This is a genomic window from Granulicella sp. S190 (assembly GCF_009766095.1).
Lineage (GTDB): Bacteria > Acidobacteriota > Terriglobia > Terriglobales > Acidobacteriaceae > Edaphobacter.
In genome coordinates this window covers 237,515-295,185 of sequence record NZ_LMUD01000016.1, presented here as the reverse complement: position 1 = coordinate 295,185, position 57,671 = coordinate 237,515, and the positions used below count along the sequence as shown (strand labels likewise).

At 58.7% G+C, this 57,671-nt stretch carries 17 protein-coding genes and 1 tRNA gene (1 of these 18 cut by a window edge); 12 read left to right on the top strand and 6 right to left on the bottom strand.

Annotated elements, in window-relative coordinates:
- The 5 genes from GSQ94_RS10510 to GSQ94_RS10490 form a co-directional block, all read right to left on the bottom strand.
- Nucleotides 1-2,708, bottom strand: the 5' portion of a protein-coding gene (locus GSQ94_RS10510; protein ID WP_158943777.1) for a carboxypeptidase-like regulatory domain-containing protein. Its footprint begins 253 nt before the window's first position; only the first 2,708 of its 2,961 coding nucleotides appear in the window; its start codon is at nucleotides 2,706-2,708; its stop codon lies beyond the left edge, outside the window.
- A 39-nt stretch (nucleotides 2,709-2,747) separates the two neighbouring features.
- Nucleotides 2,748-3,938 carry a DUF5666 domain-containing protein gene (locus GSQ94_RS10505; RefSeq protein WP_254063787.1) on the bottom strand — a complete coding sequence of 397 codons (1,191 nt, stop codon included), beginning with the start codon at nucleotides 3,936-3,938 and terminating at the stop codon, nucleotides 2,748-2,750.
- Nucleotides 3,939-4,187: 249 nt separating this feature from the next.
- Nucleotides 4,188-5,930 (bottom strand): malto-oligosyltrehalose trehalohydrolase, encoded by a 1,743-nt coding sequence (gene treZ / locus GSQ94_RS10500; protein ID WP_158943775.1) that lies wholly within the window; start codon nucleotides 5,928-5,930, stop codon nucleotides 4,188-4,190.
- Nucleotides 5,923-8,619 (bottom strand): malto-oligosyltrehalose synthase, encoded by a 2,697-nt coding sequence (gene treY / locus GSQ94_RS10495; RefSeq protein ID WP_158943773.1) that lies wholly within the window; start codon nucleotides 8,617-8,619, stop codon nucleotides 5,923-5,925. Before treY ends, treZ begins: the two co-directional genes overlap by 8 nt.
- A gap of 200 nt (nucleotides 8,620-8,819) precedes the next feature.
- Entirely contained in the window at nucleotides 8,820-10,673 is a 1,854-nt protein-coding gene (locus GSQ94_RS10490) for a glycoside hydrolase family 15 protein (RefSeq protein WP_158943771.1), read from the bottom strand.
- Between the two features lie 326 nt (nucleotides 10,674-10,999).
- Here GSQ94_RS10490 and GSQ94_RS10485 point away from each other — a divergent pair, with 326 nt between their 5' ends.
- The 5 genes from GSQ94_RS10485 (at nucleotide 11,000) to GSQ94_RS10465 (ending at nucleotide 16,975) form a co-directional block, all read left to right on the top strand.
- A complete protein-coding gene (locus GSQ94_RS10485) occupies nucleotides 11,000-12,217 on the top strand; it encodes a hypothetical protein (protein WP_158943769.1) in 1,218 nt (405 codons plus the stop codon).
- A gap of 134 nt (nucleotides 12,218-12,351) precedes the next feature.
- Nucleotides 12,352-13,098 (top strand): hypothetical protein, encoded by a 747-nt coding sequence (locus tag GSQ94_RS10480; RefSeq protein WP_158943767.1) that lies wholly within the window; start codon nucleotides 12,352-12,354, stop codon nucleotides 13,096-13,098.
- Between the two features lie 213 nt (nucleotides 13,099-13,311).
- Nucleotides 13,312-15,069 carry a protease pro-enzyme activation domain-containing protein gene (locus GSQ94_RS10475; RefSeq protein WP_158943765.1) on the top strand — a complete coding sequence of 586 codons (1,758 nt, stop codon included), beginning with the start codon at nucleotides 13,312-13,314 and terminating at the stop codon, nucleotides 15,067-15,069.
- Between the two features lie 83 nt (nucleotides 15,070-15,152).
- Entirely contained in the window at nucleotides 15,153-15,860 is a 708-nt protein-coding gene (locus tag GSQ94_RS10470; protein ID WP_216843064.1) for a hypothetical protein, read from the top strand.
- Nucleotides 15,861-16,087: 227 nt separating this feature from the next.
- Nucleotides 16,088-16,975 carry a hypothetical protein gene (locus tag GSQ94_RS10465; protein ID WP_158943763.1) on the top strand — a complete coding sequence of 296 codons (888 nt, stop codon included), beginning with the start codon at nucleotides 16,088-16,090 and terminating at the stop codon, nucleotides 16,973-16,975.
- A 339-nt stretch (nucleotides 16,976-17,314) separates the two neighbouring features.
- On the opposite strand, the gene GSQ94_RS10460 is transcribed toward GSQ94_RS10465, so the two are convergent.
- On the bottom strand, nucleotides 17,315-17,629 hold the full coding sequence (locus GSQ94_RS10460; protein ID WP_158943761.1) for a carboxymuconolactone decarboxylase family protein: 315 nt from the start codon (nucleotides 17,627-17,629) through the stop codon (nucleotides 17,315-17,317).
- Nucleotides 17,630-17,995: 366 nt separating this feature from the next.
- On the opposite strand from GSQ94_RS10460, the gene GSQ94_RS10455 reads away from it, so the two are divergent.
- The 7 genes from GSQ94_RS10455 to GSQ94_RS10425 form a co-directional block, all read left to right on the top strand.
- Nucleotides 17,996-23,242 carry an MBG domain-containing protein gene (locus GSQ94_RS10455; protein ID WP_158943759.1) on the top strand — a complete coding sequence of 1,749 codons (5,247 nt, stop codon included), beginning with the start codon at nucleotides 17,996-17,998 and terminating at the stop codon, nucleotides 23,240-23,242.
- A gap of 85 nt (nucleotides 23,243-23,327) precedes the next feature.
- Nucleotides 23,328-24,995 carry a hypothetical protein gene (locus tag GSQ94_RS10450; RefSeq protein ID WP_158943757.1) on the top strand — a complete coding sequence of 556 codons (1,668 nt, stop codon included), beginning with the start codon at nucleotides 23,328-23,330 and terminating at the stop codon, nucleotides 24,993-24,995.
- 220 nt (nucleotides 24,996-25,215) lie between these two features.
- Nucleotides 25,216-25,292: transfer RNA gene (locus tag GSQ94_RS10445), tRNA-Pro, on the top strand.
- A gap of 1,320 nt (nucleotides 25,293-26,612) precedes the next feature.
- Nucleotides 26,613-26,951 (top strand): DUF6072 family protein, encoded by a 339-nt coding sequence (locus GSQ94_RS10440; protein WP_158943755.1) that lies wholly within the window; start codon nucleotides 26,613-26,615, stop codon nucleotides 26,949-26,951.
- Nucleotides 26,948-27,217, top strand: a complete 270-nt coding sequence (locus tag GSQ94_RS10435) for a hypothetical protein (protein ID WP_158943753.1) — start codon at nucleotides 26,948-26,950, stop codon at nucleotides 27,215-27,217. Before GSQ94_RS10440 ends, GSQ94_RS10435 begins: the two co-directional genes overlap by 4 nt.
- Nucleotides 27,218-27,359: 142 nt before the next feature.
- On the top strand, nucleotides 27,360-35,726 hold the full coding sequence (locus tag GSQ94_RS10430; protein ID WP_158943751.1) for a non-ribosomal peptide synthetase: 8,367 nt from the start codon (nucleotides 27,360-27,362) through the stop codon (nucleotides 35,724-35,726).
- Nucleotides 35,723-57,671, top strand: a 21,949-nt coding sequence (locus tag GSQ94_RS10425; protein ID WP_158943749.1) for a non-ribosomal peptide synthase/polyketide synthase, incomplete at its 3' end; no start/stop codon positions are given. The genes GSQ94_RS10430 and GSQ94_RS10425, both read left to right, overlap by 4 nt.

The window sequence follows — 57,671 nt, the reverse complement described above, 5'->3', positions numbered from 1 at the left end:
CCCGGACCACCACCACCAGGTCCGCCGCGTCCCCCGCCCCTGCCGTCTTGAGCCGAGTCGCCCTTCCCGCCCGTCTTCTCTCCAAACCCAAAGACCCGGGAAGCTCGAAGATTGAACGTAAAGTTGGCCGGGCCGTTGCAGTAGTTGATGGGCACCGCCGTCAGGCTTCCGGTCTGCGTTGCGCTGAAGTCAGACGAAACCGTGCAGCGCCCACTGTCACCGTTCGCGAAAAACGGCCGCGCGTTATAAATCGTCGACCCCGTAGGATCGAGTCCGCTCGTCAGGTTATATGGCGTGCCCGACTGCGCGATAATGAAGGGGCTGGCACTGAAGGCATACGGCAGCTGCCAACTCCCGCCGACCACCGCAAAGCTCGCATGCGTAAACGAAGCGCGCCCGTAATCCACCTTTGTATTGGTATTGCTCGTCGGAAAGAATCCCGAGCCCGAGGTATTCGCATCCGCAAGGTTCAACGAGTAGAAACCGAACAGCGTCACCTTCTTCAAGCGTGCATTCCCGTTGATCAACAGTTGATTCTCTTTGTAAACGCCACCGGACTGAAACTGAAAGTCATAAGGCGTCCCCGGAGTGTCCGCATCGAAGAAGTTCCGGCTCAGATACTGATGATTCCCGCGAGCATTGAGATAGTTCACCGACATCGTCGCCGCTCGCCCCAGCTGCTGATCGACCCCAATCGCCGCCTGCATCGTGTACGAGCTGCGAATCCCATCTCCTAACGAATAAGTCTGCGGCCGGCTCGAAGACGCACCTCCGCACGCCAAAGGATTCGCTGGCGTACACCCGCTCCCGGGGTTGATAACCGTAGAGGCCACCTGGTTAGCGCCGTTCTCCTGTAGCGTCGTCAGATAGTTCGCCAGCGTAAAACGGTCGTAGAAGATCCCATAGCCCCCGCGAACCACCGTCACCGGGGACTTGCCGCCGCCTCGCGGAATTCCATAAGCAAACGAGGCCCGCGGCGCAAAGTCATGCCCGCTATTGATCACGTTCTGCGCCTCCAGACGAATCCCATAGGTGATCGTAAGGTTCCCCTTCGGCTTCCAGTCATCCTCCGCATAGAGACCCACATCGGTTAGCCGGCCGCCAACCTCCAACTTGTTGATCGCCGTCACCGCATACTGCCCCGGCAGTCCGCACTGATACGACGAGATCCCCGCATTCAAAACATCGCAAGGCTTCGTCGCCGCAGCGTTGCAGTTAGTCGGTCTCTTGATGCCGGGATTTGTGTCAAAGCAAGGGTCTAGCAAATAAGAATAAGTAAACGTTCCATTCGATCCCTCGTTCGACGAGAGCGACTCATTCGTAGTCCGCAGCCGTCCACCAAATCGAATGAAGTTCTTCGCCAGCGCAATCGAGCTGTAGTTCTGCACCTCAAGGTGAGTGCTCGTGCTCGCCTGCGTTCCCAGACTCGATCCTCCAGAGGTAAAGATTCCCTGGACCGACAGCGTAGGCGTCGTGCTCAGCGGGTTCTGTGTGGAGTAGTCTCGCTGGTACTCGAACCGCGTCTCATTGATCACCTTCGGGCTTAGAATCTGCGTGTCGCTGATCTGTACCGTATTCTCGGTCGTCTCGGTGTTGTATCCGGCGTCAGGGAGGTTCGTATTTCCGATACCGTTATTTTGCTGGCCGTTCACGTTGTACTGGTATCGCACCGTCAGCGTGTTCTTCTCGCCCAGAGCGAGGTCGATGCGCGGGCTCACATCGCTTCGCGTCTGCGGATGCGAGAACGCACGAGCCGCCTCCGGATACGACGAAAAGTACGAGCAACTCAGATCCCCCGGGGCGCACGGCGTCAACGACGTAGCCGAGCTGGCATAAAATCCGCTGGGGTTGACGATGTTGTTGTCCTGAATCGTCCGATGCGACCCGCCCACCGTGAACGATGCAATCCGGTTGATCGGACCGCTCACGCTTCCCAGCACAAAGATCGTGTGATACGGAGGCTGCGTATTTGAAGCTCCCAAAAACGGATTCGAAGTATTGAACGCGTTATCCCCACCCTGCACGCTCAGATTCCCGTGATACTTATCCGTGCCCGGCTTCGTAAACACCTCGACTCGTCCATAGCCCAGCTTGTCATACTGCGCCGAAAATGGATTCTGATTGATGCGAATCTCGCGAATCGAAGACTTCGGCGGCAGCTGCCCTCCGGTAAAACCATCCACGTAAATCTGCCCCCCATTTGGTCCCGCCGCGGGTCCAGCCAAAGCTGTCAGTTCAGAAGACAGCTCGTCCGGATCATCCGAAAGCGCATCGAGATCCTTCCCTTTGATCACCGTGCTACTTGCATTGCTATCGGAGTCCACGCTCACCTGCGCACCTTGCGCACTGACGTTCACCTCTTGCTGCTGCTCTTGAATCGCCATTTTTGCATCGAGCGCCGCATCCTGTCCCGTCGCAATCCTGACGCCAAGCTTCACATACGACGCAAACCCCTTCATCGTCACCGTCAGCGAATAAGTCCCCGCAGAAACTCCATGCAGCACATACGTCCCATCGCTCTGCGACTGCGTAATCAACGCCTTGCCTGCAGTCGGACTCAACGTCACCGTCGCACCGGGAATCACAGCACTCTCGGGATCAGCTACAACTCCATGCACCGTCGCACCCGTCTGTTGGGCGCGCGTAACCTTCGGCATCAGTGCGATAAAAAAAAGAAAAGAGATCTTCAAGGCTGCGCGAAATGACATTACTGCTCCTAAATATTTTCGTTCTCGCAAGTCAAAAAATTACTGTGCTCCGCTGTCAGCGCCCCCGCCTAGGCTCCAGGGAGAAAGAGTCAACACCGGGCCGCCGCTCGGTGTCGCCGCCAGAATTGGCTCCACTCCCGACAGCAAAGTCACGCACGTCACCGTACTGCTCGTCGGGTCTGGCTGCGACGCGACGATCATCACGGCATCTCCCACCTTCAAATCGGCAACCGTCTGGTTCGGCAACCGGCTCACCATCTGAGAAAGATCCATCACTGCAGAGTGCTCCGAGCCACCCGCATGCTCCCCGCCCGCGCCTCCACTGCCTTGGCCTCCAACCTGCGCAGCAGCCTGTGACTCACCGCCTGTCGCACCCTTCGCCCGAGCCGCAAACCGCGCTGCAGCCTGTGGCGGCAGCGCCCGCAGGTTCGAGTTCGCCGTCAGCGTCACCGTCACAGTCTTCTTTGTCGCCAGGTCCTTCAACGTCACCGTACCCTTGGCCGCGTCAATCGTCGCAATCAGCCCCGCCAGGTTCTTGAACGAGCCGCTAACCACCTCCTCCGCCTGGATCGAGGAGCCATCCTCGGACTTCGCCCCGCGCACGCGAAGCTGATCGCCCATCTGTATCTGGGGCAGCGTCCCTGGCTTCGCATCTTCAAACTTCACCGAGTCACCCGCATAGCGACGAAACATCGTCGCACTCGACGTCTTCACCGTGAGCTTCTTCGCACCTACCGAAACCGTCATCGTTCCACTCGCGGCATCCACTGCGTTCACAATCCCGCCGGTCCCACGCTTCTGCCAGTCCGCCTGCTCCGCCTCGTGCTTCTGCGCAATGTCAGAAGACTTCATCAGGATCACGCGCGAAGCCGTCAAGCCACCAGCAGTATCTCCGGCCTTACCGCTCACCAGCACCCGGTCGCCCACCGCAATGTTCGCAAGAGTAATCGTCTGTGCGGTCTTCAAATCAGTGCTGCCCGGTGCCAGTTGCAGAACGCGCGCCCCATCGGCAACGCTCACAGCAACCTCCTGCCCCGCATCGGTCTTCAGCGTCAGGATGCTCCCGGCAATCGTCTTTACCGTACCGATCTGACGCACAGCCGCAGGTGAAGAAACAGCAGCCGGACTCTGCGCCATTGCCATCAGATCGCCGGCTGAAAACGCAGCAACCGGAAGCAGCAAACCAGCGCACCATATCGCTGCCTGGAAGATTCCAGATTTTTTCAACATGATCTTCTTCCTCAAGTGCAGTCCGGTCACATTCTCGCCGGTCGCTTGAAGATTTACTCCCTCCAAGTCGCCATCCACTAAAGAAGACGAGTAAGCAACGCAAAAGTTTCCCTGGGCAGCGAAAGCATTGGCTTGAAGAAATCGAAGTCAAACCGACAACTCCGACCCACCTTTCCATGCTAACTGCTTTGCGTTCCTGCGCCCACTGCATGTCCGAAAGAGCAGGACCACATCAAAATCCCAAAGCCTCTACTCGCCGGACAGAATCGCAACACTATCTGCGGGCAGAATCACCTTCCCACCCTTGATCTCAACTCCGGATTGAGAACCCAACAGCAATGACAGCCTTTCAGAGGCAGGCAATTCGAGCTGCTTCTGCCCCAGGTTGCACATCATCGCCACTCGTCCGCGTTCCATCACCAACCATCGCCCTTCCTCATCGAAGCTCGCCTTCACATGCCCGGGAGTTCCATCGTTCAAAGCCGCCGACCCTCGCCGCAGTGCAATCAATCGGCGATACCACTCCAGCATCTCCTCATGTCGTCCTTCATGCACCTCCGTCCAGTTCAGCTTCGAACGCAGAAACGTTTCCACCTTCTCCGGATCGGGAATGTCTTCAGGGTTCCATCCAAATGCCGCAAACTCGCCCTGCCGACCTGCCTTCACCGACTTCGCCATCTCCGGATCTTCATGATCCGCGAAGTACTGAAAGGGCGTCGACGCCGCATACTCCTCCCCCTGAAAGATCATCGGAATAAAAGGAGCTGTCAGCACCAGCGCTGCAGCCACCTTCGCCCGATTCATCCCCACCGTCTGGTCCAGTCTGTCTCCTACAGCACGGTTCCCCACCTGATCGTGATTCTGGATATATCCCAAGAAACGATGCGGCGACAAAGAATCCGCAGGCCGCCCGTGCGTGCGCCGTCGATAGGTCGAATACGTTCCATCCTGCACAAAGTTCTTCGTCAAAGACTTCGCCAGCTTCTCGAAGCTTCCAAAGTCGCCGTAGTATCCCTTCTCGTTACCCTCCGCCGTCAGCACCGTAAACAGCGCATGATGAAAATCATCGCTCCACTGCGCGTCCATTCCGTACCCGCCCGCTTCCGCGGGAGTCACCACCCTCGGATCGTTCAAATCGCTCTCGGCAATCAACACCAATCGCCGTCCCAACTCCGCAGACAGGTCAGCAATCTCTGCCGAGAGCTGCTCCATAAAATGAACCGCCGATCGGTCGACATACTCATGCACCGCATCCAGCCGTAGTCCATCGATGTGGTACTCCCTCATCCACATCAACGCATTGTCGACGAAGAAACGCCGCACCTCGTCACTACCGGCGTCTTCAAAGTTCACCGCCCCGCCCCACGGAGTGTGGTGCTTCTCCGTGATGTAAGGTCCGTACTTGCCTGAGTAGTTCCCCACCGGCCCAAAGTGGTTGTAAACCACATCCAGCAGCACTGCCAGACCGCGCGCATGGCACGCATCCACCAGCCGCTTCAACCCATCCGGTCCGCCATACTGCTGCGTCACCGCAAACAGCGCAGCCCCGTCATAGCCCCAGCCATGTCCTCCAGGAAACGCCGCCACCGGCATCAACTCGACATGCGTAATGCCAAGCTCCCACAAATACGCCAGCCTCTCAATCGCTGCATCGAACGTTCCCTGCACGGTAAACGTCCCTACATGCAGCTCATAGATCACAGCCTTCTCCAGAGGAGGCGCATCCCATCTGTTATCGCTCCACGCAAAAGCGCTCTGGTCATACACTCGCGACAAGCCATGCACTCCCTCGGGCTGCCACTCCGACCTCGGATCGGGCCACGCCTTCGGGTCATTCCCCAGCACGAACCCATAATCGGTCCCCGGTCTCGCCTGCTGCACCGGCGCGCTCCACCATCCATACTCGTCTGGCCCATTCATCGCAAACGTAGTGTCGCCAACTTTGACGCCCACCTTCTCCACCTTCGGCGCCCACACCCTGAACTCATGCATCTGCCATCTCCCCCACATCCTCACGCGCCAGCAACGCCACCGGAAACTCCTTCAACAATCCCTTCACTCCAACCTCGCCGCCTTCAACCATCTCCCCCGTCATACGATTCCGCCACCGTCCCTCAGGCAGCGTTACCGACGTATCCTTCCACACCCCAGCCAGCTTCACCGTCAGCCTTGGCACCACCGTTACCACATTCTCGCCACGCAGATACGCAATCACGTGATCATGTTTCGCTCCATCCACCATCAGCGGAACATAGTCCGCCTCTGCGCCAAACGACCGCGGCCGTTCGCGCCTCAGCTGCAGCGCCTTGTGAATCGTCCACATCTTCGGGAGACCCTCATCCACCCTGGCCATCACCTGCGCTGCCGCTTCCTGCCCGGTCATCTCCAGCAGCTCCTTCAACAGTCGCTGCCGCAGCGCATAGTCCACCGGGCGCCTGTTATCGGGATCGACAAGGCTCAAATCCCACAACTCCGTCCCCTGGTACAGATCCGGCACACCCGGCGCGGTGTACTTCAACAGCGTCTGTGCCAGCGAGTTCACTCGCCCAGGCTCAAGAATTCTCTCCACAAACTGCTGCAGCTCCCGCTGAAACGGCGCGTAGTTATACGTAAACTCCAGAAACAGATTCAGAGCGTCTTCAAACTCCTTATTGTTCGCCACCCAGCTTGTCTGTTGCTTCGCCTCACGCACCGCCTTCATCATGTAAGCCTGCGCACGGTCCATCGGCAGCGGCCACGCACCAATCAGCGTCTGGTAAAGAAAGTACTCCGTGTTCCGGTCCGGCAGAGGTTCCACACCCGGCTTCCGCGCGCGAAATGCATTGTTCATTCGCGACCAGCGCTGAATCGCCGCACCAAACTTCCCCGGTATCTCCGACAGTACCGCCAGCCGTGCCCTCACATCATCGCTGCGCTTGGTGTCATGCGTCGACAGCGTCGTCATCGTGCAAGGATGCGTCTCCTGCATCTTCGCGCAGTAGATATGAAACTCCTCGACACTCAATCCCCCGCGCCCTGGATCGCTCCCAACCTCATTCATGCCCGTCAACCGGTTGTAGCAATAGAACGCCGTATCCTCCACGCCCTTCGCCATCACCGGTCCCGTGAACTGCTGGAAGCGCAGCAGAAACTCGCTCTCCAGCCTCCCCTTGACCTTCATCGTCAACACGTCGCAAAGAAAATCGAACAACCCCCCATCGATATCCTGGCGCGTCTCCTTCGCGCAATCCGTGGCCTGCATAATGTACACGCGGTCTTCATCGGTAATCTCATCGCGCTCCGGTACCACGTAGGTCCGATAGATACCGAAGCAAGCCGCCACCTCGCGAATCGCTCGCCTCACCTCAGCCCGCGTGTAGTCGCGCTCATCTCGATTCGCCTCGCAGATCTCCACAAAGATCGACGTCAGCCGATTTACATCGCTGCCCAAAGCCTCCTGCGAAACATTGATCTTCTTCTCATGCGCAATCGCGTGAAAGTCCGTAGGCTGTCCAGTAAAATCCGCATAGATCGTGCTCAGCTCCATCATCCCCTCAGGCGCAACCAGCACACCCGCTGCGACATTCAAAAAGTCATACCCGCTGGTCCCTTCAATTGGCCAGTCCTCGCGCAGAAACTCCCCTGGCTCCAAAATCTTCTCGCCAATCACCCACGCATCCGGTGCTCGCTCGCGCAGCCGTTTGAAGTACTCTCTCGGATCACGCAACCCGTCCGGATGATCCACCCTCACCCCGTCCAGTACTCCCCGTCGCAACCAGTCCAGCACCAGCGCATGCGTCTCTTCAAACACGTACTCCCGCTCCACCCGCAACCCTATCAGCGTATTCACATCGAAGAAGCGCCGGTAGCTCAGCTGCTGATCCGCCGTCTTCCAGTAAGCCAGCCGATAGTTCTGCTGGTTCAGAAAATCATCCACGGCATCCAGATCTTCATTCATCTCCACCAACGCCTTGTCCATCGCCTCGAAGATTCCAGGCTCCTCCGCGCACAGCCTTTCCAGCAGCGTAAACAACACCACCTTATCCCGATGCCGCGCCAGAATCGTTCGCCGGTCCACATACTCCGGCGCCGGCAACCGTCCAAACGAAGCCGCAAGAAAACTCAGCGTATCCGACTTCGCATACTCCGCCGCGCGCGTTAAAATCACCGGCAATGACGGTGGCGACACCGGCAGCGACTGCCCCGAGCACTCCACCTGGAACTTCACCCCGCGTCGCACCACCTTGATGCCACCCGACCGCAGCACGCGTCCGTACTGGTCGCCAAGAATCGGCACCAGCACTTTATCCCTCAGCCGCTCCTCCTGCGGCTGCCAGTCGATATCGAAAAACGACGCATACCGGCTAGACGTCCCATTCTCCAGCACATCCCACCAGAATCTATTCTCTTTGCCGAGCGACATATGGTTCGGCACAATATCCAGCACCTGCCCCAGCCCCGCCTCGCCCAGCGACTTGCAGAATCGGTCATGCGCCTCCGCGCCGCCCAGCTCTTCATTCACCTTCTGATGGTCGACAACATCGTACCCGTGCATGCTTCCCGGAGCAGCCTGCAGATATGGAGAGCTATACACGTGCGAGACACCAAGAGCACGCAGATAGGCAGCGATCTTCGCCGCATCATCGAACGTAAAATCCTTATGGAGTTGCAGTCTGTAAGTAGAGCCTGGAATCCGTAACATTCATCAACCAATCAAAGTACCGTTCAGGAGGCAAGGCAGAGAGTCGCACACAAAATTCCATCAAAATAATCCAGGTAACTCGTTAGAGACACAGAGGCTCTCGTTGGTTGCATCCCAATCGCCAGCCGCTGAATTCAGGAAACTTCCGAGCGCTCCCCACCTCTCGAACGCACTCTCAGATCTGCACAAACGAACCTACTTCACACGCTTGATCTTCCTTGCGACGAAGTTTTCTTCGCAGTCTTCTTCTCCGGAACCCAGAGCCCGGACATGGCAAAAGCCGAGTGGAGCAGCGCAATATGCGACAGTGCCTGAGGAAAATTTCCCACCATGCGCCTTCCCACCGGATCGTACTCCTCCGACAAGAGCCCCACATCATTGCGCAACTTCAGTAGCCGTTCAAACATCAACTTTGCATCCGACTGCCTCCCGATCAGCCACAGGTTCGTCACCAGCCAGAAGCTGCATGCCAGAAATGCACCCTCGCTTCCTGCAAGTCCATCCTTCGTCTTCTTCGTGTCATACCGCTCCACAAAACCATCCTTCATCAATCCCTTCTCGATCGCCTCAATCGTGCCGATCACTCGCGGATCCTCCATCGGCAAAAATCCCACCAGCCCAATCCGCAGGCACGACGCATCCAGTTGCTTCGAGCCGTAAGACTGCACAAAGCAATTCAACTTCTTATCGAACCCCTTCCGGCAAACCTCCCGGTGCAGCATCTCGCGATTCTTCTTCCATCGCTTCACGTTCCCTTTCCCGCCGTGCTGCTCATGGTGTCTGATTGCCCTGTCCAGCGCCACCCATGCCATCACCTTAGAGTGCGTAAAGTGCTTTGCGCCACCGCGTGTCTCCCATATCCCCTCATCCGGTTCAGGCCACACCTCGCACAGGTGATTGATGAAGGCTGCCTGCACCGAGTTCGACGAAACGCGAATCTCGTCATCCTCCTCCGGGATCCTCGACAGCGCCGCCGCCACCTCGCCGAACACATCCAGTTGAAACTGGTCCACCGCCGCATTGCCTATCCGCACCGGCTTGGATCCTTCGTATCCCGGCAGCCAGTCTGCCTCCCACTCCACCATCTGCCGCTCGCCGCACACTCCATAGATCGTTTGCACCTGGTCCGGCGCTCCGGCAATGGCGCGAAGCAGCCACTTGCGCCACTCCACAGCTTCGTCCACAAATCCCGCCTGCATCAAAATCAGCAGCGTAAATGCCGTATCGCGCAGCCAGCAGTAGCGATAGTCCCAGTTGCGCGGGCCGCCTATCCTCTCCGGCAGCGACGTCGTCACCGCCGCCACAATCCCTCCGGAAGGCTTATACGTCATCGCCTTCAAAGTAATCAGCGACCGCTCGACGGCATCGGCGTACGGTCCCTTATACTGGCTCTTTCGTGCCCACCTCGTCCAGTATCTCTGTGTCTCCGCCAGCGCCTTCTCAACATCAAGCCGAGGTGGAACCTTCTCGAGCGACGACGAGTTGGTCAGCGTAAAACTAATCGTCTCGCCCTCGCGTACCGTGAACTCGCCTCGCGTAGTCAGTCCTTCGCCGCGCAACGGCACCTCCGTTCGCAAAGAGATCATGTCGGCGCCGGCAATCGCTCGCAACCCATCTTCGGTTCCGGTTACCCACGGAACCGTCCTCCCATAGTCGAATCGAATCGCCAGATCCATCTGCATCTTCACTCTGCCGCGAACTCCACGCACCATCCGCACCACGCGCGAGTGCTTCTCTCGCTGAGGCATAAAATCAATCATGCAGACCTCACCCTCCCTGGTCTCGAACGTCGTCTGGACGATCAGCGTATGAGCTTCATACTCGCGCTTCACCGCCTTCATCTTCCCCTTGGGCGCAATCTGCCAGAACCCATGGTCGCGTGTCCCTAGCAGCGCGGCGAAACAAGCCGCTGACGGAAAAGTAGGCCAGCACAGCCAGTCGATCGACCCACCTTTCGACACCAGAGCCGCCGTCTCGCAGTCCCCGATCATGCAATAGTCTTCAATCCGCGAACCATGCAGCGGTCCCGTACTCTTCTTCTTCAGCTCTGCCATAATCTCCCGCTTCCACAAACGTATTCACCTTGTCAGCAACCACATACGGTGCACCGCGCATCTCTCTAAAGAGCAGTTCCAATCCGTAAGATGCGCAAAAGGAAAGATTAAGGTGCAGCAAAGAAACATGCCGATCAATATAAGAAGGGAAATTTTTGAGACAACGTTCGAATACGAATCCTCTTGACCTGTCACCCCTCTCTCGCGCAGCTTCAAAATCGGCAGTACACTCACGGCAGGAACCCACCTCCGGCCTTAAGAAAAAACCGGCTGACCCCAATCATCTGAGCCACCACTAAACGAATCGAGAAAGTCCACATCGCACGATGGCCTCCGCGCAGACAAATACCGACCTCGCCTCGAACGCGACCAACACGCCGCACCCTCAGCCGTTGCACGAAGCGGCCAGTCTCCTAATCAGCCTGGTTTCTCTCCCGCAAGAGGCCTTCGAGATCACCCTCGCCAATCTCGCCCTTGCCTTCCCCAATGACACTGTCCTCGTCGCCACCCCCGACGCCGCCCCGCAACTCTCCTCCGGCAGTCCGCTCCGCCTCATCCCCTACACGCCCACCGCAGTCTCCGCTACCCCATGGGTACTCACCGCAGCGGACTACGTCAACACCTACAAGCTCGCACAGGAGAACCACGCCACCAGTTGCCTCCTCCTCGGCTCCGAGTGCCAGTCTCTTCAACCTGAGGCTGTCCGCGCTCTCGCAAAATCCACCCTCACTGCCGATCTCTCCATCGCCCACTACGACCTCGGCCCTCGCGAAGGCCTCGTTAACTCCGCAATACTCTACCCCGTCACCCGAGCGCTCTTCGGCACCCGCCCGCGCTTTCCCCTCGCCATCGACCTCGGCCTCTCCCTCCGTATGGCCAACCGTCTCGCAGCCACCGCACAACGCTACACCGCGACCTCACAGGACGACTCCCTCATCTGGCCGCTCGCCGAAGCCGCCACCGCCAACTTCACCGTCGCCGAGGTAGAAATCAACCCCCGCACCCTCCCGCAGCCGGCCGCACGCGATCTCAACAGCCTCCTCGCCCAGATCGCCGGCTCTCTCTTCGCCGACGTTGATGCGAAGGCCTCCTTCTGGCAGCGGGCTCGCGGCACCCAACCAGCCCCCCTCCTGCCCCAAACCTCCTCCGTCGCCGAGCCGCCAGAAACCGCATCCATGCTCGAGGCCTTCCGCCTCGCCTACTCCAACCTTCACGAGATCTGGTCTCTCGTCCTGCCGCCCAACTCGCTCCTCGGCCTCAAGAAGCTCTCCATCATGCAGCCGGAAAGCTTTCGCATGCCCGACAACCTCTGGGCTCGCATCGTCTACGATTTCGTCCTCGCCTATCGTCTCCGGACCATCAACCGCGGTCACCTGCTCGGCGCGCTCACCCCTCTCTATCTCGCTTGGGTCGCCTCTCATCTCACCCTCATCAGCACAGGCACCGCACCGGAAAAACACATTCAGGATCTAGCCCTCGCATTTGAAGCCGACAAACCCTATCTCGTATCGCGCTGGCGCTGGCCCGACCGCTTCAACCCTTAGAAAAGCACCTCAAAAAAAGAAACGGCAAAGCCATCACGGAAACACGCTGAACAGAAAACTGACAACCGGCACTGAGCCTGGCATCTGAGAACCGGCAACTGAGAATTGACAACAAAGAACTAGAGGGACAACTCATGTGGCAACAAGTCGAACAAGCGCTCCGCCAATCCGCTCACCAGGTTCTCTTCAAACTGGCCAGCTTTCTCCCCGCCCTCATCGCGCTTCTGCTCGCGCTCGTCGTTATGACCGCCATTGGCATGGGCCTGGCCGCACTTCTTCGTCGCAGTCTCACCGCCGCCAAGTTCGATGAGCGCCTCGCCCGCAACTCCTCCGCCACGATCTCCGACTGGTCTCCCGCGCATAGCCCCACCGCCCTCATCGCCCGCGCCGTCTTCTGGGCATGCGTCGCCATCGGCTGCTTCATCGGTATCTCCGCCTTCGACGCCGCCTTCCCGGGCGAATCCCAGATATCCCTCTTCGTCCTCCCTTACCTCACCCACTCGATCGGAGCCGTTCTCCTCCTCATCTGCGGCACCCTCATCGCCCGCTTCCTCGAGCGCTCCGTCCTCATCGGCGCCGTCAACGCCAAGCTCCAGTACGCCCGCTTCCTCTCTCTCGGCATCAAATGGCTCGTCCTCGTCCTCACCGCCGCCATGGTCCTCGACCACCTGCAAATCGGTGGCGCCGTCGTCGAGCTCGCCTTTGGAATCCTCTTCGGTGGCATCGTCCTCACCCTCTCCCTCGCCGTCGGCCTCGGCTCCCGCGACATCGTCAGCCGATCCCTCGAGCGCAGCGCCGACCTCCGCTCTAACCTCGACCCCATCCCCGGCGATCCCGACTACAAATCCGCCACCCCCACAGAACCCTTGCGCCACTTCTAACCAGCACCACTCACGTTCAATCAGGACCATCTCGACGCTCTCTCGCAGAGCTGCGATACGATCCCGCACCTTCGTGCACTATCCTCTTGGCGTCTAAAAGATTCACCCGACTCTGACTTCCTTCCTCCCCGAAGCAGGCATAGTATGGGTGTTCGCAAATCTCGCTAAGCATCGGCCCACGCAATCCCATCCCCAACTCTGGAGGATCACCTCATGGCCACGAAGAAAAAATCCACCCCCCACATCTCAGCCTCTCCGCGCACCGTCCTTCCCGGCAGCGAAAAAGCCGCCTTCGCCCACACCGCCCAAACCGTCGGTGAAAAGCCTGCACCCGCAGCCACAAGAATCACCGTCTCCGTCGTCGTCCGTCGCAAGACCGCGCTCAAGGCCGCCAACCGCACTGGCAAGCAGCGTCTGACCCACGCCCAGTACAAGAAGAACCACGGTGCCGACCCCGCCGCCGTCAAGCTCGTCCGCGCCTTCGCCAAAGAGTACGGCCTCACCGTTGCGCCCGACACCCCCGGCCCTGAGCGCCGCACCATCAAGCTCAACGGCACCATCGCCGCCATGCAAAAGGCCTTCGGTGTCACGCTCGTACACAAGACCCACGACGGAGCCACCTATCGCGTCCGCGAGGGCAGCATCACTCTCCCCACCGAACTCGTCGGCCCAGTAGAAGCCGTCCTCGGCCTCGACAACCGCCCCCAGGCCCACCCCCACTTTCGCATCGCAGGCCAGGCCGGCGACATCGGCGCAAAGACCGCCCAGGGCGCAGGTTTCGCCCATCCCCACGCCGCCGGAGCCAACACCTCCTTCACCCCCGTTCAGATCGCCGCGCTCTACCAGTTCCCGCCAAACGCCTCGGCCGCAGGCCAAACCATCGGCATCATCGAGCTAGGCGGAGGTTACAAGCCAGCTGACCTCAAGACCTACTTCAAATCCCTCGGCCAGAAGGCCCCCTCAGTCACAGCCGTCCTGGTCGACGGCGGCAAAAACACCCCCACCACGGCCAGCAGCGCCGACGGCGAAGTCATGCTCGACATCGAGGTCGCCGCTGCCGTAGCCCCAGGCGCAAAGATCGTCGTCTACTTCACCCCCAACACCGATCAGGGCTTCATCGACGCCATCGCCACCGCCGTCCACGACACCACCAACAAGCCCAGCGTCATCTCCATAAGTTGGGGCGGCCCCGAGTCCACCTGGACCTCACAGGCCATCACCGCGCTCGATGCCGCCTGCCAGTCCGCCGCCGCCCTCGGCATCACCATCACCGTCGCTGCCGGAGACGACGGCTCCACTGACGGCGTCACCGACAGCCAGAACCACGTCGACTTCCCCGCCTCCAGCCCTCACGTCCTCGCGTGCGGTGGAACCGCGCTTCAGGGCAGCGGCTCCTCCATCTCCTCCGAGGTCGTCTGGAACGAGCTCACCAACAACGAAGGCGCAACCGGCGGCGGCGTCAGCAACGTCTTTCCGCTGCCCTCCTGGCAAGCCAACGCAGGCGTTCCCAAACCCACCAACCCGGCAGGTGGCCGCGGTGTCCCCGACGTCTCCGGCGACGCTGACCCTTCCACCGGCTACGCCATTCGCGTCGACGGCAAAGACATGGTCATCGGCGGCACCAGCGCCGTCGCGCCTCTCTGGGCCGGCCTCATCGCCGTCGCCAACGCACAGAACGGAACCTCCGCAGGTTTCATCCAACCCGCCATCTACGCCGCCAAAGGCAAAGCCGCCTTCAACGACATCACCTCCGGCACCAACTTCACCGGCACTCCGATAGGCTTCAAGGCCGGCCCCGGCTGGGATCCCTGCACCGGCCTCGGCTCCCCCATCGGCACCAAACTCATCGCCGTAGTCAACCCCTCTACCTCCAACACCAACTCCAAAGGCAGCAAAAAGAAACCAATCAGGAAGCGCGCAGCAAAAAGAGCCCCTGCTAAAAGAGCCAGGCACTCAAAGTCTCGCAAGTAAGCTATCCGCAGCGCAGCGTGTTGGCGAGACCTGGGCCGGATGACGCGGACAGGAAGCGGAAAATACGTGTACTGGAGAACTCCATGCCGAAGCCATTGATCAGTCTTGTCACTCTCGTATTCTTTGTGGGGGCTGTCGTAGCCGGCGCAAACAAACAGATCCGAGCGCAGGCGCCGTCGGCTCCATATCCGGTCGCAGCTCCTCTCTCTCAGTACCTCATCCCGGAGAAGGCGTCAGAGATCGAGCTCGCTCGCAGTGCCGCTCCCGCATCGATTTCGGACGGAGCCGAGGTGTTGGTCCTGACGAAGGACGGATATGTGACAGCACTCAAAGGCGGAAATGGGTTTGTCTGTCTGGTAGAGCGAGCTTGGGCCAAGTCCACTGACGACCCGGAGTTCTGGAACCCCAAAGTGAGCGCCCCGCACTGCTTGAATGCCCAAGCCGCGAAGACCTATCTACCCATTGTCCTGATGAAAACCAAACTGGTGCTCGCCGGAAAGTCGAAGATGGAAATCGCGCAGGCCCTCAAAGCGGCAATGGACAAACAAGAACTGCCCGCACTGGAGCCGAATGCGATGTGCTACATGATGTCCAGGCAGCAGTATCTCAGCGACGATGACATGCACTGGCATCCGCACATGATGTGGTACGTGCCGGGTGACGCGGCAAAAAGTTGGGGAGCCAATCTGCCGAACGTGCCGACAATGGCTGGGTATGTACCGGAAGACAGGATGACCGTTTTTCTCGTCAAGGTTGACCACTGGTCCGACGGGACGCCTGCTAATCATTGACCAGCGCTCAGAGGATCACAATCTCGCCTTTCGTCACCGAAAAATCTGCGCTCACCGAGCATTCCATTAGAAACGCGCCTCTCGTCACCGATTGAGTTCAGCTCCCCGATCGTCAACCCTCCGGGAGTCATGTTGCACTCATAAAATTGAGTGCCAAGGAACAGCATTCAGCAACTACGAAAATTGAAATCCTTGATCGCTACTGCAATGAGTACACTACCCCCACCATGAAGCCACGAGTCCTCACCCTCCTGCTTCTTCTCTTCCCCCTCGCAGCCTCAGCGCAGAAGCCCCTTATCGGCATCTTCGAATCCAACGCCTTTGGCAACGGAAGCGATCTCTCTGCACCCGGCATCCGCGTCCTCTTCTACCAGTCCGGCCAGCAATGGCGCTCCTATAACGCCACCTGCCAGGACGAAGTCTGCCTCAAGACCATCCCTCACGTCTTTCCTCCCGTCACTACCTGGACTCTCATCAAGGAACGCAAACCCGTCGCGAACGTCACCGCGACCATACCCGCGGCCTATCACTTCTATTCGGAGATCGGCCTTCAGGCCATCACTAACCCCGGGACCATATCCAAGCTCGAACCGAGCCCCGCTCCGTACCGCCCCGCCATACCCCACGCCATCCTTGCCACCACCCTACCCACCCTTCAAGACCCCGACAACTGGCAGCCCGCCGCTCCCTTTCCCCTCGATGTCACTCACGTCCTTCAGGCCTTTCACAAGCTCTACCCCCACCCAAAGAACTGCACGCAAACCACCAGCAACTCACCATCGAACTACCACGACACCACCATCGAAGACACAAAGCTTGAATCAGGCGCATCCTACATCTCAAACAAAAACTGGCGCATCCTTCAAATTACACTCAGGGGCTATCTCTGCGACGGCCCACCCGACGACGCCTGGGTTGATCACTGGTTTGCCATCTCCCCCACCGGCCAGGTCCAGCATCTCGGCCTCCTCATGCACCTCGCCGGCACAGCCGACTTCGCCCACGAGGGCCACTCCGAGCTCCTCTTCCAAGTCGAAAGCGGCAACCACGCCGGCTACACCCTCTTCTATGACCACTTCACCCACCAAGCCCACGCCACCGTCATCTTCCACTAACTCAACAATCATTCTCATCAGCGCAAAGAAAACTGAGCGCTTGTTCCTGTTAGCCTGCTTATCCTGTCCTATCTTGTCTTGTCCTGTCTTTTTGGTTGTCATCCCGTTAGGGATCTGCTTCTGTAGTTGCTTGTCCTCAATCAAGCCCTTGGTAGTCTCCTGAGCCCAGCCAAGGATCCCCTGTATTTCGTTTTGCGCTGTTTGCCTGTACGGATGCCGCCTTCTCGGCATTCTGCGGCACAGACGAGGGATCGCAGTCTCAGCCAACGCCGAAATCGCACCCTCACGTCGCCGTGAACCCAAACAGCACCGATCTCCTAAGACCGTATCGCTCTCGCACTAACCCTTCGGCCCACCCACCACATGCGTAGCATGCGTAATCGCCGCACCCGCACGAAGCGCAGCCGCTACCAGCGCAGTCTCCGCCAACTCCTCTTGGCTTGCACCGGCAGCCTCCGCCCCGGAACGGTGAATCTCCAGGCAATACGGACACTGCGTCGTTAACGCCACCGCCACAGCAATCAGCTCTTTGTACTTCTTCGGAATAGCTCCCTCGGCCATTGCCGCCTTATCGAACGCCCAAAAGGCCTTTACCGCCTCCGAGGCACCCTCTCCCAGCGCACCCAGCTTCTTCAAATTCTCCATGTCGTACATAGTGTCTGTCTCCAATCAAATAAATTTTGTCCGCCCGGACGCCTCCACCACGCACTGCAGCCCCAGTCTGGCTTATCGCTCGAGTCCCAGCTAGTGTCGACGCACAACCTAACCCCGTCAACCGATCAACAACGCTGATTTTTGAAGCTCTCTAGCACTCCCCTATGCCACTTTTCTGCTCTTGCTGCTGCCACTTTTTAGGTAGTTCCCCTAAATCCCTACCGTGCCATACTTTGGCAGTCCTGCGTAGAAGACCGGATTTCGACCTTCAACGGAAGCTAAACCTCCAATGAACAGATTTCTGATCCACCACTCTTTGCATAGCCGGCCTGATTCACCTTGCAGTGCCATCTAGGAGCTTCGTCCATGCGCTTCAACCGCTTCTCCGCAGTCCAGTCTCTCTCTGCCCTGGCCGCTCTCGTCGTATCTGCCATAGTGCCGTCTCTCGCACAGGCCCAGGTTTTGACGCTGGTGCAGAGCGGTACCCGATATGCCGGAACCATCACGCCAGGCTTCAACGGAGACTTTGGACCCGCTACGACGGTTAGCCTCAACACTCCCTCCTATATCGTCTTCGACTCCAACGGCAATCAATATCTCTCTGATACGCAAAACAACTGCGTACGTAAGATCGACACCACAGGGTCCATGAGCACCCTCGTCGGACTCGCCGTCGCAGGCAAGGGCGACACCTGCTCCACGGCGACCAACAGCACCCCAACCGCCGCTCAGGGGCTCTATCAACCCACTGGCCTGGCGGTCGACAGCTCCAACAACCTCTATATCGCTGACAGCAGTCATAACTGTGTCCGTAAGCTCGCAGCCGGTGCCACCGGAGTCACCTCTCTCACCACCGTCTCCGGCACCTGCGGATCACTAGCATCGGCATCAGCCACGCCCAACCCCAACGGACTCGTAGTCGATGCCAGCAACAACCTCTACATCTCCATTCAAGACACTGAGATCTCTCCCATCCCCAGCAACTACCAGGTTCTGCTCCAGGCTCCCAGTTCAAGCCTCTGCGTCATAGCCGGTGCACCCTCTGCTCTCGTGCCCACGGCCTGCACAGGCCTCACTGGCAGCATCACCCTCAATGCGCCCTCTGGTCTGGCACTTAATGGAGCAGGCGATCTCTTTATCGCGGACACCGGCAACAACTGCGTCCGCCAGGTCGTCGGCCTCACGAGTTATCAGACCGTGGTCGGTCGGTGCTCCAACGACAACTCTGGTTCGTCCAACACCGCCCTCAACAAACCCTACGGTCTCGCCTTCTCTCCAACCCAATCCCTGTACATCTCCGAAACCACGCCCGACAACGTCGTCAGCTACGTCCTCGGCTCCGTCAGCCTCACCATCGCCGCAGGACTTCCCAACGGCGCGTCCGGTCCTTACAGCCCCACCCAGGATGGAACCTCCGCCCTCAACTCTCCACTCAGCTCTCCCCGTGGCATCGCAGTGGACAGCCTCGGCAACTTCTCCCTCGCCGACTCAGGCAATAGCATCGCCCGCAAGCTAAGCAGCAATCTCATCTTCCCCTCTACCCCCGTGGGCAGTGTCAGCGCAGGTCTCCCCGTCACCTTCGTCGTCAACCAGAGAGTCAATCTCATTGCTTCCTCCGGTCCCGACTTCAACATCACAACCAACACCTGCAACGGCATTATTAATCCAGCCGCATCCGGAGCCCCGCCTGTTACATGCCAGGTCTTCATTCTCTTCACGCCGGCTCAGCTCGGCCTGCGCAGCGCTCCCATCCGAATCACCGACAACATCTCTGGAAGCATCATCACCCAAGGCCTCGAAGCCAAGGCAACCGGCTCCCTGGGCATCTTCACGCCCGGAACCATCAACACCGTAGTCAGCGCTCTCGACGCGCCCTCGGCCGTCACGGTAGACCCTGCAGGCAATGCCTACATCCTCGAAACGGGTGCCTCAGCTGGATCTGGCAATCTCCTGAAATTACCCGTCAGCGGCGGAGCACCATCCCCCGTCATTCCAGGTGGCTCAGGTCTCCAAATCTCCTCCGCCATCGCTATCGACTCCACCGGCAATTACTTCATCACCGACGCCATTCACGGCACCGTCGCTCGCTTTGGTGTCGATGGCAGCCTCAACACCAGCTACGTCACTGGACTCGATACCCCGACTGCGATCTCCGTCGACGGCTTCGACAATCTCTTCATCGCTCAAACCGGCTCCACGCACAATGTCATCGAGGTCTTCGCCGGTGGCGGCAGCCGCACCATCGCCGGAAGCGGCAACAACACCTCTGCGGATGGCGTCCTCGCCACCACCGCCAGCTTCGTCTCGCCCGGCGGGCTCTTCCTCGATACCACAGGCATCCTCTACATCGCCGATACGGGCGGGCACCTCGTCTATGAGGTCGATAAGTTCGGCATCATCCACCAGATCGCCGGCAACGGCACTACCGTCGACATGGTCCCAGGCCAGGCCACCGGCACCGCCCTCATCGCACCCTCTTCGCTTGCGATCGATAACGCTGGCGATCTGTACATCGCGGACGCCACCGCCAACCGCGTCTACACCGTCTTCGTCTCCACCTTCAGCAACGGCAGCAACATCGCCACCATGCTCGGCACCGGTACCGCAGGCAACACAGGCGATGGCGGCTTCGCCAACCTCGCGCAGATCAGCAACCCTCTCGGCATCGCCGTCGATGGCAATATCAATCTCTTCGTAGTCGATAACGGCAACAGCTCCGTACGTGAGGTCACCTACCCCACCCCCACCGTTGCCTTCGGCACCGTGTTGGTTGGTCAGAGCTCGCCCGTCATCGTGCAGTCCTTCAGCAACTTCGGCTCTGACCCCCTCACCCTGACCAGTGCCATCACCACCTCCGACTCTCACTTCACCATCGATCCCGGCACCACCACCTGCGGTACCACCATCATCCCCGGCTCCACCTGCAACATCGGACTCGTATTCACCCCCACCGTCAAAGGCGCGCTCGCTGCCTCCGTCATTATCGCGACAAACTCCTACAACAGCCCAAAGACCATTCAACTCACTGGCACCGGAAGAGTCGTTGTCCCGCTTCAATTCACGCTGCCAGCGCAGACCGAAGTCTACGGTCAGCCCTTCTCCGAAGTCGTGAATGTCACCAGCAACACTCCTGCTCCAACAGGTACTGTCACCTTCACCCTGGGTGCGCAAACGTTGTGCACTCTCACCGCTACCCTCGGCCCCACCACCCCCTGCAGCGCTGCCGCCAGCGGCCTCACCGTCGGCAGCTACAGCGTCACCTTCGCCTACTCCGGCGACACCAACTACTCTCCCGCCACCGGCAGTGTAAATCTCTCCGTTACTCCCGCTCCTCTTACCGTTACCGTCAACAACCTCTCACGCTTATATGGAGCAGCGAACCCAACGCTCACCGGTACGCTCACTGGCGTAGTCACCGGAGACACCGTTCTAGTCGCATACGCCACCACCGCGGTCGCGACCTCGCCCGTCGGCCCATACCCCATCACTGCAACCCTCACTACTGCCGGTAGCACGAGCCTCTCCAACTACACCATCACCAACAATTCTGGATCACTGACCGTCACGGCAGCACCCATCTCCGTCATCGTTCAAAACGCAGCCCGTCAGTACGGCCAGCCAAACCCTGCTTTCAACAGCACCACCCTGGGCGTTCTCAACGGCAACACCGTCAGCGCTGGCACCGTCAATGGAGACGTACTCTCCATCGCCTACTCCACATCCGCAATCGCCACCACATTCGCCGGAAGCTACCCCATCAACGCGATCGTTTCAGGAACCAACGCGAGTAACTACGCCATCACCGTCTCTCCCGGAATCCTCACCATCACGCAGGCCACCCTCACCGTAACCGTCAACAACGCAAACCGCATCTACGGCACAGCCAACCCGACCTTCACTAAGACCGTCACCGGAGCGCTCAACGGCGATACCTTCACCGACTCCTACTCCACCTCCGCCACCATCGCATCACCGGTCGGCAGTTACATAATTAATGACTCGTTAGGCGGTCCCGCAGCCTCCAGCTACACCATCCAGGTCACACCCGGAACCCTCACCATCACGCCGACCTCTGTCTTAGTGACCGTCACCGCAAACAACGCCACCCGGGCTTATGGCGCGGCTAATCCCTCCTTCACCGACACCGTCAGCGGCACAATCAATGGCGACACCTTCAACGTCACGTACTCCACCACTGCAACCGCAACCTCACCCATCGGCCCGTACACCCTCACCCCCATCGTCTCTGGCCCAGTCGCCGCCAACTACAGCAACATCACCACCGCCAACGGAATCCTCACCGTCACCCCGGCTACACTCACCGTCGCGGCAAATAACGCAACTCGCGTCTATGACACGGCGAACCCCACCCTTACCGGCACAACCACCGGCCTCGTCAACGGGGACACAGTCGTCACCGCCTACAACACAACCGCCGTACTCAACTCTCCCGTAGGCAGCTATCCGATCGTGCCCTCTGCCTCAGGCGCTGCCCTCTCCAACTACTCCGTCAACGCCGTCAACGGCGCGCTCACCATCACCCCGAATCAAAAGTCGCTGGTGATCACCGTCAACAATGCCACACGACTCTTCGGCTCACCGAACCCGACTTTTACGGGTACAGTCACAGGCATCGTCCCCGGCGATAACGTAGTCGTCGCCTATACCACGACCGCCACAGCAGCCTCGCCCGCAGGGCAATATCCAATCACAGCCACGATCTCCGGAACCTCCGCCGGCAACTACATCGCAACCATCAACCCCGGCACACTCGACATCACACCTGTCGCCACCAGCATCACCGTCGCCAGCTCCGCCTCGCCTTCCGCCGCAGCCGCCGCAGTCACCTTCACGGCTACGGTCACCAGCACCAACGGCACGCCTTCCGGCTCCGTCACCTTTTCTGACGGCGCCACAGTCCTAGGCACCGCAACCCTCAACAGCAGCGGCATCGCTACCTTCTCCACCACAACACTCACCTCGGGCACCCACACGATCACCGCAACCTTCCAGGCGAGTACCAGCTTCACCACCAGCTCCGCCATGCTCACTCAGATTGTGAATACTCCCGCAGGGAGCTTCACCATCGCCGCTACCCCTGCCACGCAGATCATCCGCGGCCCCGGTGCCACAAACTATCAGATCATCCTCACCTCCGTCGGAGCTTTCACCGGCCAGGTCAACCTCGCCTGCACAGGCCTCCCCACCGACGCCACCTGCAGCTTCGCCAGCAATCCGACGCTCACCGCCGGAGGCACCGCCACCGTTGCCCTCACCATCACCACCACAGCAGCCGACGCCAGCCTTCACAACCCGGCAACGCCAAACTTCAACCCAGCCGATCTCGCGCCCATCACTGCTGCCGCTGTCTTCCCAGTTGAACTTACCGGCATCGGAATCTTCTTCGCGGGCCTGCGCCGTCGCAAAACACTAGGTACTCAGAAGATTCGTCTTCTCGCAGTGATCCTGCTCTCCTTCGGTATCCTTGGCTTGGCGGGTTGCTGCTTCAACACCACCTTCCAGACCTACACCGTCAACGTCACCGGCACCAGCGTCGGCTTCACGACGCCGGCTCAGTCCACCTCGGTCTTTCTCTCTGTCGGTAAACCGTAGCAGCGCTATCCGCCTGTCCAGCTGATCCCGCAGGGCGCACAGGCAAAAGGAACTCAGAAGTATCGCAGTTGGAGGTTTCATCCTTATGCATCTCCGCACCGTGAGCCCCGTTAAATCGAGCTCCCACACCGTGCCCTTTGCCGGTACTCTTCGTGACTTCGGGAGCAGGCTCGCCGCCCCGTGTATCGCCGTCCTGTGTATTGCAGCACTCTGCATCGCCGCTTCGCCTCTGCCCGCCGTCGCGCAGGCCCTCAAGACCGCATCCCCCCCCCCGCCGGACTTCTCTCGACTCGACCTCTACGGTGGCTACGCTGACTTCCACCCTTACGACAGTGAAATCACCCCTTTCGTCTATCAGCCCATCAACGCCGGCGCAGTAGCCAGCGCCTCCGCCTACTTCAACCGCTATTTTGGCGTTCAAGCCGAAGGCAGCTTCTTCCCTCACGGGCCCAATGATTGCTACTTCACCGCCCAGGCAGGCCCTGTCTTCCGTTATCAAAAAGGTCGCTTCGTCCCTTTCGTCCACGCCCTTGGCGGTGGAGCTAGAGTCGGCGGCCCTGCCTTCCAACCCTGCACCTGGGGCTGGGGCGTCACCGCAGGCGCAGGTCTGGACTTCATCCTTCCCATCTTCAATAATCACATCGCACTCCGTCCCATCCAGGCCGACTTCAACTACTCGCACGTCGACTACGGCCCCATCGATCCCGCCCAAGTCACTGGAGGAGTCGGAGACATCACAGCCTACCGCCTCTCCGCGGGAGTCGTCTTCCGCCTCGGCCAGCTCACTCCTCCTCCGCCAGTCCAGCTCGGCTGCACTGTCCAGCCGACGAACATCTTCCCCGGCGACCCAGTCACCGCTACCGCCACCGCCACCAACCTCGAACCCAAAAAGAAGCTCAACTACCGATGGTCCGCAAGCGGCGGCGAGCTCACCAATAACGACGCCACCGCCGCTATCAACACCGCCGGCCTCGCTCCCGGCGACTACACCGTCGCCGGCCACGTCAGCGAGGGCAAACGCCCCGGCGAGAGCGCCGACTGCACCGCTGGTTTCCGCATCCACAACCCGGCGCCCCCTACCCTCTCTTGCTCCGCAAATCCGAGCACCGTCATGCCGGGCGATCCCTCCACCATCACCGCCGCCGCCAGCAGCCTCGAGGGCCTCACCCTCAGCTACTCCTACTCCACCACCGCAGGCCTGATCTCCGGAGCCACGCCAACCGCCACGCTCGTTACCACCGGCGCTCCCTCGGGTACAGTCAACGTCACCTGCAACGTAGTCGACGACCTCGGTAAACACGCCTCAGCCACCACAACTGTCACCATCGTCACGCCACCGCCTCCGCCAGTCCCGCAGGTGCGTCCGCTCTGCAGCATCTCGTTCGAGCGCGATCCAAAGCGTCCCGTCCGCGTCGACAATGAGGGCAAAGCATGCCTCGACGAGATCGCCCTCACTCTCAACCGCGACACCACCTCGAAGCTCGTCATCGTCGGCAGACACTCCGACGACGAAACCTCCGACGCCGCAGCCCAGCGAGACCTCAACGTCGAGCAGTACCTCACCGAAGAAAAAGGCATCGACTCCGCGCGCATCTCCATGCGCACCAGCGGTCAACCGGGCCGCGTCCTCGATAGCACCCTCGTCCCCGACGGAGCCACCTTCATCCCCGGCGACACCGCCACCTTCGACTCGTCCTCGGTAAAACGTCAAGGCCAGCCGTATCCAAAAGTTAGACCCACCCCGAACCACTAACCGTAGCGTTGCAGACCAGCGCTACATCACGAAAGGGGAGGAGAGCAATCTCCTCCCCTTTCGTCTTCCGCAAAGAAGCGTCACGGCGAAACCCGCACCCTTCACCCCACGCCACAATCTCTGCTAAACTAACTGAGTCGGTACAGCGATCCAGCAAGCCCACCCGCGCGCTTGAGCCTCACGGAACGCACCTCTCATCGGCATCTTACCGCAACACATTCGGGGCGTAGCGCAGTCTGGTAGCGCACCTGGTTCGGGACCAGGGGGTCGGAGGTTCGAATCCTCTCGCCCCGACCACTTAAATAAACCACTTAGAGAACCACTTATATCAGGGGCCTCCAATTGCGCGAGAAACACCGCGTCGATGGTCCGCGTGACCGCCTCCACCGTTCCTCCCACCAACTGCGCCCATAGACGTTCTGCGTAACGTCAATATGGGCGTGCCCCATATTCTCACGGATGACTTCCGGCCTTGCTCCCGTCCGCAGCATCAAACTGGAATGCATCGTACGGAAGCTCCGAAACCGTCATCTCGAGACCACCCAACTCCTAGCGTGCTTTGATATTCCGAAAGCATTCGTCGGTCTGTTGCGCACACAGGAACGCAGAACATGGCCCTCAATCGTTCTGACGTCTAGTTCCGACCAGGTGAGTGCAATCATTTCCGATCGGCGTAATCCCGCGCTCCCAACGAGCAATACTATGGCTCGATCACCTATAGAGAGCTGTTCTACCAGACGCTGGAACTCTTCGGGCGTAAGAACGTGTTTGTCACGAAGACGCTTCTGCGAGGTCCTCACACGGCTGATCGGATTTAAGTGAGCCACTCATGTCGGATAGCGTGTTTGTACAGTGCCGGCAGCGTGCTCTTCAGCGTTGTTTCGACTTTGGCGCCAAACACGTTCTGCACTGGCGTCGGGACACAGAAGCAATCACGATTCTCAAGAACTGCCCCGGTAACTCCGCTGAACGGGCAGTTTGTTGATCGTTGAATTCATCCCTCCTTCACTCTTCTCGCAAAAGACCCACAATTAGGGTGCTACCTGATAAGCGACTTCAACATGCTTGCTGTCACCGGCGGTAAAGAGCGAAGCGAACGGCCGAGGAACAGGAACATTGGGGGAGCACAAACTTAGGCTGGCAAGATATGGTGGGGTCTTCGGTAGTTGATCTCAAAACATCGTGCTGCTATTGGAAGCACTCTCAGAAATTGGTTGGATCTCGGGATTGCGGATTGATCGAGACCTCCGGTTTCTCCGTAAGTGGGCTCCAGCTCTCAGGAAAGTACGTGACCGTTTCTGCAGCCGCTTGGGCAGCCGGGGCGAATGATCGTGCCTGGCATTTTTCCAAGGGTTAGCGTTCTCCGCATTCGCGTGCGTTTCCCCTCACGGAATGCAGATCGAATTTTTCGGATGGACATACTTCTCAGTCCAAACTTGGAGTATAGTTGTGCATAGTAACTTGTAGGTAAGCCGCTGAATTCCAAGGATCGCCGGAAATTCCAGTTTGTGTTTCTTGTTTCCGCTATTCATTGACAATTCATCGGCGCGCATGAAAAATAGTTGCACCATATAGTTAATTTCAGTCTACGCAGAGACTCATGGAGGAAAGGCACGTATGGAACAGACTCAGTTTGTAAGTGATTCAACGGCAGGAAAGATTGCAAAGGCGACCCTTGATTTGGGTCTTCCCGGTTTCAGCCTTTACGTCGACAAAGAACTTAAACAGGGCCTGATTCACAGCCTACTTGGCGTTGCGGCCGGCGCTGCTTTCGGTGTCCCCGGGTTGCTGCTTGTTTCGGCGAACTCCATTGCGCGTGCCAACTCCGGCAAGCACCTTTGGCAGTTAGGTAAGGAACGTGTAGAAGCCTTCGAACGTGCTCGTGCTGAAGAGGATGAAGAGCACTCTGAGCCGGTCGTCAAAAGAACACCTGGGAAAAGAGCCTCTCAGCGGTGAGCACTTTTCTTCCGGATCAAGCTTCTTCCATCACTCCCATAAACGGTCAGAATCATTCCAAGCGGTCGTGGAGCGGGACTTTATTCCAGCTCGCGGCCGCGGGAACCGTCGGATTTTTCGTTGCAAAATATCAACGGGAAATCTTTCGGGGAGCCGTTAAAGGTGGACTATCTTTCGGTAACAAATTGCGGGAGCTGCAAGATGAAATTGCAGCAACCATAGAAGATCAGGTCGCCGAAGCCGAAGCTCAGAGCCCCCAGAAATAGCGGCCCTCATACCTCATAAATAGCATCTCAGAACGCCGAATCGACCGTCACGAGAGTCGAAGTGCGTCGCTGTTCTAAATTGTTTTCATCCACTCTTCCATGGTTTGTTTCCAGATGCTCGCTTTCTGAGAACACTCCATACATGGCTTGGTCCGATACAACTCGCAGTCCGCTTACCATCGCGCAACGAAGTATTTGGTTCGCGCAGGCTCTGGATCCGTCCAGTCCCCTCTACAACATTGGCGAATACCTCGATATCGATGGCCGTATCGACGTAACCCTCTTTGAGGCCGCGTTGCGCAGCGTCGTCCGTCGGACCGATTCCCTTCATCTTCGTTTCATCGAAGTCGATGGCGAACCCAGACAGCATCGGGAAGCCGAGTCGGATTGGACGCTTGCCGTTATCGATGTAAGCCACGAAGCGGGTCCACAAACCGCCGCGGAATCGTGGATGTATCGCGATATGCAGCAGGCTGCGGATCTGGCTCAAGGTCCACTGTTTCAATATGCACTTTTCCGGGTCGCAGCTGACCGCTACTTCTGGTATGCGCGCTATCACCATCTTTCTATGGACGGATTCAGCGTCGCACTGCTCGTGCGGCGTGTAGCTCAGGCCTATTCCGACCTTGCCGAGGGCCGGCAGCCCGAGCAGCAACCGTTTGGCAGCTGGTCCGACCTTCTAGCCACGGAAGAGATCTATCGCCAGTCTTCGAATTTCGAATTGGATCGGGAGTACTGGGTTCGCCAGTTGGCAGAACGCCCCGAGCCCGCCACTCTCTGTGGCAAGTTGCCGACACATCCAACCAGGTTTCTTCGCAGCAGGGGTGCTATTCCCCGTCACGTCGCGGCTTCGATAAAGAACCTGCCCGGGCACGCACTCTCCGCAGTGGCGCTCTCTCTGTACCGGTTTACGGGTACCCGTGATCTTGTAATTGGCATGGGATTGACGGGACGAATCGGGAAACCGACTCGCCTTGCCTGTGGAATGATGTCGAAGGTCTTACCTCTCCGGTTGACCTTGGCCCCGGAAGACTGTCTGCAAGATCTCTTCGCTCTCACTTCCAAGCGAATACAGCAGATGGTACGGCACCAGCGCTATTCACTGGAAGACCTGCGCAGAGATCTGGGTGTCCGGCCCAACGATCCAGGTTTATACGGAACGACTCTCAACGTCGTCTCTTTCGATTACAGCGTGCGCTTCGCCGGATGCGCAGCCATGGTGCGAAACGTAGGCAACTGGCGAGAGGACGATCTACAGATCGCGATTTACGACCACCGCCTGAACGGCGACCTGCAAATGGAGTTCTACGCCAACGCCGATCACTACACACCGCAGTCACTCGAAGCTCATCGAGACAGGTTCCTGAGCCTGTTCGAAGAGCTCGCGCTGGAATCCGCAGACACAAAGTTATATAAGGTTTCCCTAGTCGACGCCGCAACCCGAGATCAGCATCTGCAGCAATTCAACCCGGCGCCTCGGGCTTTGCCTCCCGGAACCATTCCGGAGTTATTCGAGCAGCAGGCAGCTAGGTGTCCCGAAGCCGCAGCGCTCGTTAGCGCAGGCAGCACGATCTCGTATGGAGAATTAGATGCGCAGGCGAATGGCCTGGCGTGGCTTCTCAAAGAACATGGCGTCCGTCCCGGGTCTCTGGTAGCAGTCCACCTTGAGCGTGGACCTGATTTCGTTATCGCGCTGCTCGCAATACTAAAAGCCGGTGCGGCCTACATTCCGATAGATCCTGCCTATCCCAGCCATCGCGTTCAGGCGATGATTGCGGCAACACAGCCTCAACTGCTGATTACCGGTTCGAATTTACCCACCGAAAGAACTCTTTACGAGACAGAGGTCCTGCTTCTCGACCGTGTGTCCATCACACCCGCCACGGTTTCTCCACATGGCCTCCCCCGGATAGATTCCTTGGCCTACGTCATGTTTACATCCGGTTCCACCGGAGAACCCAAGGGCAGCGCGATTCCGCAGAGTGCCATCATCAGGCTTGTTCGCAATACGGACTACGTCATCCTGGGGCCCGGAGACCGCATGGCCCAGGTCTCGAATGCCTCGTTCGATGCCGCGACCTTCGAAATCTGGGGAGCCTTGCTGAATGGGGCGACCCTATCCATCCTGCCGCGGGATGTCGTGCTATCTCCAGGAAAACTTGCAGCTGCGCTCCAGGAAGAGCGCATGACGACGATGTTTCTGACCTCGGCACTGTTCAATCAGATGGCCCAGGAATCGCCGGCTGCATTTTCCGGAATGCGCGATCTGCTGGTGGGAGGAGACGCCGTCGACCCGCGCTCGGTCCAAGCCGTTTTCACGGCGGGAGCTCCGAAACGTTTCCTCAATGGCTACGGCCCGACGGAAAACACCACATTTAGCACCTGGCACCAGGTGGATCAGGTTTCCCCATCCACAACCGCTATTCCCATCGGCCGGGCCATTGATAACAGCCGTGCGTACGTCCTCGACAGCGGACTCGAGCCGGTACCGGCCGGTGTTACGGGTGAATTGTACGTAGCGGGCGCCGGACTTGCTTGGGGCTATTGGAACAAGCCAACACTGAGTGCGGAGCGTTTTGTTGCCGATCCCTATGGACAACCGGGAGCCAGGATGTATCGCACCGGCGATCTGGCTCGATGGACGGAAGCGGGGGCCATCGAGTGCCTGGGACGCGCCGATCGACAAGCCAAGATCCGTGGGTACCGCATCGAGTTGGGCGAAATCGAAGCCACGCTACGGACGCACCCCCTGGTAAAGGAAGCTCTGGTCAGAGTGGACGGCACCGGTTCTCAAAAGCATCTACTGGCATACGCCATCACGCGCGAGAGCGGCGATGGGCAGGCCCAGGCAGCCTTCGTCGAGCACTGGCGCGAGCTCTATGAAAGCACCTATGGGAACCGAGAGGAAGATCGAGGCAACTTCGACATCACCGGCTGGATGAGTAGCTACACAGGCCGGCCCATTCCCCCACAGGAAATGATCATCTGGATCGAAGAGACGGTTGAGCGTCTGCGCAGGCTCAACCCCGCTCGCATCGCGGAGATCGGCTGCGGAACTGGTTTGCTCGCAACGCGGCTCGCGGGTTCGTGCGAGCGATATATCGGTTTGGATTTTTCTTCCCAGGCATTGGCGCGCCTGAGTACTTACGCTGCCAGCCGGAGCGATCTTGCGTCACTGGAACTGCATGCCGGTGAAGCGCACCATCTCACCTTTCTGGAAGACCACAGCATAGATTTGGTGATCCTGAATTCGGTCGTCCAGTACTTCCCGGATGTCTCATATCTTCTGAAAGTTCTCTCTGAAGCGGCGCGGGTGACCAGACCCGGCGGCCATATCTTCGTCGGCGATGTCCGCAATCTGCTTCTGCTCGACGCCTTTCATGCCTCGGTGCAAATGGATCAGGCCGAAGAGGACACAGCCGTCAGCTATTTGGAGCACCGGGTATCGAAGGCAAAATTTGATGAGCAGGAGCTGATCCTCTCTCCCGCGTTCTTCGAAGAATTGGCGAAGCATGCAGACAAGATCGGCCGGGCAGAGATCAACCTCAAGCGCGGAGCCTATGACAACGAGTTGAGCCGCTTCCGGTATGACGTTCTGCTGCAGATCGGAGAGAAGAAACAGATTGCGGAACCGGCAGAATGGCTGACCTGGGATGAAAGAGGCGAATGGCGGAGCCGTCTTGAAAGCGCTCTCGCTCAGCGCCCGGGAGAGGCTGCCGGAATCAGGGGAATTCCTGACCGGCGTGTTTCGTCGTCCGTGATCGCCGCTCGCGTGCTTCACGACACCGCCATGAAAAACCGTGGAGAACTGAAGCAGCTCTGCGTTCCCGCGGGCGAAGATCCCGATCAGCTCATGCGACTGGCGGAGTCGCTGGGGGTGGAGTTCCAATGGCGTAACTTCAGTGCGGAAGGCGTGTACGACGGAATCTTCGCCCCGCAGTGGAAGAAGAACAACGATAGGTACCTTCACGAATCCAGAAGCGATTACAAGCAGTTCGCCAATAAGCCCGCGAGCACTGCCGCCAACGCGACGCTGAGCCAGGAGCTGATGCGGCACCTCAAGACGTCCCTGCCTGAATACATGATTCCCGTGGCCGTTACGGTGCTTCCCGCATGGCCACTGAATCCTAACGGGAAGGTGGACCTGAAAGCCCTCCCTGTTGCCGGCCGCGCACAGCGTCTCGATGAGGCGTACCAGGCACCGCAAAGTAAGATTTCCCGTCTGCTGGCCAAGCAGTGGGAGACGGTGCTGGGCATCGACCGCGTCGGCGAAAACGATGACTTCTTCGCTCTCGGCGGACATTCCTTGATGGCGACACAGGTTATGAGCCGAGTGCGCGATACCTTTGGAGTGGAGCTCACTGTTCGTGCCCTCTTCGATGCCCCGAAACTGATGGACCTCGCCCAGGCAGTCGAGGAAGCAATGAAAGGCCGCTCTCTCTCCAGGCCCGCCCTGACCGCTCAGACAAGGCCCAATCTGATACCGGCCTCATGGCCGCAGCAGCGACTCTGGTTCATCGACCGAATGGAAGGTGGAAGCCCCCAATATAACGTTCCGGAGGCATTGCGCCTCCGGGGCGAGCTGGATCGCGAGGCGCTAGAGCACACGATCAACCAGATCCTTGATCGCCACGAAAGCCTTCGCACCTGCTTTGTCGAAGTCGATGGAACTCCCACGCAGATGATCCTTCCACCAAAGTGGACGGAACTGAGGATGGAAGACTTCAGCCATCTTGACCCATCCGAGAAGCGGCGCGCACTCAAAGACGCGCTACGCAGGGAATGGGCGGAGCCCTTCGATCTGCAGAATGGACCGCTGTTCCGAGCACGCCTGCTGAAGTTGGCAGATCAGGAACACATCCTGTTGAGAACCTGTCACCACATAGTCTCCGACGGCTGGTCGATGAGCTTATTCAATCAGGAGTTTGAAGCCTTCTACCAGGGATTTCTCGAGGGACGCTCGAACGTGATGCTGCCCCTGCCCGTGCAGTATGCCGACTTCGCTCTATGGCAACGGAGTTTGCTGACAGAGAAAGCGCTGGCTCCGGGGCTTGCATACTGGAAGAAACAATTAGCAGGTATGCCACCGCGCCTGGAACTGCCAATGGATCGACCGCGCGAGGTTCACGACGAACATCTGGCCGGCGTTTGCATCACGCATGTGGAGAAACCGACCTTTCTCCGATTGAAAATGCTCGCGGAAGAAAATGGCGCGACGCTCTACATGACCTTGCTGGCAGCGCTCGGGATTCTGCTGGAACGCTATACGAGACAAGACGATTTCGTCGTGGGAACGCCTGTCGCCAATCGTCAGGAATCGCAACTAGAGCGGATGATCGGCTTCTTCGTAAATTCTCTGCCAATACGCCTGAAGATACGGCCGGGACAGAGCTTCCAGAACCTGCTTGATGAAATTCGAACGACAACGCTGGCTGCTTATCAACATCAGGATGTTCCCTTTGAGCGGCTGGTGGAAGAGCTGGCGCCGGAACGCGTTCGGAACATTCCCCCGATCTTCCAGATTACGTTCTCCATGATGAACGCCCCCATCCGCGAAAGACGATTAGCGGGATTGATTGTGGAGCCGGTGACAGGAACAGAACTCCGCGTACGTTTCGATCTGGAAGTGTATGCGGTGGAAGAAGCCGGCCAACTGAAGATCTATTGGATGTACAACCGCGGTCTCTTCGAGCGCGCCAGGATGAAGGCGATGTCCCGCCACTTCGAGACGCTGTTGAGTGACATCACCGAAAGGCCGAAGGTTCCCCTGCGGACATTGCGCATTCTCAGCCCGCGCGAAAAGGCACGCTTGTTGGGATACAACGGCCCAACGAGTGCGTTCTCCGTGGACACATTGTCAGGATTGGTCGCTGCGCAGGCAGCGCGAACTCCTCACGCAACCGCCCTTGTATTTCAGGATGAGGAAGTCACCTACGCCGAGCTGAACACACGTGCCAACAGGATCGCTCACCGCCTAATCACGCAAGCCATAGGACCTGAGAGCATCGTCGGCATTCGTATGGCTCCGTCGATCCACATGATCGTGACCGCTCTGGCCGTGCTCAAGACAGGCGCCGCCTATCTGCCGCTGGATCCACAGTACCCGGAAACGAGACTGACCTACATGATTTCGGACGCGAGACCATCCCTCGTTCTCACCTCCGATAGTCCAGAGTTGCAAGAGGGGCCAGATTCACCGATACATGATCCTGCTATAGCCATTCACCCATCCGTTCCGGCTTACGTAATTTATACCTCCGGTTCGACCGGGAAGCCGAAAGGTGTTGTCGTCACCCATGGCAATATCACACGGCTCTTTTCGGCGACAAACCACTGGTTTGAATTTGGTTCTGAGGATACCTGGACACTGTTCCATTCATTCTCTTTCGACTTCTCCGTTTGGGAGATCTGGGGCCCGCTGACAACCGGCGGAAAACTCGTTATCGTACCTCGCGCGATCACCCGATCGCCTGAAGAATTCGTCGCGCTTATAAAAAAGCGAAAGGTAACGGTTCTGAATCAAACTCCCTCAGCGTTTCGCCGTCTCTCGGCGGAGCAATGCAAAGGGTCCAGCCTGCGCCTGATCCTCTTCGGTGGCGAAGCACTGAATCCGACATGGCTGGAATCGTGGTTTGGTGTCTATGGAGACGAAGTCTCTTTTGTAAACATGTACGGTATTACGGAGACAACCGTCCATGTGACCTACGAATGCATAACCGCCGAGATGTCCAGGATGACGAGTCGAAGCCCGATTGGCGTGAATATTCCTGATCTTCGCGTCTACGTTTTGGATTCTTTCCTCGAACCGGTTCCCCCAGGCGTGACTGGGGAACTCTATGTAGCCGGAGCGGGACTTGCCCGGGGCTATCTGAACCAGCCGAGGATCACCGCAGAACGATTTCTCCCGGATGTCTACGCCCACAAGCCCGGTGAGCGCATGTACCGGTCCGGTGATTTGGCGCGGCGGAGCTCGAATGGGACTCTGGAGTATGCTGGCCGGGCTGATACCCAGGTCAAGATACGCGGCTTCCGTATTGAAGCGGGCGAAATCGAAGCGGCGTTGATGGACTGTGAGGACATAGCCCAGGCCTCGGTAATCACCCGCGCTGACGCCAACGGAGAGGAGCAGTTGGCGGCATACATCGTGCCGGAACACTCGCTCAGCGCGCTTACGCGTGTTCTACATCTGGAACATTCCGGAGAGCTTAAACCGAACGACTGCTACGAGCTGTCCAGTGGCCTGACCGTCAAGTGTCGCAACCACAGCGAAGCCGATTTTCTGTGTCGCGAAATTTTCGAAGAGCAAACGTACCTGAAACACGGCATCACGCTTCCCGAAGCCGGGTGCGTCTTCGATGTGGGCGCGAACATAGGAATGTTTACCACTTTCGTCAGCCAGCGGTCCCCCGCGACGAAGATCTACGCCTTCGAACCGATTCCGCCGTTGTTTGACGACCTGCGCACAAATGCTGCGATCCATTCCACTGTAATGCCCAAAGTATTCAACTGCGGTCTGTCGAGCCAGCATGGAACCGCAGAGTTTGTCTGGTACAAGTACAACTCGGTAATGTCCGGACGCTTTTCCGATAGCTACTCCGATAAACAGACCCTCGGCGTCTATTTGCGCAACGAGATGGCACATCTTGCCGTGTCCAGCGCAGCTCTCGAAGAGCTGACAGAGAATCGCATGGAATCAGAGCGGTTCCTCTGCGAACTGCGGACAATCTCAGAGATCCTTGCCGAAGAGAAGATCGAAACGATCGACCTTCTGAAGGTGGATGTTGAGAAGAGTGAGTGGGATGTGCTCCAGGGAATCTCCGCGGAGGATTGGCCCAAGATCCAACAGGTCGTGGTCGAAGTCCACGATATGGACGGCCGGTTGGAACGAATCGCGAAAACTCTGAAAATAGCCGGTTTTATTGTGCATGTAGAACAGGACGTCGCTCTGCGGGGCACCGCTCTTCATTCCATCTACGCACGCCGTCCGGAGTATGCCGCACCTGCAGCCTCTGCCAGAAGCATTCCCACCCAGGGATCGCGGCAGCTTATCGAGAAAACGCGGCAACACCTCCAGCGCATCTTGCCGGACTATATGATGCCGGGCAGCTTCACCCTGCTCACCAGCCTACCGCTGACCACCAACGGAAAGCTGGATGTCAGTGCATTGCCGAAGCCGCAAATAGCGAGTGCACTCTATCGTGCTCCCCGCACTTCCGTGGAAGCAACCCTCTGCCAGATTTACTCGCAAGTGTTGGGGGTGGAGAAGGTCGGGATCGACGATAGCTTCTTTGCCTTGGGAGGCCATTCCCTGAATGCCGCCCGCGTTAGCAGTCGGCTCAGGGCTGCTCTGGGCGTGGACATGCCAATCCGTCTTCTCTTCGAAACACCGGAGGTGGCGAATCTTGCGGAGCGCTTGCCCCAACGCACAGAAACACGTGTGCCTTTACTGCGGCGCAGACCCGCGCAGATGCATAGCGGAACTACCGCTGTGCTGGGAGAAGGTCAGTGACGACGAGCACCGAGACATTCCCACTTTCCTATGCCCAGCAGCGGCTTTGGTTCCTTCAGAGCATGGAAGGACCCAACGCGGTCTTCAATCTACCGATCGCTTTGAGGATCACCGGCGCGTTGAACACCTCTGCTCTATTGACCGCGCTGCGCGACGTCGTAGCTCGCCACGAAAGTTTGCGCACCGTATTACGGGACTCGGAGGATGAAACACCCTACCAGCACATCCTCGCCCCTGAAACCCACGAGCTGCGAATCGCGACCGCCGACATCACGGAAGAGCAACTCCCGGCACTCTGCGCCGAGTTTGCTTCGACCCCGGTTGATATCACGAAAGAATTGCCCTTCCGTGCATGGCTCTACCGCCTGGACGGCGAGCACCACGTGCTGTTCCTGCTTCTGCATCACATAGCAGGTGATGGCTGGTCTCTCGGCGTTCTCAAGCGGGACCTCGGCGAAGCTTACACGGCCCGCCGCAGCGGTCACGCACCTGGGTTCCGTGAGCTCGAAATCCAATACGCCGATTACACGCTCTGGCAGAAAGAGATGCTGGGCGACGAGAATCAGCCCACCAGTATTCTCGCTCGACAGCTCGAGTTCTGGCGGCGCGCTCTCTCCGGCATGCCCGAGGAGTTAGCACTGCCGACAGATCGTCCTCGCCCGGCCAGTGCCAGCTTTCGTGGCGGGTTGGCGACCTTGAAGCTCAACGCAAGCCTGCACAGAGCTTTGGCCGCCTTTGCCCAGGAGACGGGAGCCAGCCTTTTTATGGTTCTGCAGGCAGGATTCGCAGCACTGCTCTCACGGCTCGGCGCAGGGGAAGATATTCCACTGGGAACGCCAGTCGCCGGGCGCGACGAAGAGGCTCTCGAAGAATTGATCGGGTTTTTCGTGAACACCCTGGTTCTGAGGACCGATGTATCCGGAGATCCATCTTTTCGCGAATTGGTAGCGAGAGTGCGGGATTTCAATTTCGAAGCATTTGTGAACCGGGATGTACCGTTCGACATGGTAGTCCATGCGCTGCAGCCCGAGCGCTCTCTCGCACGTCAGCCTCTTTTCCAGGTCATGCTGGCGCTCCAAAACTCACCTGGCGGAGAGACATGGCTGGACAGCCTGGAGGTAAAATCGGAGCCCCTGCCCTGGCACGCAGCCAAGTTCGACCTCACCTTGAGTCTCGAAGAAAAATCAGGACCGGCAAAAGAGCCTGCAGGCATCGAAGGATTCTTCGAATACAGCTCCGACCTCTTTGACCAAGACACGGTAGAGATGCTGGGCAGCCGATTGATCCGCCTTTTGACGTACGCGATGGAAAGACCCAGCGTTGCTCTCAGCAAGCTCACGCTCCTCGCACCTCTGGAGCGTGAGGAGCTACTGCACAGCTCCGAGCCCCGGCCCTCGTCTCGTTCGCAGCGAACTATTCCGGAATTGTTCGCGTTACAGGTTACGCGAGACCCTCACGCCATCGCGCTCGTCTTCGGAGAGGACTCCATCAGCTATGGCGAACTGGACACACGGTCGAACCGCATTGCGAACGGTCTCATCGAAGCCGGGACAGGGCCGGACGATCTCGTAGGCATCTGCATGGAGCGGTCGCTCAACCTCATCGTGGCTGCGCTCGGAACGTTGAAGGCGGGAGCCGCATACCTGCCGCTGGATCCCGAGTATCCGCAAGAGCGGCTCGAATACATGATCTCGGATGCGCGTCCCGTGATGGTACTTCGCGACGAAACGCTGGCGCAATTTTCTGCGCAAGCTCCGGATCATCCTCCTGTCCGTCCAGTTCGACCGGCGAATGCGGCGTACGTCATTTATACTTCCGGCTCTACAGGCAAGCCGAAAGGTGTTGTCGTCTCGCACCGGAACGTCTCACGGCTGCTCGAATTCACCGACCCGTGGTTCGAATTCGGCCCCACAGATGTGTGGACGCTGTTCCACTCGTTTTCATTTGACTTCTCCGTGTGGGAGATCTGGGGACCACTTCTCACCGGTGGACGGCTGGTCATCGTACCGCGTGTCATAACTCGGTCACCTGAAGAATTTCTCAAGCTGCTCATACAGCATCGTGTCACCGTTCTGAACCAGACTCCGTCCGCCTTCTATCAGCTCCTTCCCCTTGAAAATCAGGCATTCACCCCGCGTGTAGTCATCTTTGGGGGAGAGGCTCTGGACCCGCGCCGGCTTGAGCCTTGGTATCGCACGCACGGCGAGACCAGTCGGTTGATCAACATGTACGGCATCACGGAGACCACAGTCCATGTGACCCACCATGCACTGTCTCCACAGAACACCCAGATGGCCGGCAGTCCCATCGGCGGGAGCATTCCGGACCTGCGCGTTTACGTGCTCGACGCAGCGCTGGAACCTCTGCCGCCAGGAGTGGCCGGCGAACTCTATGTAGCCGGCGACGGACTCGCGCGCGGATACCTGAATCAGCCGGCTCTGACCTCCACCCGATTTGTCGCCAATCCCTATGGAGAAGCCCCCGGCGACCGTATGTATCGTTCCGGAGATCTGGCTCGCTGGCGCAAGGACGGCACGCTTGAATACCTGGGCCGAGGCGATGCCCAAGTGAAAATCCGCGGGTTCCGGATTGAGTTAGGCGAGATCGAAGCAGCCTTACTGGAATGCCCTGGAGTCAGGCAGGTAGCCGTCATGGTGCGCGGTACCCACGACGGCAGCAGCCAGTTGGTGGCCTATTTCGCAGCCGATCCGAGCAGTATGGAAAACATGAAATCACGGTTGAGCGAAAAGCTCCCTGATTACATGGTTCCCTCCGCTTTCGTCGCGATGGATGCTCTCCCCCTCACGATCAATGGAAAACTGGATCGCGCAGCACTGCCGGAACCAGTGTTTCGAAGTGACGGCTTCCGTGCCCCCCGAACCCCCGAAGAAGAGATCCTGTGCAATCTATATGCTGACGTGCTGGGTCTGGAGCGCGTAGGGCTGGACGATGACTTCTTCGCACTGGGCGGCCATTCGCTGTTAGCGACCCGGCTCGTAAGCCGCGTGCGAACGAGCCTGGGAGCCGACATTACAATCCGTACGCTATTCGAAGCTCCCTCTGTCATCGATCTTGCTGCGCGTCTAAAAAAGAACGTGGGAACTGCGGATTTGCCACTGGTTCCCCAGCAACGCCCTCAGCGGCTACCCCTGTCGCACGCACAACGACGACTGTGGTTCCTGGAGAGGCTCGAACAGGATCGTGCGATCTATAACCTGCCCATCACCTTTCGCATGGAAGGACCGGTGGATCCGGTTGCGCTGGAAGCTGCATTGAACGATGTAATTGCACGTCATGAGTCGCTCCGGACAAACCTCCCAGATGCCGAAGGAGAACCGTACCAGCAGATCCTCCCGGCCGAGCAGGCGCATTTGTCACTGCGGGTCGAGGCGATCACGGAGGCTGAGGTCATTGATCGCCTTCTTGGCGCAGCCCTCACGGGCTTCGACCTCACCCACGAGATGCCGGTGCGGTCATGGCTATACCGACTGAGCGAAAACGAGCACGTCTGGCTAATCCTGCTTCACCATAGCGCCGGTGACGGCTGGTCGTTACAGCCTCTGCTGCGGGATTTGAGCTTCGCGTACCAGGCTCGTCTGCGGCAAATCAGGCCTTCCTTCAGAGAACTGCCCATTCAATATGCGGACTACACCCTATGGCGGCAGAGGATGCTCGGGGATGAAGACAATCCAGAAGGCGAAGCCGCAAAGCAGCTTAGGTTCTGGAAACAGGCGCTGACAGGTATTCCAACGGAACTGAATCTCCCATTGAACCGAGCTCGTCCTGCCCGGCCAAGTTTCCGTGGCGACTTGGTTTCCGTTCGTTTGGACGCACAGTTACATCGCGATCTCCTCCAACTGGCACGAGCCACCAACGCAAGCTTGTTCATGATTATTCAGGCAGGCTTTGCGGCCCTGCTATCGCGCCTTGGTGCGGGCGAAGATATTCCATTAGGTACTGCCGTCGCGGGACGTGGCGAAGCGGCGACGGAAGATCTGATCGGATTCTTCGTTAACACGCTGGTGCTGCGCACAGATGTTTCAGGGCGGCCTTCGTTCCGCGAATTGATTAGCCGTGTTCGTGAGTTCGATCTGGGAGCCTACGCCAACCAGGACCTGCCCTTCGAGCGCGTGGTCGAAGTTCTGCAGCCCGAACGTTCCCTCGCGCGACAGCCCCTGTTTCAGGTCATGCTCGCACTGCAGAACACGCCCGATGCCGACCTGCATCTTGACGGTGTCGTGATTCGGCCCGAACCCCTGCCATGGGATATTGCGCGGTTCGACCTGATGCTGAGCCTTCACGAACGCTATGGCTCCCACCGCGATCCGCTCGGAATGGAAGGCGTCTTTGAGTACAGCGTGGATTTATTCGACAGGAAGACGATCGAGTCGGCCGGAGAACGCTTTATACGCCTGTTGCGCGCGGCGGTCGCGTCACCCGATGCCGGCCTGCATGAGCTCGAGATTCTGACCGCCGAAGAGCGTCAACATCTGATCGAAGGATTTCAAGGAACGGAGCCGGTGGATCTGCTATCTCCTAAACCTGAGCTTCAGCTACAGGAGCTTTTTGAGGCGCAGGCAGCGCGAACTCCTCATGCGATTGCGCTGGTATCGGGCTCTGAAAAGATAACCTATGCCGAGCTGAACGAACGCGCGAACCGCCTAGCCCACCGGTTTATCGCACGTATTCAGAGTGTTTCCGGACAACAACCACTGGTCGCCATCCAAATTGAGCGGTCTATCGAGATGGTGGTTGCGGCCCTCGCTGTTCTCAAAGCAGGCGCAGCTTGCCTTCCGCTCGACCCCGAGTACCCCGCAGCGCGAATCGCATTCATGCTGGAAGATGCGAAACCGACGCTGGTACTGGATGCGCCCACCCTGCGGGAGCTCGAATCCATCGTTGATGGCACTCCCGAACGCAACCCCTCCATCTTCCTGGATGGAAGGAGCGGCGCCTATGTGATCTATACCTCTGGATCGAGCGGGAAACCCAAAGGCGTCGTTGTCACGCATGAAAACGTGTCGCGGCTGTTCTCTTCCACACGGCCATGGTTTGACTTCGGCACCGAAGATGTATGGACACTCTTCCACTCGTTTTCTTTTGATTTCTCCGTTTGGGAGATGTGGGGCTCCCTGACGACCGGTGGCCGGCTGGTCATTGTTCCACGCTGGATGACGCGATCCCCGGAGGATTTTCTCATGCTGTTACAGCGTGAGAACGTGACGGTACTGAATCAGACCCCCTCCGCGTTTTATCAATTTCTTCTTGGCCCATCCGACGGTTTGAGCCTGAAGTTCGTGATCTTCGGCGGCGAAGCGCTGGATCCGCGCCGCCTCGCTCCCTGGTTTGAACAGCACGGGGACGGCAAGCCAGCGCTGATCAACATGTACGGCATCACGGAAACGACCGTACACGTCACCTATCAGCCCTTGAGCCGTGACATGGCCTGTGAAACAGCGAGCATCGTGGGACGCAGCATTCCGGACCTGCGCGTCTATGTCCTCGATGACGCTCTTGAACCGGTTCCTGTGGGTGTGCCGGGCGAGATGTACGTAGCCGGTGCGGGATTGGCGCGCGGCTATTTGAACCGTCCCGGGCTGACCGCAGGTCGCTTTGTTGCGAATCCTTACTCCCCAATATCCGGAGCCCGGATGTATCGCTCCGGCGATCGCGCGCGGTGGCGCACCGATGGAGTTCTCGAGTATTTAGGCAGGGCGGATGAGCAGGTCAAGGTCCGTGGCTTCCGGATTGAGCTGGGTGAGATCGAAGCCGCGTTGATGACTTGTGAAGGAATAGCCCAGGCTGCCGTGATTACCCGAGCCGACGTCGCTGGAGAAAAGCAGTTAGCCGCGTACATCGTGCCGGATCGCTCGCTCAACGCCCTTACCCGTGTTTTGCATCTGGAGCAGTCCGGAGAGTTGAAACCAGACGATTGCTATGAACTCCCCAGCGGTCTGGCCATCAAGTGCCGCAACCACAGTGAAGCCGATTTTCTTTACCGCGAGATCTTCGAAGACCAGATCTACCTTAAACACGGCATCACGCTTCCCGAAGCCGGGTGTGTTTTCGATGTCGGCGCCAACATCGGCCTGTTTACCGTCTTCGTCAGCCAATACGCTCCGGCAACGAAGATCTATGCCTTCGAACCGATTCCACCTTTATTCGATGCCTTACGAACCAATGCCGCGATCCACTCCACCACCACTCCGACCGTATTCAACTGCGGGCTGTCCAGCCAAAGTGGAACCGCTGAGTTTGTCTGGTACAAACACAATTCGGTGATGTCCGGTCGCTTTGCCGACAGCCGTGACGATCAACAGACACTTGCAACATACCTGAGCAATGAAACGGCCCATCTGGAAATGCCCGGCGCAGCCATTGAGGAGCTGGTGAAAGATCGCCTGGAATCGGAGCAATTCACCTGCGAGCTGCGAACCCTCTCCGAGATCATCGCGAAAGAGCAGATCGAAACGATCGATCTGCTGAAGGTGGATGTCGAGAAGAGCGAACTGGACGTACTTCAGGGAATCTCTGCGGAGGACTGGCATAAAATTCAGCAGGTCGTGGTCGAAGTCCACGACCTGGAAGGCCGGATGGAGCTCATCGTGGAAACACTCACGATGGCCGGCTTCACGCTGCATGTAGAGCAGGATGAAGTTCTGCGGGGCACGGCTATCTATTCCATCTATGGCCGCCGTCCCGAGTACACTGCTCTCGCAGCTCCTCAAAGAATCCTTGCCAGCCAAGGCCCACAGAAGCTCATCGAGAGAGCTCGGCAACATCTGCAGCGTGTACTCCCCGATTACATGACGCCTAGCAGCTTCACGTTGCTGCCCGCCCTGCCCCTGACCACCAACGGAAAGCTCGACCGGCAAGCGCTCCCCGAGCCTGAGCGGCGTACCGCAACCTATCTTCCACCTTCCACCGAAGCGGAGACCGCGATCTGCGAGATCTATGCAGAGGTGCTGAATCTTCCACGGATCAGCGTCGACGACAACTTCTTCACGCTCGGCGGCCATTCCTTACAAGCTACCCGTGTCGTCAGTCGCGTGCGCCGCCGTCTCGGTGTGGAGTTCCCTATACGCTGGCTCTTCGAGACGCCGATTGCGGCAGACCTCGCGGCTCGCATACCCCAGGCCATCGAAAGTTCAGACGTATTGCGCAAGCAGGAGAGACCGGAACGCCTGCCCTTGTCGTACTCGCAACAGAGGTTATGGTTCCTGCACCAGATGGACCCCGCAAGCACGGAATACAACATGCCGGACGCACTCCGGCTGCGCGGACATCTCGATAGGGAGGCCTTCCAGAGAGCCGTCCAGGCAATCGTTGCACGTCACGAAATGTTACGCACAAGCTTCATCGAAGAGGATGAATCTCCCGTACAGAGAATCGAACTTGAGTGCAAAGTAGACGTCGAGTTTCGCGACATGACAGGCACGGATGAATCGCAGATCACCTCGGAGATACGCCATGAATGGGAGACGCCCTTCCATCTGGAGCGTGCACCGTTGCTTCGCGCCAAATTGTTGAAGCTGGGTGAAGAGGAACATATCTTCCTGCGCACGTTCCATCACATCGCCTCGGATGGCTGGTCGATCGGGGTGTTCAACCGTGAATTTCGCCTGCTATACGAAGCGTTCTCCCAAGGCCGTGAGAATCCGCTTTCTCCGCTCAAGGTGCAGTATGCAGACTTCGCACTTTGGCAACGGAAGCGGGAAGATACCGGCATCGCGTATTGGAAGCGCCAGTTGGCCGGTATTACCGGCCGTCTGGATCTGCCGACAGACCGTCCGCGCCCGGCGGTTCAGACCTTTTCAGCCAAGGTAGTACAGGACAGAATCTCTCCCGACCGAACCAGAGCATTAGCGCGGTTGGGTGAGAACCATCAAGCCAGCCTGTACATGACCCTGCTTACGGCCTTCGGCGTTTTGCTGGAGCGCTATACCGGCCAGGACGACATCGTCATCGGCAGCCCTGTAGCGAATCGCCAAGACGTGCATCTGGAAGACCTGATCGGCTTCTTCGTGAACGCGCTCGTCCTGCGCGTACGCGTGAACCGGGGCGAAACCTTCGGCGAGCTTCTCCATCAGGTGCGGGATACAACGCTCGAAGCCTATGAGCATCAAAACACGCCGTTCGAGCGGATCGTCGAAGAGCTAGGGGTGGAACGGCGCCTGGACGCCTCTCCGTTGTTCCAGGTAATGTTCGCGCTTCAGAACGCTCCGATGGGCGAAACACAGTTGAGCGGGCTGGAAATTGTATCCGTGGCGTCGACTGAGCTGCGCGTTCGGTTCGATCTTGAACTCCATGCGTTCGAGCGCGATGGCGGAGTCGATCTTTATTGGCTCTATAACAGCAATCTCTTCGACCCATGGCGCATAGAGCGGATGGCAGCACATTTCAGAACATTGGTGGACTCGATACCGCAGGTCGGGAACCGGGCCTCCGGCTATCTTTCCATTCTCGACGAAGGCGAACGGCAGAGCATTGAGAAATTCAACCCTGCAGGCATAGGACCGCAAAGGCCGTTTATGCCCGCCATGTTTGAGTGGCAGGCAGCGCATTATGGCGACGCGCCCGCATTGCAGTTTGCGAACGAAGCCCTGAGCTACGCCCAACTCAACGCTCGCGCCAATCGTTGGGCCCATTCCCTTATCGCACGAGGAATCGGCCCCGGAAAACTTGTTGCAGTTGCACTGGAGCGTTCTACGGATCTGCTAGCCGTTCTTCTCGGAATCCTCAAGACCGGCGCGGCTTATTTGCCCCTTGACCTCGAGTACCCACAGGGGCGGATTCGCACGATGCTGGAAGATGCCTGCCCAGCGCTTGTGCTCACGTCGACGGCTTTGCTGGCCCGGCTGCCGGAAGGCAGTCATCTCGTGATCGATACCCCTCCGCTCCCCCTGGAGCTCTTGCAAACCTCAGACCGGAATCCGGACTGCCCCATTTGGGCAGGAAGTCCTGCGTATATGATTTACACCTCAGGATCGACGGGAAAGCCGAAAGGCGTGGTGGTGGAGCATGGCGCCTTTACCGAGTTCCTGCACAGCATCTCGTTCCATCTTCCCTTCAAACCGGGCGACCGACACCTCGCCATCACCACGATAGGCTTTGATATCTCGACGCTGGAGCTGTTCCTCCCGCTTTGTCATGGAGCCGAGGTTGTACTGGCGGCAAAGGATACCGCCCGCGATCCCGTACAGTTGGCTGCGCTCATCCGCTCCTCTGCAGCGACGTCTCTTCAGGCCACACCGAGTCACTGGCGGATGCTGCTGGAGGCGGACCATACATGCGCACAAGGGCTTCGAGTTCTGGTCGGAGGAGAGGCCCTGCCGCGAGACCTGGGCCAGATGCTCGTTCAACTCGCACGGTCCGTTCATAACGAATACGGCCCCACCGAAGCAACAGTCTGGGCGACGATCTACAAGTTGAACCAGAGCGATGCCGACGGGCCCGCAGTCATTCCCATAGGAACTCCGTTCGCGAATTATCGCGCTTATGTACTGGACCCCTGGCTGGAACCCGTTCCGGCAGGTATTGCCGGCGAGCTCTATCTAAGCGGCTCTGGCCTCGCACGTGGCTATCTGAACAGACCCGACCTCACAGCCGAGCGTTTCATCGCAGATCCGTTAGCCGGCATCGCCAACACTGGGGCTCGCATGTATCGCACCGGCGATCTGGCGCGCTGGCGGAAGGACGGCACACTCGAGTTCCTTGGCCGCGCGGATCAGCAGGTGAAAATACGCGGCTTCCGGATTGAACCCGGAGAGATTGAAGCCGTACTAAAGACGCATGACCGTGTAGAGGATGCCGCGGTGGTCGTGCGGAAAAATAACGGCGATGAAAACCTGATAGGTTATGTCATCGCCCGCGGTGCGGCGCAGTCTCAGGAATCACAACTGTCGTACTGGCAGGAGGTGTGGGACGCGGCGTACGTGCCGAATTCACAGTGGTCCGGCGACTTCAACATCGAAGGCTGGAACAGTAGCTATACCGGCCAACCGATTCCTCCGCAGGAGATGCGGACCTGGGTCGATGAAACGGTGGCGAGCATCAGGGCACTCCGGCCACGGCGTGTCCTCGACGCCGGTTGTGGAACAGGTCTGTTGCTCACACGAATTGCTCGAGACTGCGAAAGCTATATCGGCCTGGATGTGTCCGCCAGGGCACTGGAGGATCTCGGCGCTTATATCAAGACCCGAGCCGATCTTCACCACGTAAAGTTACAGCAGGGACAAGCGCATGAGTTGAGCTTCCTTGCCGATGACAGCATCGACCTCGTCATTGTGAATTCAGTTGCGCAATACTTCCCCTCCCTGGACTACCTGCTGGAGGTGCTCTCCGAAGCGGCCCGGGTCATCGCTCCGGGCGGCTATATCTTCCTCGGCGACTTGCGCAGCCTGCCCTTGCTGGAGGCCTATCATGCCTCGGTACACCTGCATCGGGCCGCAGGCGAAATGCCGCTCACCGAGCTCCGCGAACAGATCGCCATGGCGGTTCGCGATGAGGAAGAGCTTCTGATCGATCCTGCTCTGTTCAACCATTTTCGCGATCCGCGGCAGAAAATTGGACACGCCGAGACTGTTCCAAAATCGACAACCTACGATAACGAGCTCAGCCGTTTTCGGTACGACGTGAAATTAGCGATCGGCCCGCGTCAGCATCTCCGAGAACCCGCGGACTGGATCGAGTGGGACAAAAACGGAACCTGGATCGCGGAGCTTGAAAAGGGCTTGAAGTACAACCCCGGGACGTCTCTGGGAGTGCGTGGTATCCGGCACAAGTATGCCGCGCCTTTTGTAGAGGCTGCCCTACGGCTGTCGGAGCTAAACGAAGAGACAAGCGCATGGCATGTAGACGATTTGACCGCAGCGTGCGCGGATGCAGTTGGAGAAGATTCCGCAACCGTAATTCAAATAGCGGAGCGCCTGGGTGCAACGCCCTTCTGGAGGACGGGGGGAACGGAGGTCATTTTCAATCCGCTCTGGTGTGAAGCCGAGGATACGGAACTGCGGGCAATCGATCTCCGCCGATATGCCAACACCCCGTCGCTGCGTTCTACCCACGCAGAGCTGTCGCGCATCCTGCGTGAACACATGCGGCAGTCTCTGCCGGAGTACATGACTCCTTCCGCCATTCTCGTCCTGCCGGAGTGGCCATTGACTCCAAACGGCAAGCTGGACCGCAGAGCACTGCCGAGTCCAGACCGTCAGGTAAAGATCAGTCAGGCTCCTCGCACGCCAACGGAGAAAAGCCTCTGCAACCTGTTCTCGTCTGTGCTGAATGAAGAGCATATCGGAATCGACGACGATTTCTTCGCGCTCGGCGGTCATTCCCTGCTTGCCGCGCGGCTCGTCAGCCGAGCCCGCACCACACTTGGAGTTGAGTTCACGATCCGTACCCTCTTTGAAGCACCCACGGTCGCGCAACTCGTGGGACACGTCCGCACAGCCGGCTCAAGCCGTTCCCCGCTGGTTCGGCAATCGCGCACAGAACGCCTGCCTCTTTCTTATGCGCAGAACCGCCTGTGGTTTCTGGATCAACTAGAAGAACGCAGCTCAACCTACAATCTACCGGCGGCAGTTCGTCTGGAAGGGGAGCTAAACATCGAGGCGCTGGAGATGGCCCTCAACGATGTTCTCGAACGCCACGAGGCACTCCGCACCATATTCCCCGATGACGGTGGAGTTCCTTACCAGCTCGTCCTGCCGCCCGCTGCCGCGCATCTGGATTTCCAGATCGAGCGGCTAAGTGAGGCTGCACTGCCCGCAAGCATGGCGCGAGCCGCCAGTACGACACTCGACATCTCTCGCGAAATTCCTATCCGCGCATGGCTCTTCCAGCTTGCCGCGCGCAGCCATGTCCTGCTACTACTCGTACACCACATTGCGGGAGATGCGTGGTCGTTCGCCCCGATCACCCGCGATCTGATGACGGCCTATGCGGCACGAATTCGCTCGGAACGTCCAGCGTTTTCGGACCTATCCGTCCAATATCCGGATTACGCCATCTGGCAGCGCATCATGCTCGGAGACGAAAGCGATGCCGGCAGCCTGATGTCAAGCCAGCTTACCTTCTGGCGTGAGGCTCTCGCCGGAGTTCCGGCCGAATTGAAATTGCCCGCCGTCCGAAGGCGTCCTGCGAAGCCGAGTTATCAGGGAGCCCAGGTTTCCCTCACGATCAGTCCGCAGGTACACGCGCGTTTGCTCGCTTTGGCAAGGTCCGAAAGCGCAAGCCTATTCATGGTCCTCCAGGCCGGATTCGCTGCGTTGTTATCCAAGCTTGGTGCGGGAGATGACATCTGCATTGGCACAGCCGTCGCCGGACGCAGTGACATGGCGCTCGATGACCTTGCCGGCTTCTTTGTAAACACCATCGTTCTACGTACCGATCTATCGGGCGATCCCACATTTCGCGAGCTGGTTCAGCGCGTGCGTAAGTTCGATCAGGATGCCTATAGCCACCAGGACGTCCCTTTCGAACGTGTCGTCCAAGCCGCGCGACCGGAACGTTCTCTCTCCCGGCAACCCCTTTTCCAGGTGATGCTGTTGCTTCAGAATGTGCCTGCGGCAGAACTGGTCTTGGCAGGCCTTGCAGCAAAGCCTGAGCCGTTTCAATGGGAATCCGCGAAATTCGATCTGACGCTCAGTCTGCAGGAGCGTCATGACTCCGAGCGAGAGCCCGCAGGGCTCAGCGGCTTCCTGGAATACGCCTCTGACTTGTTCGATCGGCAGATTGCGGAAGACATCGCAACTCGTTTTGTCAGGCTGCTGGAAACAATTTCTTCTCATTCTGATATTGCGGTTCATGATGTGAGTCTTCTGAGCATTTCGGAGCGGGGGATCTTGACGTCTTCCCGTGGGGTGTGTGGGGCGGATACAGTTGCTGTTCCGGCACCCACTCAATTCGAAGCCATGGCGGCGCTTGATCCCGGCGCAACCGCGGCCATCTTTGCAGGGGAGTCCCTCAGCTACGCGGAGCTCAACTCCCGCGCCAACCGCCTGGCCCATCTCCTGATCCGGCAGGGAGTTCTCCCCGGAGCCATCGTCGGCATCTCCCTGCCCCGCTCCTTCGACATGCTGGTCGCCCTGCTGGCCACGCTCAAGGCAGGGGCCGCCTATCTTCCCCTTGATCCCTCCTACCCACAGGCACGCCTGCAGGCCATGATCGCCGATGCCCAACCGGCTCTCGTGCTGGACTCGCCACTCCTGGACTCGCCACTCACTGATACCAGCCTCTATCCGGACCATAACCCTGCGGTCCACCTCACGCCGGACCACCCCGCCTACGTGCTTTACACCTCCGGATCCACCGGGACCCCCAAGGGTGTGCTCATCCGCCACGCCGAGCTCGCCCGCTATCTTGCCTGGGCTGGCGCTCTCTATGAGAGCAGCGAAGGCTGCGGCGCTCCCGTCAACACCCCGCTCGCCTTCGATGCCACCATCACCAGCCTCTGGCTGCCCTTGCTGGCCGGAAAGACCGTCTTCCTGCTGCCCGACCAGGAGTTCATCCCGGCACTCGGGGACCTGCTGACCAGCGGCCAGGACTTCACCCTGGTCAAGCTCACACCTGCCCACCTGACCGCTCTTGCCGATTACCTCGGGGACCGGGCCACCGAAGTGCGCTCTCGCAGGTTCGTCGTAGGCGGAGAAGCCCTGAAGGCAACAGTAGCCAACTTCTGGAGCCGCCATGTCCCAGGCCTGCATCTCGTCAACGAATACGGTCCTACCGAAACGGTGGTCGGATGCTGCGTCCACATCCTGGAGCCCGGAGAACAGGTCTCCGGCGATGTGCCGATCGGCTTCGCCACCCCAGGCACACGGCTCTATGTGCTGGACCGCTGGCTGGAACCGGTTCCCCTCGGAGTCTGGGGGGAGCTCTATATCGGAGGCCCACAGGTAGGAGTTGGCTATCTGAACCGCAAGGCGCTTACAGCCGAGCGCTTCCTCGCCGACCGCTGGACAGGATCCGGCACCCGGATGTACAGGACCGGAGACTGGGTAAGGCGTCGTCAGGATGGAACACTGGAGTTCGAAGGCAGAACAGACCAGCAGGTAAAGATACGTGGCTTCCGCATCGAGCTGGGTGAGATCGAAGCTGCGCTGGCAGATCAGCCAGGAATCAGCCAGGCGGTGGCCGTTGTACGCGAGGGCGGCCAGCAGCAGCCTCGCCTGGTCGCCTATGTCATCCCTGCAACAGGAACACAGATCGACACAACCTCACTCCGCAAGGCGCTCGCAGAGAGCCTCCCCGACTACATGGTCCCTGCAGCCTTCGTCGCCATCGAACACTTCCCCCTCTCCCCAAATGGAAAAATCGACCGCACCGCTCTCCCAGAACCAGAACTACACTCACACAACTACCGCACCCCAAGAACACCTGCTGAAGAAATTCTCTGCCGCCTTTTCGCCGAGGTCCTGAAAGTTGATCGCATCGGCATCGACGATAATTTTTTCGTCGCTGGAGGGCACTCACTTCTGGCGACTCGTCTGGTCAGCCGTATCCGGGCTGCGTTGCAAATAGAACTTGGAATCAGAACCCTCTTCGAATCGCCCACGGTTGCCGAGCTGGCGACGCGCCTGCGCAGCGTGGATTTCCCAACGCTTCCACTCACACGGCACCCCCGTCCCGCTCGCCTTCCTTTATCGTATGCACAGCAAAGGCTATGGTTCCTGCACCGGATGGAAGGTGCCGCCGCAACCTACAACATTCCTTTTGCCGTGCGCTTTGAGGGCAACCTCCACATCGCCGCGATGCAGTCAGCCTTGCGCGATGTGATCGCACGTCATGAAACCCTTCGCACCCTCTTTCCGGATGAAAATGGTGTGCCCTTCCAGCTCGTTCTTTCCCCGGATGAGATCACCTTCGATCTCACCGTAGAGAATCTGCGGGAAGCAGATCTGCAGTCGAGCCTCACCCAGGCGGCAGGAATCAGCATTGATATAGCCCGGCACATTCCATTTCAAGCCTGTCTCTTCCGCCTCTCGACAGATCGCCACGTGTTGCTCCTGGTATTGCATCACATTGCGGGAGACGGGTGGTCACTGAACGTGCTCACCAATGAAATCAGCATGGCCTATGCAGCGCACAGCCGTGGCTCCGCCATCTCCTGGGGCGAACTGCCGGTGCAGTACGCCGACTATGTGCTTTGGCAACGGGCATCGCTCGGCGAGGAGTCCGATGCAGAAAGCGTTCTAAGCCGCCAGATCGCGTTCTGGCGCTCTGCCCTGGAGCACGCACCACACGAAATCAGCTTGCCTACGGATCGTGCCAGGCCTGCCATTGCGAGCTACCAGGGTTCCATGGTTCCAGTACGCTTCAGTGCCGGTCTGCACAAGCATCTGCTGGAACTCGGCCATCGCTGTGCGGCGAGCCTTTTCATGGTGCTGCAGGCAGGCTTTGCCGCGTTGTTGTCACGCCTGGGATCCGGGGATGACATTCCCATCGGAACGGTGGTTGCAGGCCGTGGTGAAGAGTCGCTTGAAAACCTGGTTGGCCTGTTCCTCAACACGCTGGTTCTACGCACGGACCTCTCCGGGAACCCAGGTTTTCGCGAACTGATCGGCCGCGTTCGCCGCTTCAATCTTGAAGCCTATGCCCATCAGGATGTCCCCTTTGAGCGTGTCGTAGACGCCCTGCATCCGCAACGATCCATGGCGCGCCACCCGCTATTTCAGGTCGCGCTGACGCTACAGAATCTCCCCGTTTCTGGATCTTCCCCACTGCCTGATCTAAGTGTCACGGTAGAACCGGTCATCTCCCATGTCGCGAAGTTCGATCTTCTGCTGGGCCTTCAGGAAGCCTATTCCAGTGACGGGCAACCCGCAGGGATGGAAGGCTCACTCGAATATAGTCTCGATCTCTTTCAGCACACCACCGCTGAATCCCTTGTTTCGTGGCTCACGGCTCTCTTGGAAGCCGCGGTCGAGAATCCCGACATCCCCATCCACCGCCTCAACTTCCTATCTCCGGAAGAGCGCAGCCTGCTGCTGGAAAAATTCAACCAAACGGATCGAGCAATTCCGGAAGCCACCCTGCCCCGGCTGTTCGAAGAACAGGTGACAAAGACTCCGGATGCGTGTGCGGTCCGCTTTGGCAAAGACAGCCTGACTTACGGCGAGTTAAACCGGCGAGCAAATCAGCTTGCCCATCATCTGAACGCTTGCGGCATCCGCCCTGGAACGATCGTCGGCGTCGAGCGGGAGCGCTCGATCGAAATGATCGTGATGCTGCTGGGAATCGTAAAGGCAGGCGGAGCATGGCTGCCGCTGGATCCAGGTTATCCGGAAGCAAGGCGCGCCTACATGCGTTCCGACGCACACCCGGCTTTGATCCTGGATGCTCCTCTGACACTTGAGGGCCTTCCTGAAAGCAATCCCGCTCCCTCGCTTTCTACCCAGGACCTCGCCTATGTGATCTACACCTCCGGGTCGACGGGCATGCCCAAAGGGGTGGCGGTTACTCATGCCGGAATCGCCAGCCTCGTGCAAGCGCAAATCGAACGGCTCGGCGTGACGCCACAATCGCGCGTCCTTCAGTTCTCTTCGCTCAGCTTCGATGCCTCCGTCTATGAAATCGTGATGGCGTTGCTGACCGGTGCAACGCTGATTCTTCTCGGCGAAGACGACCGGATTGGACAGGCTCTTCAAGAAGTACTTGTTGAACAGCAGGTCACCCACGCCACCCTCACGCCCGCGGTGCTGGCGACATTAGAGATCACACCCAGCCTGACGTTGCAGGCATTGACAGTTGCCGGTGAAGCCTGCCCCGGCAAGTTAGCTGAAGAGTGGTCCGCCAGCCGCCGCGTCATCGATGCATACGGTCCCACAGAAACTACGGTCTGTGCCACCATGAGCGCCCCGCTGTCAGGAGATGCACCGCCGCCCATCGGCAGCCCCATTCTGAATACAAGAGTCTACGTTCTCGACAAAAATCTCGAGCCGGTACCAGTCGGCGTTGCAGGCGAACTGTACATCGCCGGTACCAGCCTGGCGCGCGGATATCTAGGACGTCCTTCCGCAACAGCGGAACGCTTTGTTGCGAGCCCTTATGGCCCTTCCTCTGAACGCATGTATCGCACTGGAGACCTGGCAAAGTGGCGCGCGGATGGCACGCTGGATTTTCTCGGCAGAACAGACCAGCAGATCAAGATCAGAGGCTTGCGCGTAGAACCGGGAGAGATCGAGTCCGCTCTCCTGTCGCTCGGAAATATTAGCCAGGCAGCCGTGGTGGTTTTCGGCAAAGAAACCCGCACCCCACGCCTGGCCGCCTACGTAACACCAGCCGGCCCATACGGCTTGGACACGAGAGTTCTTCGCGACACTCTCAGCGAGCGTCTGCCCGCCCACATGGTGCCCTCAGCGTTTGTTGTCCTGGATTCTCTTCCCCTCACCCCTAACGGAAAGGTGGATACGCGATCCCTGCCAGCTCCCGAAGAAGCTGTCGAACGGCCGGTCGAAGATCTCCGCAAACCACGCACTCAGGCCGAACAGACACTTTGTGATCTCTTCGCCGCGATTCTCTCTCTTGATCGAGTGGGTATCCATGAAAGCTTCTTCTCGCTCGGCGGGGACAGCATCATGTCCATCCAGTTGGTAAGCCGAGGCCGCAATGCAGGTCTGGAATTTACAGCGCGCGATGTCTTCCAGAGACAAACCGTGGAAGGCATCGCGGCCATCGCGCGCCTTCAGACCAACCATCGGAAATCCTTTGATCCCGCCAGCGCCATAGGTCAAGTAATAGCCACACCCATTCTTCGCTGGTTCTTTGAACGCGACGCCATGCTCAAGCGGTTCAGCCAATCACTCTTCCTACGGGTGCCTGCTGACTTGAACCCAAAAACACTGCAATCCGCACTCCAGTTGCTGCTGGATTCGCACGATGCGTTGCGGCTGCAACTCACAGAGGACAAGAACCTCCGCATCTCGCCCAAAGGTTCCAGAGATGCAGCCCACTGCCTGACCTGCGTTCCCGCTGGCGAACTCGATCGAGCTGCACGAGAAGCAGAGGAGCGCCTAGATCCGTGGACAGGAAGCGTCTTCCAGGCAGTCTTTGCTCCCGGACGATTACTTCTGATCCTCCATCACCTCTGCGTTGACGGCGTCTCATGGCGCATCCTTACAGAGGATCTTCAATCCGCTTGCCATGCAATCGAACAAGGTGAGCCCATCGTTCTCGACTCCGGTACACCCTTCCGCGTGTGGGCACTGCATCTCGCGCAACATGCGGAGACGAAGACTGTCACCTCCGAGTTGCCCTTGTGGAAAGCTCTGCTCAAAAACAGCGAACGGGTATTTGAAGGGATCTCTCTCGATCCAGCGCAGGACACTTTCGCGACTGTCGGTCACCTGCATCTGGAATTGCCCACCGATCTAACGTCGCGCCTGCTCACCTCCATCCCCGCAGCGTTCCATGCTGGACTCAACGACATTCTGCTGGCCACCTTCGCCCTGGCCATCGCGAAGATGCGCGGGCGAGCCGCTTCGATATTGATCGACCTCGAAGGCCATGGACGCGAACCCATCGGCGAGGATCTGGACCTCTCTCGTACCGTGGGCTGGTTTACCAGCATGCATCCGGTTGCCCTTGAGGTCGGCTCCGAAGCCGGCGATTCCAATATCCCGGAAGTGGTCAAGCGGATCAAGGAACAGTTGCGCACGATCCCCCGCAAAGGTCTCGGCTATGGTCTGCTTCGCTATATCAACGCGGAGACAGAGCATGAGCTGGCAGGTCTGCCTCAACCACAGATTGGTTTCAATTATCTGGGGCGCTTTACCGGTGGCGATACAGGCGGTGACTGGTCGATGGCCCCCGACGCTCCAGGCCTGCAGAACGGTCTGGAAAAAGATAGCCCACTCTTTCACCTCCTCGACGTCAACGCGCGCACCCTGGATGGGCCGGATGGACCACGTTTTTCGGCAATCCTTTCATGGGCTTCGCGATGTGTGCCCGAGTCCGATGCAAAAGAACTGGCTGCGGCATGGCAGCACGGTATCGAGATTCTCGCGGAACAGGTCGAGCACTTTGCCGCTGGTGGGCATACTCCTTTCGACTTCCCCCTGGTGAACCTCACTCAGTCCGAGCTTGAACGGCTGGAGAAAGCCTCTCCTGGCCTCGAAGATGTTCTTCCCCTCACCCCCTTGCAACAAGGCTTGCGCTTCCACTCTCTGTACGATGACGACACTCCCGACGTCTATACCGTGCAGATCGCTCTGGAAGTTGATGGAGAGCTTGAACCCTCCCGCATGAGAAGAGCCGTCCAGGCCCTCATGAATCGCCACGCCAGCTTGCGAGTCGGATTCCACACAGAAGGCTTTGGACTGCCGGTGCAGGTGATCTCACACGACGTGCAGCTTCCCTGGCGAGAACTGGATCTCTCAGGACTCGATGAGGCTTCGTTGGAACAGCAACGGGCCGAGCTGTTGTCCCGCGAGAGATCGACCCTCTTTGTACCCACCACACCGCCGTTATTGCGTTTTGCCTTGGCAAGGATCAGCAGGTCGCGGCACATTCTGGTCTTTACCGGACATCACCTTCTGATGGATGGCTGGTCGATGCCCGTGTTCTTCGGGGATCTCTTTTCGTTATACCGTCACGACGGCAACAACAATTTGCTGCCTCCTGTTCGTCCCTATGCCGATTACCTGGAATGGCTCGCTGCGCAGGACAAGACAGAAGCGCTCACGCGATGGCGCGAATACCTCGACGCTCTCGAAGGGCCGACCTTGCTGGTTCCCTCCCGAGGCGCGAACGTCATTCTGGGGATGCCCAAAACCCATTGGGCATCGTTATCCACGGAAGAGACCACGCAGTTCAAAGCGTTTGCTCGCCAACAGGGTCTCACGGTAAATACCGTCGTTCAGGCCATGTGGGCCTGCCTGCTGGGACGGCTCACAGGCCGCGAAGATGTCGTCTTCGGAGTGACCGTCTCTGGACGTCCCGCCGAACTTGCCGGTATCGAAAATACCGTTGGTCTTTTCATCAATACGATCCCGCTGCGAGCGCAGCTGCATCCGGCAAGGTCTGTAGCCTCCTTGCTTCACGAAGTACAGGACCAGCAAACCCAGATGCTGCCCTACCATTACCTGGGGCTGGCGGAGATTCAGCGTGAAGCCGCCACACCAGAATTATTTGACACCCTGCTGGGCTTTCAGAACTACCCGGTAGATCGCGCTGCGCTGGCCGCCACCACGGGGGATCTGAAAATCACCGCCTTTGAGGGCCATGATTCAACCCACTATCCATTGATCATGATGGTGATGCCAGGGGAGCAACTTCTGCTTCGGATCGATTACGCGCCCGCTTTCTTCAGCGCGGAGGCTGTGCATCGCCTGGGAGACCGGCTGGTGCGGCTCCTCATGGCTGCTGCACGCAATGCAGAGGCGCCACTTTATGAACTGCCTTTCGTCTCCGCCGTCGAGCAAGAGTTCATCCTGAATCTCGCCCATCATTCCACCCTATCTTCCCAAATATCAGGCGCGACGATCACCAGCCTCTTCGAAGCACAAGTGGCACGTTGCCCCTCGAAAACGGCCATCCGTTATGAAGGCAACTCTCTCTCCTACCAACAGGTGAATGCTCGGGCAAACCAGATTGCCCATAAGCTTATCGAGCACGGCGTAACCCCCGATCGCCTCGTCGGAATCTGCATCGAGAGATCCCTGGAGATGATCGCCGGCCTGCTCGGAATCCTGAAAGCAGGCGGAGCCTATCTGCCAATCGATGCGGATCTCCCTGACCGCAGACGGCAGGATCTCCTGCAAGAAATTCGGCACGTCGTCACAACGGAGAAGCATCGCGCCCTCTTCGCCGGCTCGGTGGAACACATTCTTACCGAAGGCGCGTCCTGCACGGAAAACCCCAATCTTCCGCTCACGCCGCAACATCTCGCCTACGTGAATTACACCTCCGGATCCACCGGTCGTCCCAAAGCAGTCATGGTTCCCCACGCAGCCGTCGTCCGCCTGGTGATCGAGCCGGATTTCGTCTCACTCTATGAATCTTCCTGCGTGCTGCAGTTAGCACCACTCAGCTTTGACGCGGCTACCCTTGAACTCTGGGGTCCCCTGCTTAACGGAGGCACCTTGACGATCATGCTCCCTGGAACTCCATCGCTCGAAGAAATCGGGGACAGGATCGTAGCAAATCAAGTGAACACGTTGTGGATGACCGCAGGCCTCTTCAACCAGGTAGCCGACAGCATTCTCCCCGCATTGGGTGGGGTTCAACAACTGCTTGCCGGCGGGGACGTGCTTTCTCCGGAGCATGTGCGCAAGGTACAGCAAGCTCATCCGGGCTGCACCGTGATCAATGGTTACGGTCCCACGGAAAACACCACCTTCACCTGCTGTTATCAGGTTCCACGGGACAACAGTCTCAACGAAGCCATCCCCATAGGCTCGCCGATTCACGGCACTTCCGTCTATGTCCTGGATCAGGCCTTGAATCTCGTGCCAGTAGGCGTTACCGGCGAGCTCTACGCCGCGGGAACCGGATTGGCGCGCGGTTACCACAATCTGCCCGACTTCACTGCTGAAAGATTTGTGGCGGATCCTTACGATACCCACGCCGGAGGCCGCATGTATCGCACCGGCGATCTGGCATGCTGGCGCGCCGACGGCACCCTGGAATTCCGCGGCAGAACCGACCATCAGGTCAAACTGCGCGGCTTCCGCATTGAGCCTGGAGAGATCGAAACAGCCCTCCGCTCTCACCCTCGAGTTCAGGACTCCCTGGTACTGGTGGACGAACGCAACGGCCAGAAACAATTGGTAGCCTACGTCATCCGTACACCGGACGAGGAAGAACAAAGCACCTCCAACACTTCGCATATCGATACATGGAAGCAGCTCTACGAGTCTACCTATGCCGAAGGGACAAACTCGCCCGAGGATTTCAATATCACAGGTTGGAACAGCAGCTACACCGGTCAGGCGATTCCACCTG

Bases quoted from the DNA above. Each gene is read 5' to 3' on its own strand.
- GSQ94_RS10505 (WP_254063787.1), bottom strand. From the start codon at position 3,938: ATGTTGAAAAAATCTGGAATCTTCCAGGCAGCGATATGGTGCGCTGGT.
- treZ (WP_158943775.1), bottom strand. From the start codon at position 5,930: ATGCATGAGTTCAGGGTGTGGGCGCCGAAGGTGGAGAAGGTGGGCGTC.
- treY (WP_158943773.1), bottom strand. From the start codon at position 8,619: ATGTTACGGATTCCAGGCTCTACTTACAGACTGCAACTCCATAAGGAT.
- GSQ94_RS10490 (WP_158943771.1), bottom strand. From the start codon at position 10,673: ATGGCAGAGCTGAAGAAGAAGAGTACGGGACCGCTGCATGGTTCGCGG.
- GSQ94_RS10485 (WP_158943769.1), top strand. From the start codon at position 11,000: ATGGCCTCCGCGCAGACAAATACCGACCTCGCCTCGAACGCGACCAAC.
- GSQ94_RS10480 (WP_158943767.1), top strand. From the start codon at position 12,352: ATGTGGCAACAAGTCGAACAAGCGCTCCGCCAATCCGCTCACCAGGTT.
- GSQ94_RS10475 (WP_158943765.1), top strand. From the start codon at position 13,312: ATGGCCACGAAGAAAAAATCCACCCCCCACATCTCAGCCTCTCCGCGC.
- GSQ94_RS10470 (WP_216843064.1), top strand. From the start codon at position 15,153: ATGCCGAAGCCATTGATCAGTCTTGTCACTCTCGTATTCTTTGTGGGG.
- GSQ94_RS10465 (WP_158943763.1), top strand. From the start codon at position 16,088: ATGAAGCCACGAGTCCTCACCCTCCTGCTTCTTCTCTTCCCCCTCGCA.
- GSQ94_RS10460 (WP_158943761.1), bottom strand. From the start codon at position 17,629: ATGTACGACATGGAGAATTTGAAGAAGCTGGGTGCGCTGGGAGAGGGT.
- GSQ94_RS10455 (WP_158943759.1), top strand. From the start codon at position 17,996: ATGCGCTTCAACCGCTTCTCCGCAGTCCAGTCTCTCTCTGCCCTGGCC.
- GSQ94_RS10450 (WP_158943757.1), top strand. From the start codon at position 23,328: ATGCATCTCCGCACCGTGAGCCCCGTTAAATCGAGCTCCCACACCGTG.
- GSQ94_RS10440 (WP_158943755.1), top strand. From the start codon at position 26,613: ATGGAACAGACTCAGTTTGTAAGTGATTCAACGGCAGGAAAGATTGCA.
- GSQ94_RS10430 (WP_158943751.1), top strand. From the start codon at position 27,360: ATGGCTTGGTCCGATACAACTCGCAGTCCGCTTACCATCGCGCAACGA.